General features: G+C 47.9%; 52 protein-coding genes and 1 tRNA gene (2 of these 53 cut by a window edge). 34 read left to right on the forward strand and 19 right to left on the reverse strand.

The features are described from left to right. From P3T48_RS08730 to P3T48_RS08755, 6 genes are all read left to right on the forward strand, one after another. On the forward strand, window positions 1-323 hold the final stretch of the coding sequence (locus P3T48_RS08730) for a glycosyltransferase (protein WP_276506437.1). The gene continues 901 nt to the left of window position 1, outside the view; the window shows 323 of its 1,224 coding nt (coding positions 902-1,224); the start codon falls outside the window, past its left edge; its stop codon occupies window positions 321-323. 354 nt (window positions 324-677) lie between these two features. After that, entirely contained in the window at window positions 678-989 is a 312-nt protein-coding gene (locus P3T48_RS08735; RefSeq protein ID WP_276506438.1) for a glycosyltransferase, read from the forward strand. Between the two features lie 20 nt (window positions 990-1,009). Continuing rightward, window positions 1,010-2,170: a bacteriophage abortive infection AbiH family protein gene (locus tag P3T48_RS08740; protein WP_276506439.1), complete on the forward strand. Its 1,161-nt coding sequence runs from the start codon at window positions 1,010-1,012 to the stop codon at window positions 2,168-2,170. An 855-nt stretch (window positions 2,171-3,025) separates the two neighbouring features. Further along, the gene (locus P3T48_RS08745) at window positions 3,026-4,396 is read left to right on the forward strand and encodes an LA2681 family HEPN domain-containing protein (RefSeq protein ID WP_276506440.1); all 1,371 of its coding nucleotides are present in this window, start codon (window positions 3,026-3,028) and stop codon (window positions 4,394-4,396) included. Between the two features lie 506 nt (window positions 4,397-4,902). Then, entirely contained in the window at window positions 4,903-5,130 is a 228-nt protein-coding gene (locus tag P3T48_RS08750) for a hypothetical protein (protein ID WP_276506441.1), read from the forward strand. A gap of 573 nt (window positions 5,131-5,703) precedes the next feature. Next, entirely contained in the window at window positions 5,704-6,789 is a 1,086-nt protein-coding gene (locus P3T48_RS08755; protein ID WP_276506442.1) for a nucleotidyltransferase family protein, read from the forward strand. Window positions 6,790-7,527: 738 nt separating this feature from the next. Here the strand turns inward: P3T48_RS08755 and P3T48_RS08760 are convergent. The 4 genes from P3T48_RS08760 to P3T48_RS08775 form a co-directional block, all read right to left on the reverse strand. Beyond that, complete coding sequence (locus tag P3T48_RS08760; protein WP_276506443.1) at window positions 7,528-9,231, reverse strand: acyl-CoA dehydrogenase family protein; 1,704 nt, start codon at window positions 9,229-9,231, stop codon at window positions 7,528-7,530. A 78-nt stretch (window positions 9,232-9,309) separates the two neighbouring features. After that, window positions 9,310-9,678, reverse strand: coding sequence for a four helix bundle protein (locus P3T48_RS08765; RefSeq protein ID WP_217758115.1), 369 nt, complete (start codon window positions 9,676-9,678; stop codon window positions 9,310-9,312). A gap of 59 nt (window positions 9,679-9,737) precedes the next feature. Beyond that, entirely contained in the window at window positions 9,738-10,760 is a 1,023-nt protein-coding gene (locus P3T48_RS08770) for an electron transfer flavoprotein subunit alpha/FixB family protein (protein WP_158464201.1), read from the reverse strand. A 14-nt stretch (window positions 10,761-10,774) separates the two neighbouring features. After that, window positions 10,775-11,644: an electron transfer flavoprotein subunit beta/FixA family protein gene (locus tag P3T48_RS08775; RefSeq protein WP_022251779.1), complete on the reverse strand. Its 870-nt coding sequence runs from the start codon at window positions 11,642-11,644 to the stop codon at window positions 10,775-10,777. Between the two features lie 379 nt (window positions 11,645-12,023). On the opposite strand from P3T48_RS08775, the gene P3T48_RS08780 reads away from it, so the two are divergent. Together P3T48_RS08780 and P3T48_RS08785 are read left to right on the forward strand one after the other, a co-directional pair. Continuing rightward, on the forward strand, window positions 12,024-13,070 hold the full coding sequence (locus tag P3T48_RS08780) for a porin (RefSeq protein WP_276506444.1): 1,047 nt from the start codon (window positions 12,024-12,026) through the stop codon (window positions 13,068-13,070). A gap of 304 nt (window positions 13,071-13,374) precedes the next feature. Then, complete coding sequence (locus P3T48_RS08785; RefSeq protein ID WP_276506445.1) at window positions 13,375-14,085, forward strand: HAD family hydrolase; 711 nt, start codon at window positions 13,375-13,377, stop codon at window positions 14,083-14,085. Window positions 14,086-14,092: 7 nt separating this feature from the next. Here P3T48_RS08785 and P3T48_RS08790 read toward each other — a convergent pair whose 3' ends face one another. Next, window positions 14,093-14,851 carry an SDR family oxidoreductase gene (locus P3T48_RS08790; protein ID WP_276506446.1) on the reverse strand — a complete coding sequence of 253 codons (759 nt, stop codon included), beginning with the start codon at window positions 14,849-14,851 and terminating at the stop codon, window positions 14,093-14,095. Between the two features lie 31 nt (window positions 14,852-14,882). After that, window positions 14,883-15,398 carry a histidine phosphatase family protein gene (locus P3T48_RS08795; RefSeq protein ID WP_022253161.1) on the reverse strand — a complete coding sequence of 172 codons (516 nt, stop codon included), beginning with the start codon at window positions 15,396-15,398 and terminating at the stop codon, window positions 14,883-14,885. 175 nt (window positions 15,399-15,573) lie between these two features. On the opposite strand from P3T48_RS08795, the gene P3T48_RS08800 reads away from it, so the two are divergent. The 3 genes from P3T48_RS08800 to cls all read left to right on the forward strand — a co-directional run bounded on the left by P3T48_RS08800 (window position 15,574) and on the right by cls (window position 19,868). Further along, a complete protein-coding gene (locus P3T48_RS08800; RefSeq protein WP_276506447.1) occupies window positions 15,574-16,416 on the forward strand; it encodes a lipocalin-like domain-containing protein in 843 nt (280 codons plus the stop codon). A 1-nt stretch (window position 16,417) separates the two neighbouring features. Continuing rightward, a complete protein-coding gene (dnaG, locus tag P3T48_RS08805) occupies window positions 16,418-18,376 on the forward strand; it encodes a DNA primase (protein ID WP_276506448.1) in 1,959 nt (652 codons plus the stop codon). Between the two features lie 67 nt (window positions 18,377-18,443). After that, on the forward strand, window positions 18,444-19,868 hold the full coding sequence (gene cls, locus P3T48_RS08810) for a cardiolipin synthase (protein ID WP_276506449.1): 1,425 nt from the start codon (window positions 18,444-18,446) through the stop codon (window positions 19,866-19,868). Window positions 19,869-19,872: 4 nt separating this feature from the next. Here the strand turns inward: cls and P3T48_RS08815 are convergent, their stop codons facing one another. The 3 genes from P3T48_RS08815 to P3T48_RS08825 all read right to left on the reverse strand — a co-directional run bounded on the left by P3T48_RS08815 (window position 19,873) and on the right by P3T48_RS08825 (window position 21,749). Next, a complete protein-coding gene (locus P3T48_RS08815; RefSeq protein ID WP_217758125.1) occupies window positions 19,873-20,403 on the reverse strand; it encodes an RsmD family RNA methyltransferase in 531 nt (176 codons plus the stop codon). Window positions 20,404-20,470: 67 nt separating this feature from the next. Then, window positions 20,471-21,286 carry a DUF3822 family protein gene (locus tag P3T48_RS08820; RefSeq protein ID WP_022253156.1) on the reverse strand — a complete coding sequence of 272 codons (816 nt, stop codon included), beginning with the start codon at window positions 21,284-21,286 and terminating at the stop codon, window positions 20,471-20,473. Then, window positions 21,270-21,749 (reverse strand): hypothetical protein, encoded by a 480-nt coding sequence (locus tag P3T48_RS08825; protein WP_022253155.1) that lies wholly within the window; start codon window positions 21,747-21,749, stop codon window positions 21,270-21,272. Before P3T48_RS08825 ends, P3T48_RS08820 begins: the two co-directional genes overlap by 17 nt. 55 nt (window positions 21,750-21,804) lie before the next feature. Here P3T48_RS08825 and P3T48_RS08830 point away from each other — a divergent pair, with 55 nt between their 5' ends. The 3 genes from P3T48_RS08830 (at window position 21,805) to P3T48_RS08840 (ending at window position 26,271) form a co-directional block, all read left to right on the forward strand. After that, window positions 21,805-23,271 (forward strand): ATP-dependent DNA helicase, encoded by a 1,467-nt coding sequence (locus tag P3T48_RS08830; protein ID WP_158464191.1) that lies wholly within the window; start codon window positions 21,805-21,807, stop codon window positions 23,269-23,271. A 121-nt stretch (window positions 23,272-23,392) separates the two neighbouring features. Then, window positions 23,393-24,505 carry a GDP-mannose 4,6-dehydratase gene (gene gmd, locus P3T48_RS08835; protein ID WP_158464190.1) on the forward strand — a complete coding sequence of 371 codons (1,113 nt, stop codon included), beginning with the start codon at window positions 23,393-23,395 and terminating at the stop codon, window positions 24,503-24,505. 557 nt (window positions 24,506-25,062) lie between these two features. Beyond that, on the forward strand, window positions 25,063-26,271 hold the full coding sequence (locus tag P3T48_RS08840; RefSeq protein WP_022253152.1) for a GDP-L-fucose synthase family protein: 1,209 nt from the start codon (window positions 25,063-25,065) through the stop codon (window positions 26,269-26,271). Window positions 26,272-26,407: 136 nt separating this feature from the next. Here P3T48_RS08840 and P3T48_RS08845 read toward each other — a convergent pair. Next, window positions 26,408-26,489 (reverse strand) — tRNA-Tyr (locus tag P3T48_RS08845). A gap of 302 nt (window positions 26,490-26,791) precedes the next feature. Between P3T48_RS08845 and P3T48_RS08850 the strand changes: the two genes are divergently transcribed. Continuing rightward, a complete protein-coding gene (locus P3T48_RS08850) occupies window positions 26,792-27,463 on the forward strand; it encodes a SprT-like domain-containing protein (protein WP_276506450.1) in 672 nt (223 codons plus the stop codon). Window positions 27,464-27,523: 60 nt separating this feature from the next. On the opposite strand, the gene P3T48_RS08855 is transcribed toward P3T48_RS08850, so the two are convergent. The 4 genes from P3T48_RS08855 to lysS form a co-directional block, all read right to left on the reverse strand. Then, window positions 27,524-28,249 carry an inorganic diphosphatase gene (locus P3T48_RS08855; protein ID WP_276506451.1) on the reverse strand — a complete coding sequence of 242 codons (726 nt, stop codon included), beginning with the start codon at window positions 28,247-28,249 and terminating at the stop codon, window positions 27,524-27,526. A gap of 3 nt (window positions 28,250-28,252) precedes the next feature. Continuing rightward, entirely contained in the window at window positions 28,253-29,611 is a 1,359-nt protein-coding gene (locus P3T48_RS08860; protein ID WP_276506452.1) for a glucose-6-phosphate isomerase, read from the reverse strand. 107 nt (window positions 29,612-29,718) lie between these two features. Beyond that, window positions 29,719-30,717 carry an NAD(P)H-dependent glycerol-3-phosphate dehydrogenase gene (locus tag P3T48_RS08865; RefSeq protein WP_022253148.1) on the reverse strand — a complete coding sequence of 333 codons (999 nt, stop codon included), beginning with the start codon at window positions 30,715-30,717 and terminating at the stop codon, window positions 29,719-29,721. A 100-nt stretch (window positions 30,718-30,817) separates the two neighbouring features. Next, complete coding sequence (gene lysS, locus P3T48_RS08870) at window positions 30,818-32,548, reverse strand: lysine--tRNA ligase (protein WP_022253147.1); 1,731 nt, start codon at window positions 32,546-32,548, stop codon at window positions 30,818-30,820. A 268-nt stretch (window positions 32,549-32,816) separates the two neighbouring features. Here lysS and P3T48_RS08875 point away from each other — a divergent pair, with 268 nt between their 5' ends. The 4 genes from P3T48_RS08875 (at window position 32,817) to menB (ending at window position 37,704) form a co-directional block, all read left to right on the forward strand. Next, window positions 32,817-33,254, forward strand: a complete 438-nt coding sequence (locus P3T48_RS08875) for a PaaI family thioesterase (protein ID WP_022253143.1) — start codon at window positions 32,817-32,819, stop codon at window positions 33,252-33,254. 4 nt (window positions 33,255-33,258) lie between these two features. Further along, complete coding sequence (locus tag P3T48_RS08880; protein ID WP_276506453.1) at window positions 33,259-34,305, forward strand: chorismate-binding protein; 1,047 nt, start codon at window positions 33,259-33,261, stop codon at window positions 34,303-34,305. A 224-nt stretch (window positions 34,306-34,529) separates the two neighbouring features. Continuing rightward, window positions 34,530-36,410, forward strand: coding sequence for a 2-succinyl-5-enolpyruvyl-6-hydroxy-3-cyclohexene-1-carboxylic-acid synthase (gene menD / locus P3T48_RS08885; RefSeq protein ID WP_276506454.1), 1,881 nt, complete (start codon window positions 34,530-34,532; stop codon window positions 36,408-36,410). A 472-nt stretch (window positions 36,411-36,882) separates the two neighbouring features. Beyond that, window positions 36,883-37,704 carry a 1,4-dihydroxy-2-naphthoyl-CoA synthase gene (gene menB, locus P3T48_RS08890; protein ID WP_217758168.1) on the forward strand — a complete coding sequence of 274 codons (822 nt, stop codon included), beginning with the start codon at window positions 36,883-36,885 and terminating at the stop codon, window positions 37,702-37,704. 99 nt (window positions 37,705-37,803) lie between these two features. Here the strand turns inward: menB and P3T48_RS08895 are convergent, their stop codons facing one another. The 4 genes from P3T48_RS08895 to P3T48_RS08910 form a co-directional block, all read right to left on the reverse strand. Beyond that, window positions 37,804-38,400 carry a hypothetical protein gene (locus P3T48_RS08895; RefSeq protein WP_276506455.1) on the reverse strand — a complete coding sequence of 199 codons (597 nt, stop codon included), beginning with the start codon at window positions 38,398-38,400 and terminating at the stop codon, window positions 37,804-37,806. A 38-nt stretch (window positions 38,401-38,438) separates the two neighbouring features. Further along, window positions 38,439-38,717: a hypothetical protein gene (locus P3T48_RS08900; RefSeq protein WP_022253137.1), complete on the reverse strand. Its 279-nt coding sequence runs from the start codon at window positions 38,715-38,717 to the stop codon at window positions 38,439-38,441. A gap of 194 nt (window positions 38,718-38,911) precedes the next feature. Next, a complete protein-coding gene (locus P3T48_RS08905) occupies window positions 38,912-39,010 on the reverse strand; it encodes a smalltalk protein (protein ID WP_022253136.1) in 99 nt (32 codons plus the stop codon). A 98-nt stretch (window positions 39,011-39,108) separates the two neighbouring features. Then, on the reverse strand, window positions 39,109-39,672 hold the full coding sequence (locus tag P3T48_RS08910; protein WP_276506456.1) for an HU family DNA-binding protein: 564 nt from the start codon (window positions 39,670-39,672) through the stop codon (window positions 39,109-39,111). Between the two features lie 639 nt (window positions 39,673-40,311). On the opposite strand from P3T48_RS08910, the gene P3T48_RS08915 reads away from it, so the two are divergent. The 11 genes from P3T48_RS08915 (at window position 40,312) to P3T48_RS08965 (ending at window position 51,823) form a co-directional block, all read left to right on the forward strand. Next, entirely contained in the window at window positions 40,312-41,304 is a 993-nt protein-coding gene (locus tag P3T48_RS08915; RefSeq protein ID WP_276506457.1) for a leucine-rich repeat domain-containing protein, read from the forward strand. A 283-nt stretch (window positions 41,305-41,587) separates the two neighbouring features. Continuing rightward, on the forward strand, window positions 41,588-41,962 hold the full coding sequence (locus P3T48_RS08920; RefSeq protein WP_276506458.1) for a hypothetical protein: 375 nt from the start codon (window positions 41,588-41,590) through the stop codon (window positions 41,960-41,962). Window positions 41,963-42,127: 165 nt separating this feature from the next. After that, window positions 42,128-42,607 (forward strand): hypothetical protein, encoded by a 480-nt coding sequence (locus P3T48_RS08925; RefSeq protein ID WP_276506459.1) that lies wholly within the window; start codon window positions 42,128-42,130, stop codon window positions 42,605-42,607. A 7-nt stretch (window positions 42,608-42,614) separates the two neighbouring features. Then, window positions 42,615-43,469, forward strand: coding sequence for a hypothetical protein (locus P3T48_RS08930; protein WP_276506460.1), 855 nt, complete (start codon window positions 42,615-42,617; stop codon window positions 43,467-43,469). A gap of 2 nt (window positions 43,470-43,471) precedes the next feature. Next, entirely contained in the window at window positions 43,472-44,110 is a 639-nt protein-coding gene (locus P3T48_RS08935; RefSeq protein ID WP_276506461.1) for a hypothetical protein, read from the forward strand. A gap of 135 nt (window positions 44,111-44,245) precedes the next feature. Next, window positions 44,246-46,609, forward strand: coding sequence for an EcoAI/FtnUII family type I restriction enzme subunit R (gene hsdR, locus P3T48_RS08940; RefSeq protein WP_276506462.1), 2,364 nt, complete (start codon window positions 44,246-44,248; stop codon window positions 46,607-46,609). Window positions 46,610-46,623: 14 nt separating this feature from the next. Continuing rightward, on the forward strand, window positions 46,624-48,135 hold the full coding sequence (locus tag P3T48_RS08945) for a class I SAM-dependent DNA methyltransferase (RefSeq protein ID WP_276506463.1): 1,512 nt from the start codon (window positions 46,624-46,626) through the stop codon (window positions 48,133-48,135). 37 nt (window positions 48,136-48,172) lie between these two features. After that, entirely contained in the window at window positions 48,173-49,198 is a 1,026-nt protein-coding gene (locus tag P3T48_RS08950) for a PDDEXK nuclease domain-containing protein (RefSeq protein ID WP_276506464.1), read from the forward strand. Between the two features lie 40 nt (window positions 49,199-49,238). After that, window positions 49,239-49,745: a hypothetical protein gene (locus P3T48_RS08955; protein WP_005680002.1), complete on the forward strand. Its 507-nt coding sequence runs from the start codon at window positions 49,239-49,241 to the stop codon at window positions 49,743-49,745. 15 nt (window positions 49,746-49,760) lie between these two features. After that, the gene (locus P3T48_RS08960) at window positions 49,761-51,338 is read left to right on the forward strand and encodes a restriction endonuclease subunit S (RefSeq protein WP_276506465.1); all 1,578 of its coding nucleotides are present in this window, start codon (window positions 49,761-49,763) and stop codon (window positions 51,336-51,338) included. Window positions 51,339-51,355: 17 nt separating this feature from the next. Further along, window positions 51,356-51,823: a restriction endonuclease subunit S gene (locus tag P3T48_RS08965; protein WP_276506490.1), complete on the forward strand. Its 468-nt coding sequence runs from the start codon at window positions 51,356-51,358 to the stop codon at window positions 51,821-51,823. On the opposite strand, the gene P3T48_RS08970 is transcribed toward P3T48_RS08965, so the two are convergent. Continuing rightward, the gene (locus P3T48_RS08970; RefSeq protein ID WP_443217181.1) at window positions 51,803-53,077 is read right to left on the reverse strand and encodes a restriction endonuclease subunit S; all 1,275 of its coding nucleotides are present in this window, start codon (window positions 53,075-53,077) and stop codon (window positions 51,803-51,805) included. The genes P3T48_RS08965 and P3T48_RS08970 overlap by 21 nt on opposite strands. Before the next feature lie 159 nt (window positions 53,078-53,236). Between P3T48_RS08970 and P3T48_RS08975 the strand changes: the two genes are divergently transcribed. The 4 genes from P3T48_RS08975 to P3T48_RS08990 form a co-directional block, all read left to right on the forward strand. Beyond that, window positions 53,237-54,043: a tyrosine-type recombinase/integrase gene (locus P3T48_RS08975; protein ID WP_276506467.1), complete on the forward strand. Its 807-nt coding sequence runs from the start codon at window positions 53,237-53,239 to the stop codon at window positions 54,041-54,043. Window positions 54,044-54,508: 465 nt separating this feature from the next. After that, on the forward strand, window positions 54,509-55,444 hold the full coding sequence (locus P3T48_RS08980) for a phage antirepressor (protein WP_276506468.1): 936 nt from the start codon (window positions 54,509-54,511) through the stop codon (window positions 55,442-55,444). Window positions 55,445-55,543: 99 nt separating this feature from the next. Further along, window positions 55,544-55,828: a hypothetical protein gene (locus tag P3T48_RS08985; RefSeq protein WP_276506469.1), complete on the forward strand. Its 285-nt coding sequence runs from the start codon at window positions 55,544-55,546 to the stop codon at window positions 55,826-55,828. A gap of 13 nt (window positions 55,829-55,841) precedes the next feature. Then, window positions 55,842-57,671: the 5' portion of a VirE protein gene (locus tag P3T48_RS08990; RefSeq protein WP_276506470.1), read on the forward strand. 711 nt of this gene lie beyond the right edge of the window; the window shows 1,830 of its 2,541 coding nt (coding positions 1-1,830); it begins with the start codon at window positions 55,842-55,844; the stop codon falls past the right edge of the window.

Here is a 57,671-nt window from a genome sequence, read left to right on the forward strand (position 1 = left end):
TGCAAAAGTCGAATGTTTTCCTCTTTACCAGTGTTGCTGAGGGTACTCCTCATGTAGTTCTGGAAGCTATTGCCAATAATCTTCCTGTCGTTTGTTTTGATACTTGCGGTCAGGGTGATGCTGTGAATGATAAGGTAGGTAGGAAGGTTCCTCTTTCTTCTCCTTCTCAGTCGGCTCATGACTTCGCTAAATTGCTCAATGAACTGGAAAAGGATAGGTCTTTACTGAGGCTCCTTTCGGAGAATTGTAAGGAAAGACAAATGGAGCTTTCCTGGGAGGAAAAGGCTAAGGTTATGGTAGAGTGGTATAAGAAGGCTTTCTAAAATCAACCCGTCCTTCTTTACCATTAAAGAAGGCTCCACCGCTTTCCCCAAGCCCCTTTTCTCATGGAGAAGGTTGGCTGCACTCGGCAATATGAAAGCGAACTTTCATTGCGCTCATTTGCACAACCTTTCCCCTCAGGGTACAGGGGATGTACCAACCGCCCTACTCGGTGCTCAAACCGCTTCGCTATAAGGTTGGCGGACCATCAGAGGTCTACGCCAGCAGCGGAGCAGCGTTTTTTGTGCGGGGATGAACCCGCTTCCACTCAAGGATTTGCTAAAGGGTTGCTTGCTCGTTGCTTTTTTCGAAAACCCACCAGTCCTTCCTTTATTTCCTACGTTCTATCATAGCGAGTGTTTCCCTCTTGTATTGTTGGAGGCTATGGAACATGGTTTGCCTTGCATCTCGACGACAGAAGGGGAATACCAGGAATTGTTGATGATGGTAAGACGGGCTTCCTCGTTCCTAAGCATGATGTTGCTGTGCTTGCTGATAAGATTCAGCTTCTCCTGAATGATTCTGTCTTGCGCAGCAACATGAGCAAGGTCGGCAGGGAGAAATTTGAAAAGGAGTTTACGTTGGAGGCTTTTGAGAAACGCATGACCTGGATTTTGGAACATATCGTTTATCCGATATTTAGTAGAATGGGGATTGAGAGGGACTGATATTGGTAAATACATTTAATATGACATCAGACCACCTATATATCATCGGAAACGGATTTGATTGCTATCATGGGGCTAAATGTTCTTATGCTGAGTTTAGAAAGTATCTGCTAAGACATAGGCCTTATGTGTTGGCAACTTTTGACCTCTATTTCGGACCGAGGTCGCTGATGAACAGCTTTGAAAGTTTCAAGGATTGCTTGAGGTGTCTCGAGATTTCATGGGGATGCTCATCTGGCGGTGTCTACCCAAAGACAACATGGGCCGAGAACAATCTGTGGTGGCGGTTTGAAGAGCATCTGGCTGACCTGAACAGGGAGAAGGTGCTCGATGTTCTTGATGTTGTCTTGCCTGATTGTGACGAAGATTCGGATGGGTTCAGATATTGCGACTATTATCTGGGGCTGGACGGCATATCGGACATGCTCAACTCTTGCACGTTTGAAATGAGGTATCAGCTGCATAAGTGGATTAACACGTTGGCGTATGAGAAGGGGTTTAAGAAGCGTCTGCTTGATATCGACAAGAATGCCCGGTTCCTGACGTTCAATTATACAGATTTTCTGGAGTCGGTCTATGGCATCGGGAGAGAGCAGATAAGGTATATTCATGGCAGTAGGCATGACAGATATGGAAGCTTGATAATAGGGCATAGCGCCGATGAAGAAGGGGGCTTTAAGGCTTGGGTGAAACGTAACGAGCACAGACGAAGGTATAGACCTAACCTTAAAGACAAGAAGGGACGTTATTTTGCCAATGACAAGCTTGCGTATCTTGCTTATTTCTTGAAGGACGAGGCTAAGGGCAACTGGAGGTCGTCTGTCAGGTATAATGCGGTACAGGAGGCCCTGGGACGGTTTGAGGATTATTATGCCATTAACATGAAGCCTACGGAGAGCATTATTGCGGCAAACGAGGATTTCTTTGAGGGCTTGGCGTCTATAAGAAAGATTTCTGTTCTTGGCCATTCTCTTTCTGCTGTCGACATGCCCTATTTTGACAAGATTAACGAGGCGATAGGCAAGGATGTTGAATGGGAGATTAGTTGGCATTCTGATGATGACATAAAACATATTGAGGCATTTTGCAGGAGGTTCGGAATTTCTTCTGACAGATGTCATAAATTCAAGTTAGAGGAGCTAGCTATGCTCCGAGGCATCCATTCGCCTCTGGCGATCTGATTGTTATCTGTGGTATGGATGCAAGTTGGCATCTTAACGATGCTTAAAACCAGTTCCTGTAGTGGCTCTTGCGAACAAGGGATGTTAATGGTTATGGTGGTGAGGGATTGCTCTCTCACCACCTTTTCTAAGTTACATAAGGTCATGGGATTGACAGAGGATAAGATGATTGCATCTATGGATGTAAAGAGGGGAAAATGCTTCTTGATGACATCTTGAATGGAGGCAATTTTGGACATTATGGCAAACAGCATGTTTTGGGGCATAACCTCCTGCGCCTGTATCGTGACGCTCGTCTTTTGAGATATTATCCTGCCGAGGCTTTGAGTGAACCGATGTTCAGAGTTCGGCTCTTTTTATGGAGATTGAAATGCCAAAAGAAATAAAAGGAACACATCTTCCTCTTTATAATATACTTTTCGAGGATAAAGTTTTGTAGTACGAATCTAAAAAATATTACCTTATGGGATTGCAAGAGTTGGGTGGATGGGAGGATAGCCATAAGGAATCCGTCGAAGGGACGGCTAATATAACTTTAAATATATTTATAAATTTAAACTTTATGAAGAAAATTGGTTTTTGTTAGGTCGGGCATAAAGTTGCCCGACTCATCGAGAAAATGAAAGGGCAGAGTTTTGAAGAGTCTGCCAAGTGTATAATCGCAATTTTGGATTTATCAAGTATTGCTATCAAGTTGTACTTCGGAGTTCCAATTGATTATGTTGACGTGTTCAACGCGAGTCAAGATGTTATGTCGATTGTGTAGTACATCAAACAGGTGATTCAAACTCATGTTTGACACCGGGGAGGCGGTTAGCCGCCTCCTTTATTATATGACTATAATTAGTATTCATTATGAATAATTCTATAGAACAATCTAAAATAACGGAAAGGACAGAACAGATAAACAAGTTTGCATCATTGGTTGATTTGTTTAATAAGAATGCCATTAATAGAGAGACTTTCATGGCAGAATTATCAAAGGTTGAACAAATCGAATGGTCAAAAGAAAACTTGTTCAATCAATTGATAGGATATTGTGTTCTTGGAGATGCTTATGGAATTTTGAAAACCCGAGAGTTGGATTTTAGAAAAGCGTATTATAACAACGAATATGTCTATAAGGAAGTAAGCTACTACCATAATGTACAATATTTGATTACTCGTGTAAAAAGAGAAGAATGGGCCGCATTGTATCTTACTGCTTTCAGAACGTCATGCCGTGCTTATTTGTGCTTGGCTAATGCTTATGATCATCTAGGAAGGTTCTGTGAAGCTCAACAATTCTATAGAATGGCCATGTTGGATACTTGCAATACACAGGAAGTGGAGAGAAATCAAGGTTTTGCTTATGCTAATATGCATGCATTTTGGACAGAGGAAGAACCTTTCATTGTAAGAAAAGCTCAGCAGATAATAAGAAAATACCAACAGTTTTATGATAGTCTTTTTCCTCATTTCAGACAGATTTGTTCATGGCCTTCTCCTTCTTTTGATGCACCATTAATTGATTATGATAATATCCAAGATGGTGAATACGAAAAATGGATATGTCAACATTATCTGAGAATCAATCGCTATAATGATGTTGAGCCTGATTCTATGCTGTCATTATATGATAATGTGAAACTTCCAGACATAGTTGACATTCCAGAGAAAAAAGCTCTTTATGAAAGCTGCTTTGAAGAAATTAAAGGTAGTTTCATCAGCACACGGAAAATGCTGTATACAATTATAGATGATGATGATGAGAATGGCATGAATATGGAGATGCTAAAAATGGCTTATAAGAATTTCTATTCTACATTCGATAAAATTGCCATGTTCTTATCAAACTACATTGATATTAGGCTAAAATCCTATGAGATAGACTTTGCCAAGATATGGAATTGCAAGAATGGAGACATACGGTCGGAAATTTTGGCGTATTCACAGAACATGCCGTTATTGGGATTATATAACATTAAGTTGGATGTTTATGGAATGAAAACGGATTGGTATGTTGTTGATGAACAAACAAAGGACTTGAAAATGCTACGTAATTATATGGAGCATAAGTCGATAATTATTAAGGACGGGCCTATGTCTCGTACAGAATATCAGCTGATTATATCGAAAAAAGAATTGGAACTCAATACGATTAGGTTGGCGCAACTTGTTAGATGTGCTATTATATACTTGTGTAATTTTGTCTTGCATGCAGAATTTGATAAACTTCACCTATAAAAGATAATGACATGATAAATATTGAACGCCCTTGGATGAATTCTATTTCTATGGTGGATGGTAATAAAGAAATGGCTTCTCGTGGATTTAAATTGATAGGTATAAAGTTGTATTGTATGATGAGTTAGTGGATTTTTATGACAACAAAGGACGCCTGTTGGCTTGTCTATAACTGGTTCATTGCTGCTTGGAACTGGGTGATTTCTTGCTGGAGGAATCGCTTGGGAATTGGTGGGAGGTATGAACGGCTATAAAATGTTACTGAAGGTTAAAATGTGGAGTTTTTATGCGCTAATATTTGGAGGAAAAGAAAGTTTTGCTTTTCTTTGCATAAAGAATTATTTATTATGGCACAGATTGCAATAATGAATCAAACTCAACTGCAAATCCTTGATTTATTGTCATTTTGCACATCTTGAAAAGATAAAGATTGCTAAAAAATGTGGAAATAAGTTGGACTATATTAGTTTTTATCGTATATTTGCAAGGGTAAAAATACGTAAGCTATGACAGCAAAAGAAGATAAGGAAAAAGAAAAGACCCGTAGAGAAAACCTGGGCAAGTTTATATATCAACTTGCAAACACCTGCTTTACTGCTATGGTAGTTGTGGCTGCGGTAGGTTTGGTACTTGGTGTAGATGATGCTAAGCCATATGCTTTTTTGCTTGGTGTGGGATTGTTTGCTACTGTTTTCTTAGCGCTGTTTGCTGATAACATATTAAAAAAGAAATGATTATGGAAGGAATGTACATTGTTTTAGGTGGGGTAGGTATCATTGCATGTTGCCTCTACTTGTGGTCTGCTTTTACGAAAAGTGGGAGAAAATGGGTTGAAAATCTATAGCTTTTCGATTCCCAGGACCCCCTCTTGCGAAGAAGCTTTTTTCGAAAGCCTACTTGTCGGTCATTACCCTTAAGTGAGGCTCCACCTCTCATCATGGTTTATGTTATCTGTTTTCCGCTATTTGCCAAAAAATTGAAATATAAAATGGTATAGATATATCTGGTTTCTCTTGTTGCTGCTTATATTAATATGGTGTGTTTTTCACTCAAGTTTCGCAAGTGGTTTATGTACGGGCTGAAGGCCCAAAAGCTTTTAGCCCAGGGCATCGCCCTGGGTATAATGGCAATCGGCAAGGCGCCCTGTATGGGCAAAAGCCTTAAAAATTGTTTGGAGTTTTAAAGCTTTTGCCCCTTCAGGGCGTGCTGTTTGCGAACATGATAACCCAGGGCGATGCCCTGGGCTAAGAGGTTCTGCCCCTTCAGGGCGTGCTGATTGTATCCATAATAGCAAAAGATGTAAAGGTATGACAGATTTATATTTTCGATTTATTCAATTTAGTTTGGGACTTTATGAGGGCACAGAGTTTCTTGATGGAACGGAACTGAAGGGGCTCTACTGGGATGCGTTCTATGAGTTTGCTAAGGAACAGACACTGATAGGGGTTGTGTTCGAGGGGGTTCAGAAACTGCCTAAGGAGACTGCGCCACATCTGCAATTGCTGATGAGCTGGTTTGCCTTCAGCCGAAAAATTCAGCAACGTAATGAGGTGCTGGACAGGGCTACTGTGGCGCTATACAATAAGGTGAGGGATACGGGGTATTCTTGCTGTATTTTGAAAGGGCAGGGGAATGCCGTGATGTATCCTAATCCTTCGGCAAGGACGCCTGGCGATGTGGATATATGGGTGAATGCTGGGCGTGAGGAGATTCGGGCTCTCGCTCACTCGCTTGTGAAAAATACGAATGGACAGGTGGAGGATGAGAGTTTCAACCATATTGGTCTTACCGTCAATGGCGTGACCGTGGAACTGCATTCTACGCCTGGATTCATGGCTAACTTTGTTTTTAACAGGAGGCTGCAGAAGTGGCTGAAGAGGAATGTCGATGCTCAGTGTGGCAACATGGTGGAACTGGTGCATGGCGATGGTGCTGTCGCTGTTCCTACGCCTTCCTTTAATTGTGTTTATCAGCTTTATCATCTCTACCATCATTATTTCTATGAGGGTGTGGGATTGAGACAGGTGGTGGATTACTTCTTCGTGGTCAGAAAATGGAATGTGGATTGTGAAAAGTTAAGTTCCTTGCAGAGGGAGTTGAAGCTTCTTGGATTGTGGCGGTTTGCTGGGGCTATGATGTTCGTTCTGCATCAGGTGCTGGGGCTGCCGGAGGAGATGATGATTGCTCCGATGGATGCAAAGAGGGGACGGATGCTTCTTGATGATATCTTGAATGGTGGCAACTTCGGGCATTATGACAAGCGGATGGATTTGGGACATAATCTTAATAGATTGTGCCGGGATTTCAGGTTGTTGAGGTTTTATCCTGCGGAGGCTCTGAGTGAACCGGTGTTTAGAGTGTGGCATTGGTGCTGGAGAAAAAATAATTTATAATGTTCGTTGTGAACATTATAAATTATTTTTTCTTTTTTTGATAAAGCTGGCTGCACTCGGTGCTTTTTTTCGAAAACCCACCAGTCCTCCCTTGAACCTTAAAAGATCTTCGAAAACCCACCAGTCCTCCCTTGAACCTTAAAAGATCTTCGAAAACCCACCAGTCCTCCCTTACCCTTAAGGGAGGGTCCACCTCTCATCTCGGTCTTCTCCCCTCAGGGAAGAAGAGGAAACCGCTCCTCCTCGTCGCTCTGAACCATTTCATTCTATGGTTGGCGGACCATCAGAGGTCTACGCCAGCAGCGGAGCTGCGGTTTGCGGGATGCGACCGCCTTGCTGAACTTATTGCTTGCTCGCTACAGAAAGGCTGCTTGCTCGTAGCTTACAGCTTGCTGAGTTTATTGCTTGCTCGCTACTGAAAGGCTGCTTGCTGAGTTTATTGCTTGCTCGTACAGAAAGGCTGCTGATACCCTGCAGAAAGGGGGGCTTTAGCCGCCCTATTCCTGTAAATCTCGTTTATTCAGAACAGCAGGAATGCTTCTCGAATTGCCTTTCCTTTTGGCCGGCGACCGTTGGTTCTTGATAAAAAATGCCTTTTCGTTCGGACGTTCGGACGGACTTGATGGATGGGAAGGGGATAAAAAAATCCGGGGCAGGGAAGCCTCGGATTTTTTTATGGTGATTCGGAAGGAGTTAGGGAAGGGATGAGGTTCGATAACTCCTTGAGAATTGCGCGGATTAAGCCTTGAAGTTGTCCAGAGATTCGGGAGTGAAGTTCTGGATGTATGCGGAATGACCGAGGACTTCTTCCTCTGCCATGCGGACATATACGTTGGCACTCTTAGCAAACAGCTCGGGAGCCTTGGTGGCGTCGTCGAGGATGAGGAGAGACATCACGATGTCGCCAGTCATGTTGTAGAGACGGCGAGCCAGGAAGTCGTGAACTGCCTGGTCGTTGGCTTCCTTCACCTTGTTGATGGCTGCCTCGTAGAGGTCTGCCAACTTGGCTACACGGGCCTTCAATGCCTTCAGATCGTCACTGACCTCGCTCTCCAACATCTCCTTGATGATGTTGAGGTAGGTGCCGTTGGTGATGTAACGGATGGCTGCTACTACCTGCAACTGGGTGGTACCCTCGTAGATAGAGAAGATGCGGGCGTCACGGAACAGGCGCTGGCACTTATACTCCATGATGAAACCGGAACCTCCGTGGATGCTGATGGCATCGTAGGCGTTCTGGTTGGCATACTCTGAGTTCATACCCTTGGCCAATGGTGTGAAGGCGTCGGCAAGACGGGTGTACTTCTTCATCTCCTGACGCTCCTCGGGAGTGAGCTTGCTGTCGCGGGCGATGTCTTCCAAAGCCTTGTAGATGTCGACATAGCGGGCGCAGCAGTAGAGGAGTGAACGGCCTGCATCCAACTTGGCCTTCATTCTTGACAGCATGTCGTAAACGGCCGGGAAGTTGATGATCTTCTCGCCAAACTGGGCACGCTCCTTGGCATAGGCCAAGCCCTCGTTGTAAGCTTCCTGCTCTACACCTACACTCTGTGCGGCGATACCTAAGCGGGCGCCGTTCATCAGTGCCATCACGTACTTGATCAGACCGAGACGGGTGTTGCCGCAAAGTTCTGCCTTGGCATTCTTGTAAACCAACTCGCAGGTTGGTGAACCATGGATACCGAGCTTGTGCTCGATGTGGCGAACGGTGACGCCACCATCACGCTTGTCGTAGATGAACATTGAAAGACCACGACCGTCCTTGGTGCCTTCCTCTGAACGAGCCAGTACCAAGTGGATGTCGGAGTCGCCATTGGTGATGAAACGCTTCACACCGTTGAGACGCCATGTGCCGTTCTCATCCTGGGTGGCCTTCAGCATCACGCGCTGCAAGTCGGAACCTGCATCTGGCTCAGTCAAGTCCATACTCATGGTCTCGCCTGCGCAAATGCGAGGGATGTACTTCTGACGCTGTTCCTCAGAACCGAACTCATAGAGGGTGTCGATACAGCTCTGGAGTGACCAGATGTTCTGGAAACCTGCATCGGCTGCTGCGATGATTTCTGAAGCCATAGAGAAGATGGCGTTAGGCAGGTTCAAGCCGCCGTAACGACGTGGCATGGACAAGCCCCAGAGGCCAGCCTTGCGGGTGGCATCGAGGTTCTCGAATGTCTTGCTGGCATAAATCATGCGGCCATTCTCCAGGTGTGGACCTTCGAGGTCGACATCTTCAGAGTTGGGTTCGATGATGTTGGCTGCTACATCGCCGGTAATATCCAGCAGTCGCTTGTAGTTCTCAATGGCATCCTCGTAGTTGACAGGTGCATCTTCGAACTGGTCTTTCTCTACGTAGTTGCGCTCCTTTAAGTCCACAACACGCTTCATGAGGGGGTGATTGAGATGAAATTCAATCTCAGGGTGATCACTATAGTAATTAGCCATATTTTTTTTGTTTTTGGAAGGAGTTAAAGGAGTTAAGGAGTTAAAGGAGTTAAGACAACACCTTTATCTCCTAAAATGCTAGCTGATAGCACTATTGTTTATAACACCTTTGCAATATGCATTTAGAAGTTTACTAGCTTCTTCAATACTCATGCATAATGCCTCAAATTCACCTTTCTGCAAGAAATCTAAATCTCTTGATAAGATGATGTAATCTCTACATTCTTCAAGACTTCCTTGCGAAATGTTGAAGAAGCGGAGTTTGTCAGCTTTGCTAAGCTTCTTATAGCCTTCTGCGATGTTTGCTTCGATAGATACTGCTGCCCTTCTGAATTGGGAAATCAATCCGAATCGCTCCACTTCAGGAAAATGTCCTGTTACCCGATAAACGAGTAATACAAAAGCGTGAGCCTTCTGCCAGGCATAAATATCTTCGAATCTAAACATACAAATGCTATTGTCTTAACTACTTTAACTCCTTAACTCCTTAACTCCTTGTATATTATTTACTTTGAATTCTGCTTGTAGTACTTGATGAGCTTGGGGACGACGTCTTCGACATTACCGTTGATGACGTAGTCGGCAATCTTGTTGATGGGGGCATCAGGATCGTTGTTTACGGAGATGATGATGCCTGAATCCTGCATACCGGCGATGTGCTGGATCTGACCAGAGATGCCGCAGGCGATATAAACCTTGGGATGAACGGTGACACCGGTCTGACCAATCTGACGGTCGTGGTCTACCCAACCTGCATCAACAGCTGCACGGGAAGCACCTACCTCGCCATGGAGGAGATGAGCCAACTCGAAGAGCTGATCGAAGCCTTCCTTGCTTCCTACACCATAACCGCCGGCTACAACGATGGCAGAACCCTTCAGGTTGTGCTTGGCAGCCTCTACATGGTGGTCGAGTACCTTTACGACGAAGTCCTCGGCAGGTACATACTTGCTTACCTCTGGGTAAACAACTTCCTTCTTGCACTCACCCTCGTAGATGCTCTTCTGCATCACACCTGAGCGTACTGTCGCCATCTGTGGACGATGCTCTGGGTTGACGATGGTTGCCACGATGTTGCCACCGAAGGCTGGACGAATCTGATAGAGCAAACCGTCGTAGTGCTTGCCGCTCTTCTTGTCGTCATATTCGCCAATCTCGAGCTCGGTACAGTCGGCTGTCAAACCGCTGGTCAGAGAAGAAGATACACGAGGACCGAGGTCGCGACCGATAACGGTGGCACCCATCAGGGCAATCTGTGGATTCTCCTCCTTGAAGAGGTTGACGAGGATGTCGGTATGAGGAGCTGAGGTGTATGGGAACAATCCCTCGGCATCGAAAACAAATAACTTATCTACACCATAGGGCAGGATCTGGTCTTCCACCTTTCCCTTGATGCCTGTGCCAGCCACAATGGCATGGAGCTCCACGCCCTGCTGGTTGGCGAGCTTACGACCCTTGGTAAGCAATTCTTGAGATACTTCGGCTACGGTTGTGCCTTCTACCTCGCAATATACAAATACGTTGTTCATAAATTTTTGCAAAATTATCCGATAATACTTTCGTTCAACAATTCCTTCATCAAGTTGTCGATGTCCTCATCGCTGCTTGTCAAGGTCTTGCTCTCCTTAGCCTGGAACACGATGTTCTTTACTGCCTTCACCTTGGTAGGTGAACCGCTCAGACCACACTGTGAAGGATCGCCGTCAACATCGGCTACGCTCCACTGGTTGAGAGTGAGGTAAGGACGCTCCTCATAGAGGTTGGTCCAAGGCTCATCTCCCTTGCGCTCCATAGGGCAAGATGCGTATTTGTATTTCATTACGAGCTTCACGTTGCATGGGCGACATGGAGCTGCACTGCCGTTTACGGTTATCACGAGTGGCAATGGGGCCTCTACGGTCTCAACACCTCCATCGATGAGGCGACGGACTGTTGCCTTGCCGTCTTCCACCTTCAGAATCTCCTCGGCATAGGTGACCTGGTTCAAGCCCAACTTCTGAGCTACCTGTGGACCTACCTGTGCGGTATCACCATCGATAGCCTGGCGACCACCGATCACGATGTCGACATCGCCTATCTTCTTGATGGCGGTGGCAAGGGCATAGGATGTGGCCAATGTGTCGGCACCGGCGAAGAGGCGGTCGGTAAGCAGCCAACCTGTATCTGCACCACGGTAAAGACCCTGGCGAATTACCTCACCGGCACGTGGAGGACCCATTGTAAGAATACCAACTGTGGAACCTGGATTCTGCTCTTTCAATCGAAGAGCCTGCTCCAATGCGTTCAAATCTTCAGGATTGAAGATGGCGGGAAGGGCTGCGCGGTTGACTGTGCCTTCGGCTGTCATCGCATCCTTACCCACATTTCTTGTGTCTGGTACTTGCTTGGCAAGTACTACAATTTTTAAACTCATATTAATAAAATGGTTATTGTTATTATTTCTAAGTTTGTTAGTGTTTCGTAAGGAACACAGCCGCAAAAGTAGCATTTTTTTGTGTATTACACAAATAAATCGGCAATTTTTTGGAAAAGAAGGGGGTTAGAGGGAAGTTAAGAGGAGTTAGCACGCCTTGAACCAACGGTCACCGGCCGAAGGGAATTGAAAATCGCTGGTCGAAGGGTAAAGCAAAGGTAAAGGGCAAAAGCTTTAAGTTTTGTTGCAACGATATTACAGTCTGTGGGTTGTGAGCCTATTTCATGATTGTCATTGTTTTGTAACGTCAGTGTCGTATGAAAGTAACTTTTTTTATTTAACTTTGCAGCCGAGAAAAATCAGCAAATAAAATAATATAATGAATAAGAAAACAACCACCATGCTGTTGCTGCTCTCGCTACTTGCGATGACAGCCCAAGCACAGAAGTATGACAATGGCGAAGAAGAGAAAGTAGACAGAATGCCTAAAATTCACGGTACCATTCGCTCGAAGTATGAATACCAAACCGAAGAGGGCGAGGGACGCTTTGAGGTTCGTACAGCCCGTGTCAGTGTGTCAGGAAATGTCACACGCGAAGTGAGCTACAAGGCAGAGATTGACCTCTGCGATGAGGGAAAGATCAAGATGCTTGATGCCTACACACGCATCAAGCCCTGGAGCACCCTGCAGTTTACCATCGGTCAGGAGCGTGTGCCCTTCACCATTGATGCTCACCGTTCGCCCCATCAGCAGTATTTTGCCAACCGCTCGTTTATCGCCAAGCAGGTGGGCAATGTGCGTGACGTGGGTGCCGAGGTGGGTTACACCTGGAATGTCGGTTTCCCCATCGTGGTGAATGCCGGTGTGTTCAACGGCTCAGGTCTTACCAATCAGAAGGACTACTGGACCAAGGGTGTCAACTATTCTGCCAAGGCACAGCTCCTCTTTCCTAATGTCAACCTGGTGCTGAGTACTCAGAAGATCAAGCCCTCTGACGTGACTGTGAATATGTATGATGCAGGTGTTACCTTCCACTATGGTGGTTTCATCGCCGAGGTGGAGTATCTCTACAAGCATTATTCTCATAACGCCTTCCACGATGTGCATGCCTTCGATGTTTTTGCCTGCTATGACATCCCTGTTCGCACACGTCTGATCAAGAAGGTTTCGCCCTTGGTGCGTTATGATTTCATGAGCGATCACAGCGACGGCTCCCGTTACAATGCGACAGACGATGATCTGGGTGAGTTGATCATCAACGACTATAAGCGCCATCGTGTCACCGGTGGTGTTACGTTGAGTCTGTCGAAGCCATTTATCTCCGATATCCGCATCAACTATGAGAAGTATTTCTATCGTGAGGGCGGTATTGCCAAACCTTCGGAGAAAGACAAGATAGTAGTTGAGTTTATGACTCGTTTTTAGTAAATATGTGTTTTTCGGGTTAATACAAAAATGTGCGTGTGCTTGTCCGTTGATGGTTGAGCACACGTTTTTTATTCGGTTAAGTGATGCTTTTTGAAAGGAAAAATTTGGGAGATAGAAAAGAATGTAGTACTTTTGTTGAGGGAAAGGATAGGGAGTTATTTTGTGGGAGGTAATGGAGTTAAGGAGTTAATGGAGTTAATGGAGTTAAGACAATAGTCTTTGTGGGTGTATTCACTAAGCAGCACGCCCTGAAAGGCGTGCTAACTTCTTGAAAAAACTTCTTGAGTAAAAAATTACGAAAATGAAAGAAAACAACAAAATAACGGGTTCTGTCAAGGCCATAGCCTTTGATGCCGACGATACGTTGTGGGCATTGCAGAACTATTTTGAAGACGTAGAGGACGAATACTGTGACTTGCTTTCAGACTATGGAAGCAAGGAGGAGATATCTGCTTCGCTCTTCGAGACAGAGAGCGGTAATATGGAAGACCTGGGATACGGTGTGAAAGCCTTTACCATCTCGCTGGTGGAGAATGCCGTGAAGGTGAGTCAGGGCGAGGTGTCTGCCAAACTGATAGGGCGAATCGTGGAGTTGGGTAAGACCTTGCTGAGGCTCGATGCCCGTCCTTTGGAGGGCGTGGAGGAGACGCTGGCAAGGCTCAGACAGACGCGTCATTACAAGCTTGCGGTATTCACCAAGGGTGAGTTACAAGACCAGGAGAACAAACTGTGGCGTTCGGGATTGCAACGTTACTTTGACGTGGTGAGCATCGTGAGCGCCAAGACGCCCGAGGCTTATCGAAGACTCTGCCGTGAGTTGGAGGTAAAGCCCGAAGAGTTGGTCATGGTGGGCAACAGTTTCAAGAGCGACATTGTGCCTGCGTTGAAGATAGGTGCCTCGGCTGTTCATATACCTTTCCATACCACATGGGCGCATGAAAAAACGGAGGAGTTCGCTCACGAACGCCTCCGTCGTATTTCCCGTTTCGAGGAAATCATGGATATCTTGTAAGAAGTTCTTAGTCTCGGTGAATCACGGTGCCACTGGCCTGATGGGTGGCGAGAACCAGCACCTCGGCTATTTGAACATGCTCGGGAGCGCAGGCGGCATAGAATGCCACGTCGGCAATGTCATCGCCAGTCAATGGCTCTATGCCACGGTAAACATTGTCGGCACGCTGGGTGTCGCCATGGAAACGGATGTTGGAGAAATTGGTCTCCACCAGTCCCGGCTTGATGTTGGTAACGCGAACGCGGGTATGAGCCACGTCGATGCGCAGACCATCGGTGATGGCTTTTACTGCACTCTTGGTGGCACAGTACACATTTCCGCCCGCATAGGCAGCATCGCCAGCCACACTTCCGATGTTGATGACATGACCACGATTGCGTTCCACCATGCCGGGAACGATGAGTCGGGTCATGGTGAGCAGACCTTTAATGTTGGTATCTATCATCTGGTCCCAGTCGTCGAAGTCGCCTTCGTACTCTGGTTCCAGACCACGTGCCAGTCCTGCATTATTGATCAGGACATCGATGTTGCGCCATGCCTCAGGGATATAGTCAACAGCCTTGCGAGCCGCTTCTCTGTTGCGCACGTCGAAAGCCAGTGCCAGCACTTGGACACCTTCCTCTTCGAGTTCCTGTTTCAGAATTTCCAACTTGCCTGTGTTGCGGCCTGTGATGATGAGGTTGTAGCCTCCTTGTGCGAATCTTCGGGCGCATCCTTCGCCAATACCGCTTGTGGCGCCTGTGATAAGAGCTATTTTTCTTGCCATGATTATTATGTTTTTGGTTTAATGTTTTTAACTACAATATCAGGATTCTCACTTCGGCATTGCCCATTTTCTCAATCTCGTTCATCGGCCGGCGGAAGTAAACACTCTGCAGGGCTTTGTTGATGATGCCATGACCAACGGCAAGAATGGTCTTGCCGGGATAGGTGACGCGAAGCCAGGTGATGAAGTTTTGAGCCCTCGACTTCATGCTTTCTATCGACTCGATATCGTCGGGCCAGTCTTTGGGGTCTTGGGGCAGGGAAGGGATAAACTTGCCAGTGAAACTTCCCCAGTCGCGTTCGCGCAGCAGAGGAGTGGTAATCACCTCGGCATGATGGGGACGGGCTATGATCTCGCAAGTCTGAATGCTGCGCTTCAGGTCGCTCGATACGAATACGTCGATGGGATGGTCGGCCATGCGGGCTGCCACTTCTTCAGCCTGGGCAATACCTTTGTCATTGAGTTCGCCTGGTGTCTGTCCCTGCATGATGTGGGCTGCATTGTCGACAGTCTCGCCGTGACGAACCAAGTATAATGTTGTTGTCATGTAGATATCTATAGTTTTTGCTTACAAAAGTACTAAAAAAAATAGATTTACCTATCTATTAAACTGTTTTTTCCTTCGTTTTTCCGAAAAAAGTAGTAACTTTGCATCATTATATAGATAAAAGGTAGTGATTGTAGTCGATAAGTCGAAAGCATTACCAAAAATAACAGTCAGAATGATGCATAGATACAAAACTCTCATACTCCTCGTCTTTGCCGTTGTCCTGCTTGCCGCTTGCAAGAAAGGACCACGCCCACCACGTCCTAATATCAACCTGCCCATCAGTACGTCGAAGCCTGCCAAGGGCGACCATGCCATTTACGGACTTGCCTGCATGGGATGTACCGACAGTGTGGTGGTGCTCTTGCCCAACAGCGGCGGAGACCCTGTGCGCTACAATATATTGGAGGCTACCCGACAGCATCAGGTGTTTGGCGATATAGAGATAGGCGACTGGATATGTGTGTTGCCGGTAGAGGGAGAGAAGAACCGTGCCAGAATGGTGGTGGATCTCGACAAGCTGAAGGCTACATGGACCTATCAGGTGATGCCCCATCTGCGTGACCTGAGTCATCTGTCACGCCGTCAGCAGGCACGCATCCTTGCCAATATGCCCGACAGCATCGTGGAAAACTATATGGTGCCACGCGAATATGGTTTCACACTCAAGCGGATGGGCGAGGCCCGATCGGTGGGCTTTGTCATGCAGAACAGTTCGGTGGAGGATGACAGTCCGGTGGAATATCCCGAAGTGCCACAGTATACAGAGTGGCATGCCTACAATGGCAAGTTGCTGCTTGTGAGGGGACGTTTCGAGATGCAGGGAGTCGTCTTCAACGAGAAGACTTCCATAGACACCCTCTCTTTCGTCTATATGAAGAAAGACTCGCTGGTGCTCAGCGACTCGCAAGGCAAAACATACACTTATCACCGCAAGGCCAATGCCCATGATGTGAATGCCGCAGCACGTGCCGCAGCACAGAAGCAGGCCAACAGAATGAAACAGGAACTGAAATAAAATGATAGACAAACCGACCATAGCCCGAATCATGGACGCCACCAACATCGTTGACGTGGTGTCGGAGTTCGTGTCGCTCAAAAAACGCGGCGTGAACTATATCGGTTTGTGTCCTTTCCATAATGATTCGCATCCTTCCTTCTCTGTCTCGCCCGCACGCGGCATCTGTCATTGTTTCACCTGTGGAAAGGGAGGCAACGCCATCAACTTCCTGATGGAGCTGGAACAGATGACCTATCCCGATGCGCTGCGCTGGTTGGCCAACAAATATCACATCGAGATCAAGGAGCGGGAACTGACAAGCGAGGAGAAGGAGAAGGAGAGCGAGCGGGAGTCGATGTTCATTGTCAACGAATGGGCATCGCAATACTTCGAGGACATCCTGCAGAACGATGTGGACGGACGAGCCATCGGTATGCAGTACTTCCGCAGCCGTGGATTCCGTGATGACATCATCCGCAAGTTCAGGCTGGGGTTTGATCCCAACAGCAGGACGGCCTTGTATGACGAGGCTATCAAGAAAGGCTATAACCCCAAGTATCTGGTGGCAACGGGCCTCTGCTTCAAGGTGGACAAGGACGAGGCCTCCAACAAGAGCGGAGAAGACAAGTATCTCGACCGATTCTCGGGACGAGCCATCTTCCCCTGGTTCAGCGTGAGCGGCAAGGTGGTGGCTTTCGGAGGTCGTGTGCTCGACAGCCGTACGAAAGGAGTCAACCAGAAGTATGTCAACTCGCCCGACAGCGATATCTATCATAAAGAACGGGAGCTCTATGGACTCTATCAGGCCAAGAAAGCCATTGCCAAGGAAAACTGTGTGTACATGGTGGAGGGCTACACCGACGTCATCTCCATGCACCAATGCGGTATAGAGAATGTGGTGGCCAACTCGGGAACGGCACTCAGTGTGCACCAGATAAGGCTCCTGCACCGTTTCACCAACAATATCGTGTTGCTCTATGATGGCGATGCGGCAGGTGTGCATGCTGCCCTGAGAGGTACCGACATGCTCCTGGAGGAAGAGATGAACGTGAAGGTGCTCCTGCTGCCCGACGGCAATGACCCCGACAGTTTTGCACGCAGTCATACGGCGAGCGACTTCAGAAAGTATATCGAGGAAAACCAGACAGACTTCATACAATTCAAGACCCATCTGATGCTCAAGGGCGTTACCGACCCAGTGAAGCGAAGCGAGGCCATCAACTCGATCGTGGAGAGCATCTCGAAGATAAAGAACCAGATAACGCGTGCCTCCTACATCACCGACTGCTCGCACCGATTGGGCGTGAGCGAGGCCATCATCGTGAATGCCCTCAACAACTTTGTGCGCAACGGTCTCAGCGAACAGGTGAAGGAAGAAAGACGGGCGGCAGGTCTGCGCGACCAGGTGGTGCAGCAGGCGGCGCAGACGGGACAGCAGATGGGAGGAATGACTCCCGAGGCTAAACTGCGCGAGGTGGAAGACCTCATCATACAGATCGTGATTCATCATGGCGAGGAACTCATCACCGTGAAAGACTCTGAACAGCAGGATGTGGAGTTGCCCGTGGCACAATACATCATGCTCGATATGCAGGGCGATGGTTTCGAGTTTCACAATGCTATATATAATAAGGTGTTGCACGAGGCTGTGGAACATATAGGTGACGAGGACTTCAAGGCAGAGACCTACTTTGCCAATCATCCCGACCCTGCCGTGAGTCGGCTGGCGGGCATGATGACGGGCGAACAGGAGGTGTCGACAGCCAGCCTGCAACTCAAGTTGAACCCCGAAAAGCTCAGGCAGATGGTGTTTAAGGACATGCTGAGTTTCCGTACTCATTACATCGCCCAGCGCCTGGTAGAGGTGAGACAGCAGTTCGTGCAGAACCCCAACAACATGGAACTGATAGCAGAGTTCACCAAGTTGAAGCAGATGAACAGTCTGCTGGCGGCACAAGCCAACTTCATCTTTAACTAACGATGATGTGAAGTGCAGAAAGGGAAGTTAACTTCTATAACTTCCGTACATGTGAAACTTCAATGATATGATATATTTCCACTGGATATATTTATTAGTATATGCGCTGCTTACCATCCCCACCGTCGTGGCGGTACTGATGGACAATAAACAGCCGGCGAAGACCATAGCCTGGATTATGGTGCTGCTCTTTATGCCCTTTCTCGGCATCGTGCTCTATGTGTTCTTCGGGCAGGACATCCGTAAGCAGCGACTCATCAGCAACCGTTCCATGGACCAGCTCACCAAGCGCTCGATGCTGGAGTTTGCTGAGCAGGAGAACCTGCATCTGCCTGCCGACAGCCAGCCCCTGATGCGCCTCTTTGCCAACCAGAACTGGGCGCTCCCTTTCAAAGACAATCAGGTGGAGATTTATACCGATGGCTATGGTTTCGTGTTCAGTCTGCTGCAAGCCATCGGCAGGGCGGAGAAGCACATCCATATAGATACCTATATCATAGAGGACGACCCCTTGGGAAATCTGATAGCCGATGCTTTGGCAGACAAGGCCAGGCAGGGTGTGGAGGTACGTCTGATATATGATGATGTGGGCTGTTGGCGCGTCAGCGATTCCTTCTTTGAGCGTATGCGCGATGCCGGAATAGATGTTCATGCCTTTATGCCGGTACGGTTTCCTGCCTTTACCAGCAAGGTGAACTATCGCAACCACCGCAAGTTGTGTGTGGTAGACGGCAAGGTGGGATTCATAGGAGGTATGAACTTGGCCCTTCGCTATGTGAAGGGAAGAGGTGGAAGAGTCTGGCGCGACACGCATCTGCGCATAGAGGGAGGTGGCGTTTATGCCATACAGAGAGCATTCTTAGTGGATTGGTATTTCGTAGACCGCACGCTCATCACCGACCGGCGTTATTATCCACCTGTCGATGCGGCTATCCGCAACAACTGTTTGGTGCAGGTGGTGACCAGCAGTCCTATCAGTCCCTGGCCCGACATCATGCAGGGCTATGTGCGCATCCTGTTGCAGGCGCAGCACTATGTGTATCTCGAAACCCCTTATTTTCTTCCTACCGAACCCGTGCTCTTTGCCATGCGTACAGCAGCTTTGGCGGGTGTGGATGTGAGGCTGATGGTGCCACGTCACAGCGATGCACGGCTGGTGGAGTGGGCTTCGCGGTCATACATGATGGAAGCCATAGAGGCAGGAGTGAAAGTGTACTTGTATGAGGCGGGATTCAACCACAGCAAGCTGTTGGTGAGCGACGACAAGATATGCTCGTGTGGAAGTACGAATGTCGACTTCCGCAGTTTTGAGAACAACTTTGAGGCCAATGCCTTCTTCTTTGACACAGACATGGCCTTGCGAATCAAGAACATTTTTTTGGAAGATGAGGCGCACTGTCAGTTGACCGATGATGTGACTTATTACATCAAGCGTCCCTTCCTGAAGCGCCTCTTCGAGTCGACAGTAAGGCTCTTGTCACCACTGCTTTAGATGATTATCTGAAGATAGAGAAGTTGACACTGCCATAGCTTCTGTGTTCCAGGAAGCGGGGATGGTCGGAGAAGTCGTAGTTCTTTCCATGTTCGAAGACGAAGATGCCTCCCTCGTTGAGCAGGTCGCCTTCGAGGATGAGCCGGGGTATCTCGGGCAGCTCCTTGAGTGCATAAGGCGGGTCGGCAAAGATGAAGTCGAACTTCTGATGACAGCTCTTCAGGAAGCGGAACACGTCGCCACGGATGAGCAGGTCGCTCTCATCGCCCAACTTCTTGAAGCACTGGCGTATGAAGTTGGCATGGTCTCTGTCGGCCTCGACGCTTACCACCCGGCTACAGCCTCGTGAAACCAGTTCGAGCGAAATGCTGCCTGTGCCTGCGAAGAGGTCGAGGGCGACAGCATCCTCGAAGTCGATGTATCCTTGCAGTACGTTGAAGATATTCTCTTTGGCAAAATCGGTGGTAGGACGTGCCTTGAAGGTACGTGGAATATCAAAATGTCTTCCTTTATATTGTCCTGTTATGATGCGCATTCTTTTGTTGAGTGTGATGTTGGTTGATGTATGGTTTGAGTGAGGCCATCCCTCAGGGAGGGCTTTCCTACTTGCTGAGATAGAGCGCCTGCAGATCGAAAGGTATGTTCTTGATTTCGGTAAGCGGTGCCCGGTTGAATTCGGCAGCAGGGTTGAGAAGGTAAGTCTTCTGAATGTAGAGCTTGGTGTTGTGGATGAACCAGTCCTTGTCCGGCACATCGCCCACAACGTGCAGCTCGTCTTTCTTCTGGTCCATGCCGAGCAGTTTCCATACATATAGGATGAAGTAGATGGCGTCCTTGGCATGTGTGGTGGCATAGGAGTTGAAGAACTTGAAGCGGTTCTTGTCGAAGCAGAAGATGTCGAGTTTGCCGTCGTGGAAATAGGCGAACAGCTTCTTCTGTATTCCCACGAAGCTGCGCTGGTGCAGATGGTTCCATACGGGTTGCAGCACAGGAGTGAAGCGCACGTCGGCAAAGTTGTCCTCCATCACCGTTCTCAAGTCTTTGTTGAGAGGGAAGAGCGCCACGGCGTTGAGCTGAGGCTGTACTCTGTGCATGATGATGTCGCTCTCGTGCTCCTCGAAGCTGTACTGATAGAAAGTATCTTTCTGTTTCTCGTCGAACTCGTCGACAGGGACGAGCAAGACAGGGGTGTCGATGAAGAGGCGTGCCTTTCTGTAACCACGCAACAGCAGTTCGCTTTCCTTGAAAGCCTGTCTTAGGTTGGCTGCCATAGATACGCCACTCTTCATGGCATAGGGCTCGTATGTCACTTGGCGTTCGCCTTCTGCTACCGAGAAGCTGAGGCTGTTCTTGCCGGCACGGATGGTGAGCCGTGTCTGCAGAAGTTTCGTTGTGTTGTTGTTACCAGTTGCCTGCATTGTCGTTGTTTGTTGTGATGTCTCCAATTTTTAGTCCTGGGAACCTTCCTTCCATGTTGGCATTGTCGGTTTCCTGCTGTATGGCATCTTCGTTGAGGCCATCCAAGTATTCCTCGTAGGTGGCTCCACATTCCATGAGCGGTATCTGTTTGCCGTTCTTGGTCACGATGGTGGTTGCCGAGAGCGAGAATCTCTTGTTGTCAGAGAAGGGAATGTACTGCATTTCCCTGTCGAGCCATTTCCCCTTGATAAGCGTGGCGAAGTCGCCGGTGTAGGTTCCGTGCCGCCTCTTGTAGTTCTCCTCGGCAGTTCTTATCTTCATGAGCCTTTGCTTGACGGCCGTCTCCCTTTGTTCCTTTTCCTTCTGGAAGTGGATGGGTTGCCATACACTCAGCAGGCAGAGCGTCAAAACCACGAGCACACAGGCTGCCAGGATAGAATTGTTGCTTATTTTCTTTCTCATTTCAAAAAGTATTGTTACTTTTGCATGGTGCAAAGGTACAATTTTTTTTTGAGTTATGGTCATCGAATCCCTAAAATATAAGATATTGCAACAGTTTGGCTTTGCTCCTACGCAGGAGCAGGGGCAGGCACTCGATACTTTTGTCAGTTTTCTGACCGACCGCGACCCTCAGGCAGTGATGATATTGCGAGGCAGTGCCGGTACGGGAAAGACCTCGCTTTCGGGAGCCATCGTGCGTACCCTGTTGCAGATACGCCAGAAGGTGATGCTCCTTGCCCCTACGGGCAGGGCTGCCAAGGTGTTCTCGCTGGGCAGTGGGGCTCCTGCCTATACCATCCATCGCCGCATCTACAGAGAGAAGGCTTTTGCCGGTGTTGACGGTCAGTTCAGTCTGAACGACAATCTTTACACCGACACGCTCTTCATGGTGGACGAGGCTTCGATGATAGCCAATATGGGGCTGGGGGGAACAACTTTCGGCAGTGGATGTCTGCTCGACGACCTGGTGAAGTTTGTGTATCAGGGACATAACGACCGCCTGTTGCTCATAGGCGACAAGGCACAGTTGCCCCCTGTGGGCGAGGAGGAGTCGCCTGCCCTCAGCGCATCGGTGATGGAGGGATACGGTCTGAAGGTTTACGAGTGCGACCTCAATGAGGTGTTGCGACAGAGTCAGTCGTCGGGCATCCTCTATAATGCCACCCTCATCAGACAGATGATAACCCATGATGCTGTGACAGGACTTCCGCTGATACGCTTCAAGGGCTTTGCCGATATCGTGATGATGCCGGGAGCAGAGCTGGTGGAGAGTCTTGGCGACAGTTATCATCATGTGGGGATGGACGAGACGATGGTCATCACCCGAAGCAACAAGCGCGCCAATATATATAATAATGGTATCAGGAACATGGTGCTCGACCGTGAGGAGGAACTCTCGTCGGGCGATATGCTCATGATTGTGAAGAACAACTACTTCTGGACGGAGAAGGAGAAGAAGGAGAGCGGGGAGGGAAGTGCCGGCGCTGTTCCTGCCTTTCTTGCCAATGGCGACAGGGCTAAGGTGTTGAGGGTGAGCAACTATATCGAGCTGTATGGGTTCCGCTTTGCCACATTGCTGTTGCAGTTGCCCGACTATGATGATTACGAGATGCAGGTGACGGGTATGCTCGACACCTTGCAGAGCGAGGCGCCGGCCCTTACCCACGAGCAGCAGGAGGAGCTCTTCAGGCAAGTGGAGGAAGACTATCAGCACTTTGTGCCATTGAAGGCCGACCGCATGAAGTCTATTCGCCAGGATGCTTATTTCAATGCCCTGCAAATCAAGTACGCCTATGCCGTGACCTGCCATAAGGCACAGGGCGGACAATGGGCGCATGTATATGTGGACCAGGGATATATGACCGACGATATGCTTACTCCCGACTATATTCACTGGCTCTATACAGCCTTCACGCGTGCCACTGACAAGCTGTTTCTGGTCAACTGGCCCAAGGAGCAAACCTGCGAACCAACAGACCTGTAGGCGAATAAAGTAGATTTTCGGGCTCAAAAACTTGATTATTTGCATAAAAAGTCGTACTTTTGCAGCATTATAGATATGTACTGTGTTTTTTAAAAAACCGAAATTTAAATAAAAGAAATAAATGGAACAGAAGAAAGTAGCCCTTATCACGGGTATCACAGGCCAGGACGGTTCTTACCTGGCAGAGTTGTTGTTGGAGAAAGGTTATGATGTTCATGGCACGATCCGCCGTTCGTCAGTCGACTATCGTGAGCGTATCGCCCACTTGGAAGGCAAGCCCAACTTCCATCTTCACTATGCCGATCTCGGCGACTCTATGAGTATCATCCAGGTGATGAACAAGGTGAAACCTACCGAGGTTTACAACCTGGCTGCTCAGAGCCACGTACAGGTAAGCTTCGACTCTCCTGAGTTTACTGCCGATGTAGACGCCACAGGTGTGCTCCGCATCCTTGAGGCCATCCGCCAGTGCGGACTGACAGATACCTGCCGTATGTATCAGGCTTCCACTTCCGAGCTCTATGGCAAGGTGGAGGAGGTTCCTCAGAACGAGAATACTCCTTTCCATCCTTATTCGCCATATGCTGTTGCCAAACAGTATGGTTTCTGGATTGTGAAGGAGTATCGTGAGGCTTACAATATGTTCTGCTGTTCGGGTATCCTCTTCAATCATGAGAGTGAGCGCCGTGGCGAGACTTTCGTGACACGTAAGATCACTCTTGCCGCAGCCCGCATCAAGCAGGGTAAGCAGGAGAAACTCTATCTGGGCAACCTGGATTCATTGCGCGACTGGGGTTATGCCAAGGACTATGTGGAGTGTATGTGGCTCATCCTCCAGGCAGAGAAGCCTGAGGACTTCGTCATTGCCACCGGCAAGCAGCACTCTGTTCGTGAGTTCGCCCAGCTGGCTTTCCATTATGTAGGTATCGAGCTGAAGTGGGAAGGCAAGGAAGAGAACGAGAAGGGTATCTGCGTGGAAGGTCCTGAGGAGTTGATTGGCAAGACCCTCGTCGAGGTGTCTCCCGATTTCTACCGTCCTACCGATGTTGTCAATCTCTGGGGCGATCCTACCAAGGCTAAGGCCAAGCTCAACTGGAATCCCAACACCACTTCTTTCGAAGACCTTGTCAAGATCATGGTAGAGAGCGATATGGCCAAGGTTGCCGCCGAGGATGCCGGCCAGAAGGTTCGTTGCAACCTGGCTGAGTACTTGGAGAAGGGTATCGTGAAATAATCAAGAGTTTTATTTTTCAAGAATTAGAGAATTACAGAGTTCTATTTGGTGTCTCTTTTTGAAGATAAATAACTGAACTTTCGCAAGTGGTTTAAGTACGGGCTGAAGGCCCAAAAGCTCCTAGCCCAGGGCATCGCCCTGGGTATAATAGCAATCAGCAAGGCGCCCTGTAAGGGCAAAAGCTTTATGTATTGCCTGGAGTTTTAAAGCTTTTGCCCTTACAGGGCGACAGGTTTGCGCCCAAAATAACCCAGGGCGCTGCCCTGGGCTAAGAGCTTCTGCCCCTTCAGGGCGTGTTTCCCTGGGCTAAGAGCTTCTGCCCCTTCAGGGCGTGTTTCCCTGGGCTAAGAGCTTCTGCCCCTTCAGGGCGTGTTTCCCTGGGCTAAGAGCTTCTGCCCCTTCAGGGCGTGTGGGGCACAAAACTTGCGAAACTTCAATTAATAAGAATTTTCTTTGTTAATGCAGGTTTAAATATGGATATTTGTATATCTCTAATTCCTGTAATTCTTGACTAAATAAAAAATAGAGATAAGAAAATTCTTGATAAAAATAGAAATATGTCATTAAGCAAAGATTCTAAGATTTATATTGCAGGACACCACGGACTGGTGGGTTCTGCAATCTGGAACAACCTCGAGAAGAGAGGTTATCACAATCTTGTAGGCCGTTCGCACAAGGAACTCGACCTGACAGACCAGTATGCCGTACAGAAGTTCTTCGATGAGGAGAAGCCCGATGCAGTGGTCTTGGCAGCAGCCTTCGTGGGAGGTATCATGGCCAACTCGCTCTATCGTGCCGACTTCATCATGCAGAACATGAAGATGCAGTGCAATGTGATCAGCAATGCCTATTCGCACGGTGTGAAGAAGCTGCTCTTCCTGGGTTCTACCTGCATCTATCCTAAGGATGCACCACAGCCCATGAAGGAAGACGTGCTCCTCACCTCGCCACTCGAGTATACCAACGAGGAATATGCCATTGCCAAGATAGCAGGTCTGAAGATGTGCGAGAGCTACAACCTGCAGTATGGCACCAACTATATCGCCGTGATGCCTACCAACCTCTATGGTCCCAATGACAACTTCCACTTGGAGAACAGTCATGTGATGCCAGCCATGATGCGCAAGATATATCTTGCCAAGCTCATCCACGACGGCGACTGGCACAGTATCGAGGTGGATATGAACAAGCGACCCATTAACCCTACCGACAAGCTCCGTGCCCTCATAGGCGAGGGAAACGTGGACGGCAACAACTCGCATGAGCGAATACTCAAGGCTCTGGAGTTCTATGGCATCTACGACAACAAGGTGGTGCTCTGGGGAACAGGAACACCTCTGCGTGAGTTCTTGTGGAGCGAGGATATGGCTGATGCCAGCGTGCACGTGCTGCTCAATGTTGACTTCAGCGATATTATCGGAATAGAGAAGTATTCTTCGGTATTCTATGGTGCCAAGGTGGATGGAGCAGTAGACCGCAACAACTCTGAGGGACGTGGTGGAGCCATTCCTTCTTTGGGTGAGATACGTAATTGCCACATCAATGTGGGCACAGGCAAGGAACTTACCATCCGCGAGTTGTCCGAGCTGGTGGTCAAGGCCGTAGGATTCGAGGGAACCGTAGAGTTTGATGCCAGCAAGCCTGATGGAACTCCCCGTAAGCTCATTGATGTAGAGAAGCTGCACTCCCTGGGTTGGACCCACAAGGTGGAGATCGAAGACGGTGTGGAGAAACTCTACAAATGGTATCGTGACAGTTTGAAGTAAACCGATAGCCCCCGTATCTTTTATGAACGGGGGCTGTTTGTTTAATGTTGGTTTGGTATAAGTGACGTATAAACAAAAAAATCCAGATTTCGTAGGAAATCCGGACTCTTTTATCACGAGTTATGTTGGGAAAAAGTGGGTGGTGATGGATTCGAACCACCGAAGGCATAGCCAGCAGATTTACAGTCTGCCCCATTTGGCCACTCTGGTAACCACCCTTGCTTTTCAAAAGCGATTGCAAAGGTACTGCTTTTATTTCGTTCCACCAAACATTTTGGCATTTATTTTTATATTTCCCCTTGTTTTTCTTCTGTTTTGTAGTTTTTTCTTGTCTATAGGTGGGTTTTGTAGGCTTTTTCTCTCAAAAAGCGTTTTTTTGATGAGCAACCATTCGGGTGTACTTTTGTATTCTTTTGCAGAAACGATTCTTTTAGGCTTCGGTTCGTATAAATGCAGAAAAAGTAGTATCTTTGTGCCGACATTTCGGACATAGCAACAAGGAATAAAGTAATAAAGAATCATGATAGTAACCGTGGAATGGATGGAGAGATGGTTTGAAACATTCAACATCTCCTATTTCGATGCCCAACTGCCATTGCCAGTTATGGCTTTGAGTCGTGCCAGAACCCGTTTGGGACAAATGGCGTTTAAGCGTGTGTCGAGGTGGGGCAAGGTGCGTCTTTACGATTTCAAGATATCGATGACAACCTATTACGACATGACCGATCGTCAGGCCAAGAGTGTGTTGCTTCATGAGATGATACATTACGCCATAGCCTATACGGGGCTTCGCGATACCTCTTCGCATGGTGTCGTGTTTCGTGGGATGATGGACAACCTGAACCGGAAGTATGGCTGGGATATCAGGGTCATGACCTCTACCAAGGGGTGGAAGGTGAGTGAGCAGGTAAAGGCTAAACAGACTTTGCGAGGTCCGCAGACTTACTTGATGTTGGCCATCGAAATGCACGATGGTAAATATTACCTGTCGCGTGTCAATCCGAATTTTGCCACGGGGATAGAGCGAAAGATCCGGGCACTTCGAGAGGTGAGACATCATCAGTGGTATACCACCCAGGAGTCTTATTTCGAAGATTATCCTCAGGTGAGAAGCCTCAGAGGGCGACGCATCTCAAAAGCCGATTATTCTAAGTTGCTCCACGTTCTGCAAGAAACCGAAATAGATGTTTAGAGACCGCTTGTTCTTGGTTTGACGGATAGAAAAAATCCTATAGCGAAGGGGGCTTTGTCGCTATAGGATTGAAATCAGTGATTCGAAGTCATTGCAGAACTCGGTCATCTTGTGATAGAGTAGGTTGCAACCTTGATGGGCGAGCTCTTCGTCGGGAAGAGGTCCCGAGTTGATGGCCACGGTGAAGATATTGGCAGCAACACCTGCACGAACGCCTAAGGGCGCATTCTCCACCACGATGCCCTGCCAGGGCTTAAGGTTTCCTGCCTTCTGAAGTCCCATGAGATAAGGGTCGGGATTGGGTTTGCCCCGTTTCACATCGTATGCTGTAACGATGTGCGACTCGTCGAGGAAGTCGCCGAAGTCGTCGAGCAATCTCAGGATGAGCGGTCGTTGTCCGCTTCCCGTCACCACGCCCACCTGCATACCGGCATTCTTGATTTTCTGCATGATGTCCTTTACCCCGGGGAAGATCTGTGCAGTAGGCATGGTGTGGAAGATTTCGGTCTTCACGTCGTACATCTTCTGTGCCTCGTCGAGCGAGATGTCGATGCCTTTCTGCTTCTTCACCATCATCTGAATGGTGTCTATGCCTCGAGCGCCCTCTGTGGCATAGGCGTCGGATGCCGTCATGTGGATGTCGAACTGCTTCATGGATTCCTGCCATGCCACGGCATGATTGGGCATGCTGTCGTACAGCACACCGTCCATATCAAAAAGAACGGCTTTAGGGTTGAACTCCCCAAAGCCGTGGTCTTTTATGTATTTTGAAATAGCTTCTTTCATCTATTATTTTTCGTTAGCCAGACGCTCCTGGATGGCTTTGCTCTCTGCCTCATAGCCAGGCTTGTTGAGCAATGCGAACATATTCTTCTTGTATGCCTCAACGCCAGGCTGGTTGAATGGGTTCACCTCTTCCAGGAGACCGCTGATGCCGCAAGCCTTCTCGAAGAAATAGATGAGCTGGCCGAGGTAGTAGGCGTTCAACTCAGGTACGTTAACCAAGATGTTAGGCACACCACCGTCTACGTGAGCCAGACGGGTACCGAGCTCAGCCATCTTGTTCACCTCGTCCACACGCTTGCCCTCGAGGAAGTTCAAGCCGTCGAGGTTCTCATCGTCGTGAGGGAAGAGCAGCTTCTCGTTAGGAGTCTCAACGCTGATGACGGTCTCGAAGATAGAGCGCTCGCCCTGCTGAATCCACTGACCCATAGAGTGGAGGTCGGTAGTGAAGTCGCAGGCAGCAGGGAAGATACCCTTCTGGTCCTTGCCCTCGCTCTCGCCATAGAGCTGCTTCCACCACTCAGCGAAGTAGTGCAGCTTAGGCTGGAAGTTGCATACGATCTCGATCTTCTTGCCAGCCTGTGTGTAGAGTGCCTGACGTGTGGCAGCATAGATGGCAGCAGGGTTCTCGTCGAAAGCCACGTCCTTGCCGCAAGCCTTCTCCATGTCGACAGCACCTGCAACGAGCTGTTTTACGTCGAAACCAGCCACTGCGATAGGCAACAAACCTACTGGAGTCAGTACAGAGAAGCGACCACCCACATTGTCAGGGATGATGAAGCTCTTGTAGCCCTCCTTGTCAGCGCAAGTGCGTGCAGCACCCTTCTTGGCGTCGGTAACGGCCACGATGACATCCTTGGCATCGTCCTTGCCACGCTGGTCCTCGCACTGCTTCTTCAAGAGGCGGAAAGCCAGGGCTGTCTCGGTAGTGGTACCCGACTTAGAGATGTTGATGACACCAAATTTCTTGTCCTTCAAGTATGTAGTCAACTCGTAGAGGTAGTCCTCACCGATGTTGTTTCCTGCGAAGAGGATGGTAGGGTTCTTCTTGTCTGCTACGAGCCATGCGAAAGAGTTTCCGAGGCCTTCGATGACGGCGCGTGCACCGAGGTAGCTACCACCGATACCTGCTACCACAACCACCTCGCACTTTTCGCGCAGGGTGTTGGCCACAGCCTGAATCTCGTCGAGGAACTCAGGAGTGATAGAAGATGGCAGATGCAACCATCCCAAGAAGTCGTTACCTTCACAAGTGCCGTTCTCAAGAGCTTCCTGAGCGGCCTTTACCTTAGGCTCGTAAGCCTTTACTGCACCTTCTGCGAGGAAGGAAGCAGCCTTTGTAATGTTTAAGCTGATACTTTTCATTTCTACTTTTATCTAAATGATTTAAATATCTAAATGAATGTGTTAAAAAGTTTCTACTTGAAGACAAGCTCTTGTTCCGAAACCGGTTGACGGGGCTGTGCGTGTCCTTATCTGAAGGAGTCGGTCAGGAGTTTGATTTCGATTTGCGGGCTGATGCGCTCGTACAATATATTATATACGGCATCGAGAATCGGCATGTTGACGTGCATGTGGCGATTGATTTCCTTCATGCACTTGGTGCCGAAATATCCCTCTGCAATCATCTCCATCTCTACCTGTGCACTCTTCACGCTGTAACCCTTGCCTATCATGGTTCCGAAGGTGCGGTTGCGCGAGAAGTTGCTGTATCCCGTCACAAGCAGGTCGCCGAGGTAGACCGAGTCGTACATGCTTCGCTCGATGGGGTGCACGGAAGTGAGGAAGCGGTGCATCTCCTGCACGGCGTTCGACATGAGCACCGCCTGGAAGTTGTCGCCATACTTCAGTCCTCCACAGATACCGGCAGCAATGGCGTAAACGTTTTTGAGCACGGAAGAGTACTCGATGCCGATCACGTCGCTCGAGGTCTTGGTCTTGATAAACTCGCTTGCCAGACAGTCGTTGGCAAAGGCCTTGGCTTTCTCGGTGTCACTGCATCCCACGGTGAGGTAGCTGAGTCTTTCGAGCGCCACTTCCTCGGCATGTGACGGTCCGCCGATGCAGGCGAGGTTCTCATAGGGCACGTCGTACACCTGATGGAAATATTCCGAGCATACGAGGTTTTCGTCGGGCACGATACCCTTAATGGCCGTGATGATGAACTTGTCGTCAATCCGGGTTTTGAGTTTCTTGAGATGATTCTTCAGGTAGGGCGATGGTGTTACGAACACGAGTGTGTCGTAGTTCTGCACTATCTTGTTGATGTCTGAGGAGAAGAATATCTCTTCGACATTGAACCGTGCTGCTATGAGATAGGCAGGGTTGTGTCCCAGTCGCTTGAAGTCCTCGATGCGGTCGTCGCGACGCATATACCAACCTATGTGATGAGTATGTCCCACCACAATCTTGGCTATAGCTGTTGCCCAGCTTCCTCCGCCAATTATCGCAATTTTACCGCAATTATACACCTTTTTATTTAATGTTTAATGTTCTCAAGTTTTTTCAAGAATTAGAGAATTTCAGAATTATCTCCAATTCCCTAATTCTTGAAACCCAAAAACTTGAATTTTATTTGTTTGCTGCATCAATCCAGCCCTGGATATCATCAACAGAAGGCTTCTCGTATCCGAGTTTGTACTTCTTGTTGATTTCGCCGATCTTCTGCTGTAATCCCTGAGCCTTCTCGTCGCGGATGTCGGAGATGAGGTTGAAGCCAGCCTTGCGGAGCACGTATGCCCAGTCTTCTGGCACGCCGATCTCTTCCCATTCCTTGATAGAGCTCTGAGGCATCTTCTTCTCGGGTTTCATCTGTGGGAAGAAGAGCACCTCCTGGATGAATGTCTTGCCCGTCATGAGCATGACGAGACGGTCGATACCGATGCCGATGCCCGATGTAGGAGGCATACCATACTGGAGTGCGCGCAGGAAGTCCTGGTCGATGATCATCGCCTCGTCGTCGCCCTTGTCGGCCAGTTTCATCTGGTCGATGAAGCGCTCTTCCTGGTCGATAGGGTCGTTGAGCTCAGAGTATGCGTTGGCCAGCTCCTTGCCGTTGACCATGAGTTCGAAGCGCTCGGTGAGTCCTGGCTTAGAGCGGTGCATCTTGGTGAGTGGCGACATCTCCACAGGGTAGTCGGTGATAAAGGTAGGCTGGATGAAGGTTCCCTCGCAGAACTCTCCGAAGAGCTCGTCGATGAGCTTGCCCTTGCCCATGGTCTCGTCTACGTCCATGCCCTTCTCCTTGCAGAAGTTGCGTATTTCCTCCTCGGTCTTTCCGTTGCAGTCGAAGCCTGTCTTCTCCTTGATGGCGTCGAGGATAGGCAGACGGCGGTAAGGTGCCTTGAAACTTACGATGTTGCCGTCGATCTCGCGCTCTGGCTTGCCGTTGACAGCGATACAGATGGTCTCGAGCAACTTCTCAGTGAATGACATCATCCAGTTGTAGTCCTTGTACTGTACGTAGAGCTCCATGCAGGTGAACTCAGGGTTATGGTTGCGGTCCATACCCTCGTTGCGGAAGTTCTTTCCGATCTCATAGACGCCCTCGAAGCCGCCTACGATGAGTCGCTTCAGATAGAGCTCGGTGGCGATACGCATGTACATATCCTGGTCGAGCGCATTGAAGTGAGTGATGAATGGGCGGGCCGAAGCACCACCTGCGATGCTCTGCAGGGTAGGAGTCTCCACCTCTGTATAACCAGCGTTGTCAAGCACACTGCGCAGGGTGCGCAATACTGTGGCACGCTGCAGGAAGGTGTCCTTCACGCCGTCGTTGACGATGAGGTCGACATAGCGCTGGCGATAGCGCAGCTCAGGGTCGTCGAACTTGTCGTATGCCACGCCGTCCTTGTACTTCACGATAGGGAGTGGCTTGAGGCTCTTGGAGAGTAGGCACAGCTCCTTGGCGTGAACGGAGATCTCGCCTGTCTGTGTGCGGAAGACGAAACCCTTGACACCGATGAAGTCACCGATGTCGAGCAATTTTTTGAATACCGTATTGTAAAGGTCCTTGTTCTCGTCGGGACAGATTTCGTCGCGGGCGATATAGACCTGTATTCTTCCCTTAGAATCCTGCAACTCGGCGAAGCTTGCCTTGCCCATCACGCGTCGGCCCATCATACGGCCTGCGATCACTACCTGGCGTGGCTCGTCCTCGTCTTTGAACTCAGCCTTGATGTCTGTGCTGAATGCATTGGTTGGAAACTCTGCTGCTGGGTATGGGTCGATGCCCATCTCTCGCAATGTCTGAAGACACTGTCTGCGAACTATTTCCTGTTCGCTCAACTCTAAAATGTTCATATTCTATTGAGATATATCTTATTATTCGTGGTGCAAAAATACGAATAAAATTTTAACTGACGTAGTATTTTATGCTTTTTAATATATTAATAATGTGCAAACGATGCAAAATAGATGAGTTTTCCCTTCGATAAGTCAGAAAAAGACAGGAACTTCCTCATGTGCGGAAGTTGAGTAAATGTGAGATAAAAGTATAAAATTACCTTATTTATTTTGTTTTATCTCTTATTTCTATTAATTTTGCATTATACTTAAAAAAAACAGCACAATGAACATAGATGAAATAGTAAAGAGGATAAGTAAGACCGACGGACTGTCGAAGACGCTGGGTATGAAATTCATCTCTACCCCCGAGCCCGATACCATCATGGCGACGATGAAGGTCGACGAGCGCAATCGCCAGCCCTTTGGATTCCTGAGTGGTGGCGCCTCGCTGGCGCTGGCCGAGAATGTGGCGGGCATAGGCTCGCTGGCACTCTGTCCGGGACGCATTGCCGTGGGCATCAACGTGAGCGGCACCCATGTCATCGCCGTATCCGAGGGCGACACCGTTACCGCTTACGCCAAGTTGGTGCACAAGGGAAGAGTGCTGCACACATGGCAGGTGGACATACGCAACTCGCAGGGCGAGACCGTGTGCACCGTGCAGGTGACCAACTATGTGATCACTCCGAAGAAAGACCAACCCAAGAAACAGGCAGAATAAGAAGATGACGGCTTTTGCGTATTATCGTTTGCCCTGCGAGCAGCATGCCACCTATGTGGCGCAGCACGTGGAAGAGCCCGAAATCCTCTCCTCTGTGGCTCAGCTCAATGGCAAGGAAGGCTTCGTGATAGCGCCCTTCCAGCCTTCGGCCGAATGCCCCGTGGTGCTGATTCGTCCCGACGAAGTGCGTGACTTTGTGTCAGAAGCTCAGTGCGTTGATGATGCCAATGGAGGACGACGAGTGCAGAAATCGCCCTGCACAGAGGCTTATGCCCGCGACTATGAATGTTTTCACGGGCAGTTGGAGCGTGGCGTGTTTCGCAAGATAGTCTTGGCACGCAAGTCCACCCTGCACACCCGTTTATCGGCAGAGGCACTCTTCCAGAAGGCCTGTCGCCTGTATCCCCGTCTCTTTGTGGCTTTGGTGTATACAGAGCCTTCGGGAATGTGGCTGATGGCAACGCCCGAAATCCTACTCCAGGGCAACGGCAATGCCTTTCATACCATGTCGTTGGCGGGCACGCAGAAGGCGCCTGCTACTACCATCCCGCCCTTATCCACGAAGGCTGTAGAGGGCCTGGAGTGGCCGCAGAAGGACCAGGAGGAGCAGCAGTACGTCACCGACTATATCGAGGCGTGCATCAGGACCTTCTCCGACGACTATCGTCTGCAGGGTCCCTACACGATGACGGCGGCCCATCTGTGTCATCTGCGTACTGACATCCATTTCCGTCTGCCCTGTGCCGACGTGCTGGGCGATGTGCTCGAAGCGCTCTATCCCACGCCAGCCGTGTGTGGCATTCCCAAGGAGCCAGCCCGCAGGTTTATCCTGCGTCATGAGCACGAGCCCCGTCGGTACTACAGTGGTTTCGTGGGCATGCTGTCGCCCCGTGCCGATACCCATCTCTTCGTGTCGCTCCGCTGTATGCGTCTTCTGCCTGGCGGCATCTGCGAGCTCTATGCCGGTGGCGGCCTCCTGAAGGAGAGCGAGATGGAGAAGGAGTGGAGGGAGACCGAGGCCAAGATGCAGACCATGATGGAGCTGGTTTGAGTTTAGGGAGAATACTCAGGAGTTAAAGGAGTTAAGGAGAATACTCAGGAGTTAAAGGAGTTAAGGAGTTAAAGGAGTTAAGACAACAGTCTTATTGCTTGAAATCAAACATTAAAACATTGCCCTCTAAAAGCATTTGTCTTAACTCCTCAGCGACCGCAGGGAGCGATAACTCCTTAACTCCTTTAACTCCTGAAATTAAACATTCAACATTCATAAAAAAAATGTATAGCAATATCGAGAATGTCAATATCCTGACCAGTGTGCTCAAGAGCCATGGTGTAAGGCGAGTGGTGGTGTGTCCCGGAAGCAGGAACGCCCCCTTGGTTCACAATTTCAACGAGGCGGAGGGCATCACGTGCTATCCCGTCACCGACGAGCGCAGTGCCGGTTTCATGGCCTTGGGCATGTCGATGGCAGGCTCGCTGGGCTATAGTCCCGACCCCGTGGCGGTGTGCGTCACCTCGGGCTCAGCCCTGCTCAATGTCTATCCCGCCGTTGCCGAAGCCTACTATCAAAAGTTGCCCATCATCGTCATCTCTGCCGACCGCCCCGAGGCGTGGATAGGTCAGCAGGATGGGCAGACCCTTCCGCAAGCCCACGTCTTCGGACAGATGGTGAACAGGAGTGTCGACCTGCCGATGATTACACCTTATTTATTAGACCACCCTGCCTCTGCCCAGATGCACGACGAGCAGGCTTGGTATTGCGAGCGACAGGCCCACGAGGCCGTCATCGACTGCGTGCACCGCAAGTCGGGCCCCGTGCACATCAACATACACATCGCCGAACCCCTCTACGAGTTCACCCAGAAGGAGCTCCCCCATACCCACTGGGTAGACTATGTGAGGACCGGTCTCTACGGAGGCGGATTCCACTATGGCGACCTGCTCGACTTCCTGAACGCCCGCAGGCCGATGATCGTCGTGGGACAGGACTATCCCTCGACCTCGCTCCATGGCATCAAGAACATCAGCTCGTGGGCAGTGACGCTCATCGAGCCCACCGCTCTCGGCACGTCGAGCAAGGACCCCGCCTCGCACGACTACTCCAGCAACCTCTTGGCAAGCAGTTTCGAGGAGGTGCTCGCCCGGTTGGAGAAAGGAGATATAGAGGTGCCCGTGATGCGGCGACGCATGGCGACCTACGATGTTGAGGACCTCATGCCCGACTTCATCCTCTATGTGGGCGGCACGCTGGTGAGCAAGCGCCTCAAGCAGTTCCTGCGACGGGCAGCCCGCAGCAGGGAGCAGGGAGGAGGTGGAGCCAAGGTGTGGCGGGTGAGCAAGGACGGCGAGATGGTGGACACCTTCATGCACATAGACCGCATCTTCCAGTGCGACCCCGACCAGCTGGCCTCTGCCATGACCGATTACGACCAGGCCTACAGTGCCGATGTCGACGACTTCAAGGACCGGTGGTTCTGGGCTCTGCGTGCGGCCAAGAGGCACGCCTACGACTATGAGCCGCCCTACAGCAGCATGGCGGCAGTGAAATACTTCCAGCAGGAGTATCTTGCCCACTCCGTGCTGGGCGACACGAGCGAGTGCCGTCTCTTCTATGGCAACAGCATGCCCATCCGCCTGGCGGGCATCTACGCCTGCCAGTATGTGCATTGCTGTCGTGGCGTCAACGGCATCGAGGGCACGCTCTCTGCAGCAGCAGGCCTGTCGGTGGTGCTCTCCGAACAGCATCATCCCGACGCCAAGAGCCAGCAGAAGGTGTTCTGCGTGCTGGGCGACCTGAGCTTCTTCTACGACCAGAACGCCCTCTGGAACCGCAATATCAACGGCAGTCTGCGCATCCTCCTGCTCAACAATGGCGGAGGTGCCATCTTCGGCAAGTTCGAGGGTCTGAAGCAGAGTGCCGCCCGCGAGCGCTTGGTGATGGCAGAGCACGTCACCTCGGCCTGTCACCTCTGTCAGGCTCACGGAGTGGCTTATCAGAATGCCGACGACATGGCCTCCCTACGACAGGGCATCGACTGGCTCATCCATGCCGAGTCCGACCGCCCCATGCTCATGGAGGTGTTCACCGACATCGATGCCGACAACGAGGCCGTGGAGGGATTTTTCGGGGAGAATACTCAGGAGTTAAGGAGTTAAGGAGTTAAAGGAGTTAAGGAGTTAAGGAGATAAAGGAGTTAAGGAGTTAAAGGAGTTAAAGGAGTTAAGACAATAGTCTTTGTGGGTGTATTCATTAAGCAGCACGCCCTGAAAGGGCAGAAGCTCCTAGCCCAGGGCAACGCCCTGGGTATAAAGGCAATCAGCAATACGCCCTGTAAGGGCAAAAGCTTTACAAATTGCCCCTGGAGTTTTAAAGCTTTTGCCCTTACAGGGTGACAAGTTTTGCGAACATGATAACCCCAGGGCGTTGCCCTGGGCTAAGAGCTTCTGCCCTTTCAGGGCGTGCTGCTTATATGAGTTTCTGCCCTTTACCTTTGCTTTACCCTTCGGCCAGCGATTTCCAATTCCCTTCGGCCGGTGACCGTTGGTTCAGGGCGTGCTGCTTATATGAGCGATAACTCCCTTAACTTCTGAACAAGCGAAATTTGAATAAACCACAAAATACAACGATATGAGAGAATGGAAAAAAATAGAAGGATTTGATTTCAAGGAAATCATCTTCGAAGAGTATCATCACATAGCCAAGATAACCATCAACCGAGAGCGTTATCGCAATGCCTTCACACCCCTCACCACATGGGAGATGTCGCAGGCCTTCAGCTATTGCCGTGAGAGTCAGGACATACGAGTAGTCATCCTCACCGGTGCCGGCGACAAGGCCTTCTGTGCCGGAGGCGACATGCACGTCAAGGGACGCGGAGGATACGTGGGAACCGACGGAGTGCCACGCCTCAATGTGCTCGACGTGCAGATGCAGATACGCCGTCTGCCCAAGCCCGTCATCGCCATGGTGAACGGCTATGCCATCGGTGGCGGCCATGTGCTCCACGTGATGTGCGACCTCACCATCGCCTCCGAGAATGCCATCTTCGGACAGACGGGGCCCAAGGTGGGAAGCTTCGACGCAGGCTTCGGTGCCTCTTACCTGGCACGCATGGTGGGACAGAAGAAGGCCCGCGAGATATGGTTCCTGTGCCGCCAGTACAGCGCCCGTGAGGCCGAGGAAATGGGCATGGTCAACAAGGTGGTGCCCCTCGCCGAGCTGGAGGATACCTGCGTGGAGTGGGCCGAGATCATGATGGAGCGCTCGCCCTTGGCACTGCGCATGATCAAGGCCGGACTCAATGCCGAGCTCGACGGACAGGCAGGCATCCAGGAGCTGGCAGGCGATGCCACCATGCTCTATTACACCATGGACGAGGCGCAGGAGGGCGGCAAGGCCTTCCTCGAGAAGCGCAAGCCCCGCTTCGACGACTATCCACAGTTCCCATGATGCTCTGAGGAGTGACGGAGTGAGAGAGTTAAGACAACAGCTTTGTGGACTTGATTACAAGCAATAAGGCTATTGTCTTAACTCCTTTGACTCAAAGGTTCAAATAAGTTTATCGAAAGCATCTTTGAAGAATTTCTCAAACCATATTTGAGGATGGTCGGTTATCATGTGTTTGCCCGATTTCGGGATATGAATGGCAATGATGTCACCGAAATCAGATGTGCCGTCTACAAAAAGAATGTTCTCGAAGAGAGCAAGCGAGGCACGTACACGCTTGATACCTTCGGTAAAGTTGTATTCTATCACCTCCTGACTTACGTTGTGCCCGCCCATGACTTGGCGCTGCTCTACACGAGTGGAAGAGTCTGATATGTAGGATAATCCAAAATAGATGAGGCAAATTTTATAGCCGGCTTTTTTGAAATCATTAATGAGTTTGATGGGTAAATCAGATGAAAAGTTGGTTTCGAACGCATAGTCCCTGTTTAAAAGAATAGCTTCGTCTTTTTCTTTCATTAATGTTGAAATTACCACCCCCTCTACCCAAGAATCTTTCCAGTCGGGATGCTCTTTGCGAAGTTTCATGGCAAGATTGTCCCCATCAAATGCTTTTGTACTTGAATAAAAGGGGCCTAATCTGCTTTTTCCTGCTCCGTTGGGTCCAGCAATGATTGTAAATTCCGGTCTTCTAATCATGGTAATACTATTTATTATCTGTATAAATGCAAACGGAACTAAGCTTGCAGCAAGTAGGACATTTTTCCTTTTCCTGGTGCAGCAACTTGTCGGATGATGGTGTATTGTCTTGTTCTGATATCAAAATTTACTTCATCGTCGCTTCCGTCGGGATTGGCAAGAAAGGTCTTGCCGCCCTCGAAATATGGCACGGAGATGCCTTTCGACCACGCCTCTAAGTAGATGCGTTCCACCTCATCGTGCACGGCATTGTTGATCTCCCTGATGGTCTTTCCGTTCGACAGACGCCAGCCTTCTATTTCTTCATATTTGCACATAAGCCTTATTTCTTTTTTGATAAACCATTGCAAAAATACAAGGAATCCCTCAAACCGCCAAATGTTTTCCTCTTTTTTTCAGTATGCCAAAGCGAAAAGCCCGCGGCTCCCTGCTGTGAGGGGCTCGCGGGCTTTGGGCGAAGAGAGGATGAGAGAGGGGCGTTCTGAGATGCTATCCAGGCGTGGCGGAAGGCCTATGCCAGGGTGCAGCTGGTGATGCCGAGCGTGGTGGCAATAGCAGTCAAGATGCTGATGGCGATCTGAATGAGGGTTTTCCAAGTGTCCTTTTTCATAGTGATAGATGTTTAAGGGTTCTGTGTTTCGGTGAATGATTCTCGATAGGGGAGTTTTTCGGGCAACTCCCCTTGGCGTTGCTCAGGAGTCAGGATGCCTATTCGCCGTCGCCGCCTCCGGTGCTTTCAGAGCCTCCTGGATTGCCTGTGCCTCCTGGGTTGGTGGTGCCGCCAGTGGTGCCGGAGCCGCCTGCGCCTCCGTTGTCGCCAGAGCCGGGCGAGTTGGTCTGAGTGCCGTCAGTGCCGAAGGCGTCGTACTCCTTGAGCTTGCACTTCTTGCTGAGTTCCGAGTTGCTCCAGGTGCGGGTGTTGCGCACGATGAGGTGCACCTTCTTGATGCTCTGGGCGCTCACGTCCTTGGCAGTCTCTTCGGCCTTCGAAGCCATGCCGATGGAGAAGAGTCCCAGGTCGCCGAGTCGTACGCTCTTGCCGTCGAGGATGAGCTCCTGCAGGCAGTCGAGTGCATCGGTGAGCACACCGTTGATACAGCCTCGTGAGTAGGGCGAGCCGTGGTCGGAGATGTGGTTGACGAAGTCTTCGAACGACAACTCTCGGTCGGTTACCACCGTGGCGTACCACTTTTCCTTACCAGCGTTTTCACCCAGGGGTGGAATGCGCTTTACCTTACGATACTTCAATGTTCCTTTTGTGTTGTTTGCCATAGTTGTAATGTGTTTTTAATGGTTAATGTTTTTCGATGTTTCTATATCTGTTGCAAAGTTACGACTATTTTTTGAAGCCGCCAAATTTCGGTATGCGTAAACTGGCGATTTTCAGCAAAAATGCGTTCAGTAAGTTCACCCTACGGAAATCCATAGTTTTCGACGCGCGCAAATTTAGTTTTCTTCTCCCGAAGTCATAGTTTCTCACGACCTCGCTTTTATGTGACGCTTCGCTGACACTGACACTGACAGTCCGATTTTCCGCACCCCTCTTCTTTCCTCCTGTGAAGGAATAGAAAAGTAAAGAAATGTTAATAATATATTTTTATATTTATATATATATAAATATAAACTTTCTCTTTCACCCTTTTTCCCTCAATAGTAGGGTTGCGGAATTTTGGACTGTCAGTGTCAGTGTCAGCGGATTTGCTCCACGACCCCGAAAAAAATCCTCCAAAAGAAGTGGTTTCTCAGATTTTATTTGTAACTTAGCCATGTCGTTGGATTTTTTGTTTCTTTTTGCAACACGAAGATACGTTGATTTTTTCGACATGGCAAGACCCTGGGCCGCTTTTGTTGCTCAGGATATCAAAAGTATAATAAACTATAGTGCTGCGGAATAAAATAACTAAAATGAATATGAGAACATTTACTTTCAAAGGTCTGTTTTTAACAGTGTTATTTATGTTGCTTGGGAGCACGGCAATTCTGGCTGCAGATGATGGCTTGTTAACCACACAAGTAACAATCAAGTTGGATGAGGCTGGTACTTTACCTACTAAGATTGCTGTAAGCAGGAAGAATCTGATTACCAATCTGAAGATTGTTGGTAAAATTAATGGCACGGATTTGAAATTTATCCGTGAGATGGCTGGTTGTGATTTTAATGGGAAAGAAACCGACGGAAAACTATCTATATTAGACTTGTCTGATGCTAAAATTGTAGAAGGTGGATCTGCTTATTATTCGGACCGCGATGATGGCTTCATTAATACCTCTAATGATAAGTTGGGCGATTATGTTTTTAAAGATTGCTATGGTTTGACAAGCTTGACCCTCCCTTCCAGTGTTACTAAGATAGGCTGTTATGCTTTGTCAAGTTGCATTGGATTGACAAGCTTGACCCTCCCTTCCAGTGTTACTGAGATAGGCGAGCATGCTTTTCTGAATTGCAGAGGGTTGACTAACTTTACCATCCCTTCCGGTGTTACTAAGATAGGCGCTGGTGCTTTTTTCTGCTGCTATGGATTGATTAGCTTGACCCTCCCTTCCAGTGTTACTGCGATAGGTTCTGAAGCTTTTAAGCATTGCAGTGGATTGACCTCCATTTATGTATATATGGAAAAATTACCAGAGACGGGGTCAAATCTATTTCTTGGATGTGACGAAAAGAATTGTACGGTTTATGTACCAAAAGGAACTGGTGATGCTTATTTTAGGTCAGCAGAATTTGGCTATTTCTATAATATAGTAGAGTTCGATGCGACGGGCATTGATAAGGTTGCAACCTCTGCCAATGCCAAGGAAGTCTCTCGCTATTCAGCAAATGGCCAGCGATTATCTGCTCCAGCCAAGGGCTTGAACATCGTGAAGTATAGTGATGGAAGTGTGAAGAAAGTTGTTGTTCAATAGTTTCGGTTAACGAACGCAATATAATGATAGATCAAGTAATTTGGGCACGAGCAATCGTGCCCTTTTTGGTTTATGATTGGTCTTATATCTTAACTTTTTGTCTTTTATTTCCTCCGATTACAGAAAGACCATGTGGAGCATATTTTTATTGCCGTTTGTTTTTTTCTCCCTTTTCTTTCCGAAAACCCAAATAATTGTGTAACTTTGTAGGCAGTAAGCGTGGGCTGATGCCCAGAGTGGGAAAAGTAGAACTAAAAAACAATTATCAAACCTGAATAACCTTATGGCAAGATTTGCGCATTTTTTTATCAAGTACAAGCATGAGTTCGCCCCGCATCACTGGGAAGATCGCCAGCGACACTTGGGCAGCCTCTTCGAAGAGGACTCGAGTATCGACTTCCGGCTGGGCGAGGGTGAAACGCAGAAAGTGTTCAACCACCGAGTGTATCACCTGTTGTCGGCACCCGAAATCATCGTGATGCAGTTCGCCAACAGCATCGACATCCCCATCGAGAAGCATTACGAGCCCAGCGTGGCGAGAGACGAGCCTTCGTGCTTCGTAGTCATCGACAACCGAAGTGGCCTTCGCACCGTCGCCATACACCGCCGCAAGAAGGCATTCGGCAATCCGCAGCAAGTGGCGCGCATCCTCTCCTGAACCATCAACGCCAGGCTCTTCGCCGATTATTGCTACACGATCGACATCCTGCCCAGCTACTACGCAGAAGACCTCTTCAAGACGTGGACACGGCTGCAACATCACTCGCAAAACCTAATCTTCAGTGCGCCTGAGGGGCTGACGGAGAGCGAGATCTTGCAGCGAGTGGACCGGTTGAGGGGCGAGGGAAAGGAGTATTTCGACGACTCGCTTATGTCGCTCGTGCTGCCACTGGCGTTGGCTGCCAAGAGGGACAATTACAAGTCACTCTACACGGTGATGCCCGAGGAGTCGAAGACCGCACTTTATGTTGACAAGACATCTGTCTTCATGAAGAACCTGCTCACGCTGAGCCGCGCCACCGATACCCCTGTGGAGCTGATTACCAGTGACGGTGCCCACTACTCTTGTCTCATCGACTCCGAAGAGACTCTCTCCGACAAGATTGTAACCCAGGAATTCGATGCCGTCCTGCTGGAGTGCCTCTTTCATGGCACCGACAAGGAGGGTGCACCGCTGGAGCAGGTGAAACGCATAGAGCTGGAAGCCAAGGTGATAACGATGATGAACAGCATCAAGCACGAGTCTGAGGACGAGGAGTCTCGCTCTCTTCTGGGAGATTCGTTGGTAAATCGAGTAAACTAAAAAATAAATGATAGAACGACTTACACCTCATCAGGCTCGTCCCTTGCGCCGCCGGATGCTTTCCGATACGGTCTATGTAACCTTCCACGATGCCTTGAAGGCGTGGTACAAGGAAGGTAAGACCCACCTCACGCCTCAGGAGATTTGCCTCTCGGCAAAAAACCTTTGTGATGTGATACTCGGGCTTCCCGATGCGCAAGAGGGCATCGATGACGAACTGGAAGACTTGGAGGAGGAGGCTTCCTGTATCACTGAGACCTCTGGCGACGTCGGCGCTGCTGCCGATGCAATGCTTATCGAGATGGTGGCAGCCTCGATGTTAGTCGCCTTGTCAGCGAAGCAGGGCCAGGCATCAGGGAAGATACTTGAGAAGTCAAACTTGCAGTCTGTCATCCTCTGCATCATGAAAAGGTGGTGCCACCATGAACTGTTCGATGCCCTGCTCGACGAGGGATGCAAGAAAGAAGAGGCCCGGTTTGCGGAAGGAAAGCGGGCCGACTTGTTGCGTTATGAGCTGATGGAGTGGAAGCGGGAAGAAGGTGAGAACCCTGATGCAATGCGACAGTTCATAAATCAGCTGCTCACCCCGGTATACGGCAGGAGCGTGGAGACCATCAAGGAGATGCTGCTCTTGCTGAACAGATACAACATCGAGCACCATCACCTGCTCGACGTTCCGTTGCTCGAACTCTACAAGCGGCTCGACGGAGAGTCCAAGGGCGTAAGTGCAGGAGGCGACAACTGTGGCATCATGACCGGGGGTGACCTGAACGCAGGATTCCATCTCACCAACTCTCAGGTGGAGATGCTGGCAAAGGCTATCGCCGCCAAAGAAACCCAACCTCTTTTACAAAAACGATAATTATGGCAATCAATATCAATGGCAACAACTATGGCATAGCTGTCGATGGCAACCTCACCATCGAGCATGTGAACTTCGGATTTGGAGGCGGCGTCCAGTCGGCCTCGGGCATCCACCGGGAGGAACTTACCGACTCCCTGCGCAACTGCATCTTCGACACCAGGCTCTTCGACTCTGACGATAAGCTGAATGCCTTGCTCGGTGAGATTGCCAGGAGCATCGACCTTGGCGAGTACAACGCCATCTACGGTCCTAACGAGCATGGCAGAATCAACCCTTCAGTCAAGAACGAATGGTATTATATCTTTGAGGCCTTGCTGGAAGCTGGCGTGTGCCGACAATCTGTGGGCGACAAAGAGTTTGTGGAGCAGATGATGGAATGGTTCCCTATGGTGTTTTCCTATGATACTCCCGAGGAAATGAAGTCGATGACCGACAAATTGCGCAAGTCTGTCTCTCATGAACGCACCTTGTGGAAATACGGCGAATCCAAGGAGGTAACCAGGCTGAAGGACATGTGGGCAAGGCGCAATCAGCTCGGTATCGCCTACGAGAAGGTGAGCCGATTCTACGAGATAGCCTACAGGGGACTGTACGTGCGGCTCGTGGAGATGAAAGAGGAGTTGAATTGCATAAAATAGCTTAATTTATAATGATTATCGCAAAAAATAATGTATATTTGCTGCAAAATTCGGTGAATTTATGAAGAAAACAAGATAAAAGATGTCTTAGACAGGTATGTTGTAGAACTTCTGATAATAAAATATTATTTGAATATGGGCATAAGCAAAAAACTTACAGAAGAGGACATCAAGTTCCGCTATATCAACGAAGCCATCACAAGCAAGGGATGGTCAAAGGATAGTATATTCATGGAACAGAAGGTTAAATTTACAGATGGTAAAATTAGCCTTCATGGTAATCTTGTGCATAGAGAGAAACCGAAGTTTGCCGACTATGTACTTTATGCAAATAAGGCAACACCCATTGCTATTGTAGAAGCAAAGGATGCTAATCATTCTGTTTCTCATGGATTGCAACAAGCCATGACCTATGCCCAAATGCTTGATGTGAAGTTTGCATACAGTTCAAATGGTGAAGGTTTTGCCGAACATGATTTCTTGACAGGCAAGGAACGCACTTTTGCTATGGACGAATTTCCAACAAAAGAAGAACTTATCGAAAGATATAAAAATGAGGCTAACGATGGAAACGGACTTAATGAGCAAGAGTTGTCTGTCATTGAGCAGCCTTTCTGCACAGGTCAGAACATTTTTCCGCCACGATATTATCAGCGCAATGCAGTAAACCGCACAGCTTGTGCCATTGCCAAAGGACAAAACCGTGTGCTCCTTGTCATGGCAACTGGCACTGGCAAGACATATACTGCATTTCAGATTGTATGGCGTTTACTTAAAAGTGGTTTAAAGAAGAAAGTGTTGTATCTTGCAGACCGCAACATATTGGTTGACCAATCCATACAGCAGGACTTCAAACCCTTGGAAAAGGTAACGCACAAGATAGACTACTCAAAAGACAAGAACCACTTGGAAGAATTGGGGTCTTATCAAGTGTTCTTTGCACTCTATCAACAGTTGATTGGACAGAATGATGCCAAAAACTATAAGGAGTTGTTTCCTAATCCAGACTATTTTGACCTTGTTATCGTTGATGAGTGTCATAGAGGTAGCGCAAAGGATGATAGCAACTGGCGAAACATCTTGGAATACTTTTCTTCGGCTACTCATATAGGTATGACAGCCACACCTAAAGAAACAAAATATCAGTCAAGTATTGGCTACTTTGGTGAACCAGTCTATACTTACAGTCTTAAAAACGGAATTGAGGACGGTTTCCTTGCTCCTTTCAAGGTAATCAACATCACAACCAACATTGGCGATGAGTGGAGACCGACAAAGGGACAAATGGATATATACGGCAACGAGATAGAAGACCGCATTTATAACAACAGCGACTATGACTATAACATTGTCATAGAAGACCGCATAAGGGAAGTCGCGCAAGAGATAACCAACTATCTGAAAAGCACTGACCGCATGGCTAAGACAATTGTGTTCTGTGCCGACGAAACACATGCGGAGCGTATGCGTCTGGCATTGACCAATGCCAATGCTGACATGTGTAAGAAAAATCCTGACTATGTGGTTCGTATAACTGGTAGTGATGAGTATGGTAAAGGCAAACTGGATTACTTTATTTCAGTATCTTCGGAATATCCTGTCATTGCAACAACCAGCAAACTGCTTTCTACCGGTGTGGATTGCAAAATGGTAAAGCTGATAGTGCTTGACCAACAAATCGGCTCTATGACAGAGTTCAAACAGATAATTGGTCGTGGCACTCGCCTTCGTGAGAAAGAAGGAAAGACATACTTCACTGTAATGGACTTCCGCAACGTGACAAGATTGTTTGCAGACCCAGATTGGGACGGACCGATTGAAATTGATCCCAACTATCCACCCAAGCATAAAGAGCCAAAACAGTATGTATTTCCAGATGAAGACGACGAACCTAAAGGCCCGAAAGAGCCTGACCCCAAACCACGACCAAAACCGATTGTTGCCAAGGATGGTTGTCAAGTGATGGTCATTAACAAGGTAGTTTCTGTCTATGACACAAATGGTAAGTTGCTTCGCACGGAAAGCATTACCGACTATACAAAGAAAAGTATCATAGACACATACGCTACGATTGATACATTCACTTCCAAGTGGCAAGAAACCAAGAAAAAGTCAGATATTGCTAAAATGCTTGAAGACAGTGGTATTGATCTTGCAGCATTGAAGCACGACCAAGATATGGACGATGTGGATGATTTCGATTTCATCTGCCATATAGCCTACGGCAAGAAAACACTTACACGACATGAACGTGCCGAACAAGTGAAGAAACGAGACATATTCAGCAAGTATGGTGAACAGGCACGACTTGTGCTTGAAGCCTTGTTGGATAAGTACACCAAGGAAGGCGTGTCAGAATTGGAAAGTCTTACTGTGCTTGAAAATGACCCGTTCCGCAAATTGGGTTCAAAGGCAAACATCGTGAAGTTCTTTGGTGGCAAGCAAGGCTATCTTGATGCCGTAAAGGAACTGGAACAAAACATATATAGTATAGCATAAAGTAAAAACAAAATATGAGTTTATCAAATTTCGTAAAACGAGTACGCAATATCATGCGCAATGATGCCGGTATCAATGGCGATGCGCAACGCATAGAACAAATGGCATGGATGCTTTTTCTGAAAGTTTATGACGAGAAAGAGAATGACTGGGAGCTAGACGATGATGATTACAAGTCTATTATTCCAGAAGAATGCCGTTGGCGCAACTGGGCGCATGATGACGGAAGCGGTAATGCCTTGACAGGTGATGAGCTGCTTTCGTTTGTCAACAACACATTGTTTGTGGAGCTCAAGAAGATAGAGGTAACACCTGATACGCCAATTCGTCAAGCTATTGTAAAGACCACCTTTGAGGATGCCAACCAATATATGAAAGACGGAGTTCAACTTCGTCAAGTGCTGAATGTGATTGACGGTTTGAACCTTGGTGACTATGAGGAAAGTCATGCTTTCGGTGAGATATACGAGACTATTCTCAAAGAAATGCAGTCGGCAGGTTCCTCTGGTGAATTCTACACCCCAAGAGCCTTGACCGAATTTATGGCAGAGATAGTCAATCCGCAGATTGGTGAAAAAATGGCTGACTTCGCCTGTGGTACGGGAGGTTTCATCACCAGCTGGTTGGCCGAATTGGATAAGAAGGTCAAGACAGCTGACGACCGCAAAGAATACAACCAGTCTGTGTTTGGCATCGAAAAGAAACAGTTCCCATATATGTTATGTGTAACAAACCTATTGCTGCATGGTATTGACACGCCATTGGTATATCACGACAACTCGCTTACAAAAGATGTACTCAACTATACAGACGGAGACAAGTTTGATGTTGTGTTGATGAACCCACCATACGGTGGTAACGAGAAATCGGATGTCAAGTCACACTTCCCTTCAGATATGCGCAGTAGCGAGACTGCTGACTTGTTTATGGTTCTCATCATGTACCGACTGAAGAAGAATGGCCGTGCAGCAGTCATTGTTCCAGACGGTTTCCTGTTTGGAGCGGACAACACAAAGATAGCCATTAAGACAAAGTTGCTCAGGGATTTCAACTTGCACACCATTATCCGTTTGCCAGGCAGCATCTTTGCGCCCTACACTTCCATTGCCACGAACATTCTGTTCTTCGATAATACCAGTGCGGAGGGTGCTCCAGAGGGCTATTCTACAAAGGAAACGTGGTTCTATCGTTTGGATATGCCAGAGGGTTACAAGCATTTCTCCAAGACAAAGTCCATGAAGTCGGAACATTGCGACCCAATCCGTGAGTGGTGGAACGACCGTAAGGAGATTATTATTGCTGATGGAGACGAGAAATCACGCTGCTATCCTGTACAGGAATTGATAGATTCTGATTGCAACTTCGACTTGTGTAAGTTCCCGAAAGAGGATGAGGAAATCTTGCCTCCTGCCGAACTGCTTGCCGACTATTTCAAGAAGCGTAAGGCTCTTGATCATGAGATAGACAAGACATTGGCAGAGATACAGCGTATATTGGGGATTGAGGTGAAGGTAGATGAATTGTAATATGTGGGACGGTGTTCCACAAATCTAAAAGATTGGCATGGAGAATAAAGGCATGACAAACATAAATGATGCTGCCTATCAGAAGTTGATAGACAACATAACCACGCTATGGGGTGAGGCGAAGTTAAAAGCGGTCAATGCTGTCAATACAGAATTGCTTGAAGCAAACTGGCAGACAGGTAAATACATTGTGGAGTTTGAGCTTAAAGGTAAAGATAGAGCAGAGTATGGAAAACATTTGCTCATGAATCTTTCAAAAGATTTGACTATTAGAAATGGCAAGGGGTTCAACCGTACTAATCTCACTTATATGCGTAAGTTCTATTTGGCTTTTCCAATTTTGGGGACAGCGTCCCCAAAATTGACATGGAGCCATTACTATGAACTACTAAAGTGTGATAATTCTCTCGAAATGAAGTTCTATTTTAATGAATGTATTAAGGAAGGCTGGAAAGTTCGAGAACTGAAAAGACAGATGAAAAGTTGTCTATTTCAGCGACTTGCACTAAGCACAGACAAGGCAGGAGTTCTTGCTTTGGCTAACGAGGGGCACCAAGTGCAAACTCCGCAAGACATCATCCGTGACCCTTTCGTGCTTGAATTTGCAGGACTTCCCAAACAGAAACGCTATAAGGAGAGTGACTTAGAAAAGGCTCTTAAAGACCACATGGAGCAGTTTCTTTTGGAAATGGGACGTGGTTTTGCATTTGTGGGTAGACAATACTCCATGCAGATAGGAAGCCGACAGTTCAAGGTGGATTTGGTATTCTACCATTGTATCTTGAAATGCTATGTGCTGATTGACCTGAAGCGAGCAGAGATAAAGCATGGTGACATCGGGCAGATGAACCTCTACCTTAACTATTTCAAAACAGAAGTATGTCAATCTGACGATAATCCACCAATTGGCATAGTTTTGGGAGCAAGAAAAGACGAACTTCTGATGGAGTATGCCTTGGAGGGTATAACCAATCAATTGTTTGTGGCACGTTACCAACTTTATCTGCCAAAGCGTGAAGAACTGCAAGCGCAACTTGACAAGTTGTTGGACGAAGCAGAGTAACAACAATAAAATAAGGACATTTCGATTTTATAGCATGATTATGAAAAGTAATATTGGAATACAAATCATTTTGTCTATTGTACTGACTATGTGCAGTGTCAATATAAATGCACAAACGGTTGGATATACATATCGACCTTTGGCTGCCGAGGGATGCAACATGAAATATAGCGTTGCAAAGCAGGATACGGCATATTACATTATCGCAACCGTAAAGTCAGACAGACTGAATTTCCTAAAAGAATCAACCATGTTGTTGAAAACATTCGATGGTGAAGTTATTAAACTTTATGGTTCTCAGATTGGTAGCGGTTCTGAAACGGCAGGCATTGTTTCTGGCAATATAGTCCTTCCTGTGACAGAAATCAGTTCTACAGCTCAATTCAAGATAAGTCCACAACAATTTGAGTTGTTGAAAAAAGGCGTGGCTAAGATAAGGTTATCTACCATACCTATTGAGCATGAGCGGACATTTGCCAAAGATAAAATAGGCAAGAAACTTTATCAGTTTTTCTTGAAGCAGAAGAATAAGGACAATGATTTCTAACGATAGAAAATTATAATGAACGGAAAGCAATTAAAGAATAGCATATTACAATGGGCGATACAGGGAAAACTTGTACCGCAAGACCCTAATGACGAACCTGCAAGCGTTTTGCTTGAAAAGATTCGTCAGGAGAAAGAACGCTTGATCAAGGAGAAGAAAATCAAGCGTGACAAGAACGCATCCATTATCTACCGTGGTGAGGACAATTCCTATTATGAGAAGATGCTTGCTACGGGAGAGGTGAAGTGCATTGATGAGGAAGTGCAGTTTGAGATACCCAAGGGGTGGGAATGGTGCAGATTGGGAGAAATATCAACTTATGCACAAACAAAAAGAAAAATCAACGCATCAAATGCCGATTCTCAATTGTGGGGATTGGATTTGGAGGATATAGAAAAAGGAGGAAGACTACTGAATATCAAGACTGTTGGTGAGCGAAAAGCCATCGGTGACAAGACAATATTCAACCGTGGTGATATTTTATATAGCAAACTCCGTCCATATTTATTAAAGATACTCGTTGCACCCGAAGGAGGTATTTGCACTCCCGAAATCATACCCTTCACTTGCTATGGCAATATATGCAAAGATTATATTGTTAGCTTTTTGAAATCACCTTACATAGATGATTACATTAATTCTGCAACGTTTGGTGTAAAAATGCCTCGTGTAAGCACAGGAACAATGACGTCTCTGTTAGTTCCACTTCCACCTCTTTCGGAGCAGTTTCGTATTGATACAAAAGCAAAGGAGTTGATGCCATATATAGATGAGTATGGAAAAGCGCAGGATAAACTTAATAAGTTAAATGAAGAACTTTCCAATACTATTCGTAAGAGCATCCTTCAAGAGGCTATTCAAGGAAAACTTGTTCCACAACTTGCAGAGGAGGGTACAGCTCAAGAACTGCTTGAACAAATAAAGGCAGAGAAGCAAAAACTCGTCAAAGAGGGCAAGCTAAAGAAGTCTGCCCTCAACGATTCTGTTATCTTTCGTGGTGACGATAACAAGTATTGGGAGAAGAAAGGCGCAACGTGTGAGTGTATTAATGAGGATATACCTTTTTATATACCGATAAGTTGGGCTTGGGTACGTTTGGAAACAATCCTTAGTATTGGCTCTGCTCGTAGAGTTCATGCAAAGGACTGGAGACAAGCGGGAATACCATTCTATCGAGCGAGAGAAATTGGCAAATTGGCTGATGATGGTTTTGTTGATAACGAACTATACATAGATCTCTCTTTGTATGAAGACTTTTCTTCAAGTGGAGTTCCTTTGCCAAATGACCTAATGATTACAGCTGTGGGGACTTTGGGAAAAGTGTATATCGTCAAAAAAAATGATAGATTTTATTACAAAGATGGAAGTGTACTTTGCTTGACTAACAAGTATGGACTCTGCGCAGAATATCTAAAAATGGTAATAGAATCACCTTTCTTTAAGGGACAATACAGACAAGAATCACAAGGAACAACAGTTGCAACATTGACAATGGTTCGCTTACAGAAGTATTTTATTCCCTTACCACCATTGCAAGAACAATATAGAATTGTAGAAACGTATAGGAATATAGCAAGTATTATGAGCAGGTAGGGAGCGAAGTAACTGAGATTGAACTTCCTTTTGATTTTCCAAGTACTTGGTCTATTGCTCGATTAAATGCTGTTTGCCAACTTACAGACGGCTTGAAAACCATTGGCAAGCAATGCTTGTTAGATGCAAAATACTTACGTGGTAAAAGTTCTGAAACTATAGTGGAACAAGGTAAACTTGTATATAAAGGCGACAATATAATGCTTGTGGACGGTGAAAACTCTGGTGAAGTTTTCATCGTTCCACAAGACGGTTATATGGGTAGCACGTTCAAGCAATTATGGATAAGTTCCTCTATGTACAAACCTTTTGTCTTGGCTTTTATACAATTTTATAAGGATACTTTGCGCAATTCAAAGAAAGGTGCTGCTATTCCACACCTCAACAGGGAGCTTTTCTATGGTCTTATAATTGGCATTCCGCCATTTCAAGAGCAGAAAAGAATAGTCCAAAAGATAGAGTTGTCAGCACAACTCTTGAAATAACTGGCTTATTTTGAAAGCAATACGCTCTTGTTCCTTTACAGGTGGTATCGGAATTAGAAAATCATTGAATTTGTTTTGGGTTAGTTGATTGATTGTGGTTGTATTACTCACATCTCTCAACTGCCCAAAGAACAAATCAGACTGCAAATAAGCAAACATATATTCGTAAATAGGAGTTTTACATATTGCCATAAATGCGCCAAATGTCATTGGCTCTGGCAAATTCCTTATAAGAGCCGATTTTCCAACTAACCGTTTGCTCCCATTTCTTGCACAAATTATAATGTCATTCTCTTCTATTAGCAATTTTTCTGATATGGAAGAACTTACTCTTACAATATCATCTAATGCTAACTTGCCATTTCGTATATTACAGGAACGTAATACGATAGTTCCTTTCTTGTCAATATCAGTCGGTTTATACGTTAGACCAATATAAGAGTTTGATACATTACGAACTCTACACCATTCCCAACTACTTGGGATTTCAAAGGGAATTTGCTCAGTTATATCCAAGCATTTTTTGCCTATCTGCTCATAATACTTGTTATCATCACCACGGAAGATAACAGAATCGTTGAGGGCAGTCTTCTTTAGCTTGCCTTCTTTCACGAGTTTCTGCTTCTCTGTCTTTATTTGTTCAAGCAGTTCTTCCGCTGTACCTTCTTCAGCTATTTGTGGAACGAGTTTCCCTTGAATAGCCTCCTGTAGAATGGATTTGCGTAATTTGTCTTTAATTTCCGAATTAAGTTTGTCTTGTAAAATTTGACCATCGCTATATTTTTCCACCAAGGGTAACAGATATTGTATTTTCTCGACAATTCGATACTGTTCTGCCAATGGTGGTATAGGCATCAAATGAGAAACTAATTTTTCTCTTGAAATGTTTGGCTGCGCACCACCTTCTCCTTTTTTTATAAAGTCAATTTGACTACCCATCAGAAAGAAAAACAGAAAATAGTTGTAAATGCCAAATGGAGTGCAAGCGCAACAAGCTTGATTGGTTGTAAGTTCCTTGCCAACAATAGCTACTTTACCTATAGTTGCACCATACATAGCAATAAGAACATCACCGATTCGATTCATTCTTAATGAACATTTTTGTAATGCTTTTTTTGTAACCTTTATTTCTGAATCATAGACAATACCATTATTCAATTCTCCAGTTCTTAACCATAATATAGACCCACCATAATAATCGGGATTACCCTTTGCTGGTGTGGCACCTGCCCCCCAATCGCCAATACTTCCCATTCTGCACCATTCCCACCTCTGTGGTATCTCAAATGGTATCTCCTCATCAATGCACTTCACCTCCCCAGTAGCGGTTATCTTCTCATAATAGGAACTCATAGAACAAATCCATGCCTATTTATATGGACAACTTTATGTTTCACTAATAAACGAATAGAAATGGAATTAGACAAATTTGAAGAGTTCCTAAGCCAAGGTAATATGGCTAAGAACACGATTTCGGCATATATGTATGCCGTGAAGGAGTTTGGCTCTCGACACAAAGAGTTGAACAAGAAAAACTTGTTGGTTTACAAGACCTACTTGATTGAGACTTACAAGCCAAAGACGGTGAACCTCCGTATTCAGGCGTTGAACAAGTATCTTGTATTTGTAGGCAAGGTGAAGCTCCGTTTGAAGTCGGTCAAGGTGCAGCAGCGTTCGTACTTGGAGAATGTCATCAGCAATGCCGACTACACTTTCTTGAAGAACAAGTTGAAGAAGGAAGACAACTTGGAGTGGTACTTTGTGGTGCGTTTCTTAGCTGCGACTGGTGCCAGAGTGAGCGAACTTGTGCAAATCAAGGTTGAGCACGTGCAAGTAGGCTATTACGACATCTACACCAAGGGTGGTAAGATACGGCGTATTTATATCCCCAAGACATTGCGCACAGAAACAGAAAAGTGGTTGCAGACACTCAACCGTACAAGTGGCTATCTCTTTCTCAATCGCTTTGGCGAGCGCATCACGACAAGAGGCATATCACAGCAGTTGAAGAACTATGCGGTGAAGTATGGCTTGAATGAAAAAGTGGTGTACCCTCACTCGTTCCGCCATCGTTATGCCAAGAATTTCTTGGAGAAGTTCAACGACATTGCCCTGCTTGCCGACCTCATGGGACATGAAAGCATAGAGACAACACGTATCTATCTACGAAGAAGTAGCTTGGAGCAACAGGAAATAGTTGACAAGGTTATCACTTGGTAAAATGCCAATAATGGTTCATAGAAATAAGAGTAGAAAGAAATGCAGGTCTCTTTCTGCTCTATTCATGTAAAACGTATGACATCAATACATATAGGCTTACATAAGTCTTTGTATTGATACTTCTTTGTTAAATAAACATAACATTCGTTAGACTCTTTGTTGGACGAATGAGACGAAAAGATATGCAATGATTAGACTGATTAGACCAGCTGATCATTGCATATTTTTTTCTTTTGACATCCTTTTTTTTCGCTTTACCTTTGCTCATGGATTTCAGAACCATCGCCGAGTTCTGAAGTTCGTGGACATTCCTGTGTATGCCATGTTGTAAGTGGGACATAAGAATGATATTGCCATCCACTCGCTCTTTGACAAGGTTGAAACAACAAGAATGATGGTCTTTTGCCATGAAAATCACATTTCGTATTAGAAATATAGTATTAACCATTTCAATATTTATAGCTTATGAAAAAAACTAATGTACAGGATGTCGGTAGCAAGGCTGCTGCCAACATGGTGGCATCTAAAGCTGCCAATCATGAGAATGCCGTCCCGGTGATGGTATTTGAGTGCTCTGAGTTCGGATGCATCCGCATCTTGACCGACGAAAAAGGCGAGCCTCAGTTTTGCGGAAATGACGTGTGCAAAGCTCTTGGATATGACCAGGCCCGCAAAGCTATCTTGCGCCATGTGAAGCCTACTGACGGTACGAAACGTACCGCGAGTGTGACTATACGAAGAAACGGATCTGTGTATGAACAAAAACGCAGTTTGCATTTCGTCAACGAGAGCGGATTCTATGCGCTGGTGCTTGGCTCGAAGCTCCCCACAGCGCAGCGGTTCAAGCATTGGGTCACCTCGGTGGTGCTGCCGCAAATTCGCAAGACGGGCGGGTTCATTCCGCTCCACGAAGGCGAGAGCGATGAGGCGGTCGTCCGCAAGACTGAGGAGATCCTTCGCAAGACGCTTCGGGAAAAAGATTCCTTCATAGCCCAGCAGAACAAGCTCATCAGCGAGCAGAAAGTGCTCTTGGAACAAAAGAACAGACGAATCGCTGAGCAGGATGTGGAAATCGACCGACTGCTGCCCAAGGCTCTCTACACCGACAGCGTGCTCGAAAGCATCTCGTGCTACACCACCACGCAGATAGCCAAGGAATTGGGGATGACGGCGCAGGAACTGAACCGCTGGCTCTGTGCTGAACGGATTCAGTACTACCAGAGCGGACAGTATATGCTCTATGCCGACTATGCCCACCGCGGACTGGCGAAGAGCCGAACCCACTATGACCTCTTTGTGGGAAGAGACACCGTGCTAACCCGCATGTACCTCGTGTGGACGGAGAAGGGACGGGAGTTTATTCATCTGAGGGCTAAAGGAGTTAGGGAGTTAAGGAGTTAAGGAGTTAAGACAACAGTCCTTGTGGGTGTTTCATTACACAAACTTCCCTTAACTTCCGAAAATACGAAACTTCAATTACAAACTAAACATTAAAAAAACATGGAAACAATGATCATGAAAGTAGTGATGCAGGGAGAGACTTCCCTCGTCGATTCGCAGAAGAGTGAGAACGGGAAACTCGCCAAGTGCAACATCGTGTTGCAGGAGTTTGGCGGAAAGTTTGAAAACCAGTTTGCCGCGGTGATGCTTGGTAAGGACGCACAACTTAGGTTCTATGCCGGAGAGGTGGTCGTGGTGAAACTGCGCTTTCAGACCCATGAGTATCAGGGACAGGTGTATCAGGACATCCTGGTGCAGGACATCGAAAAAATGATTAAACATTAAATACGAAACAACCATGGCTTTTGGAATATCACAAAGCGTAAGGAGCAGGGAGGTGCAAGTATGCACCCCCGAGCTCTTCCACCAGGCTACTAAGAGCAGCAGGGTGAAGGACGTATGCGCACAGATAGAGGATGCACTGGAGCGCAAACGCCGGGGAGAGATAGGGCAGGAAGACTACGACACGATGAAGACACGGCTCAAGAGCCAGTTGCCCATACTCACGCCCCACGCCACCTTTCGCAATGGCCGACGACTCAATGCTGACGCCATACCCAGCGGACTCAGCATCTACGACAAAGACCACATCGCCGACCCTACGGGATGGTGGAAAGCGAAAAGTGAAGAACTGAGAGTGAAGAATCCTCAGGTGCTGGCGAGAATACTGCTCGTGCACGTCACACCGTCGTTGGAGGGCCTCAGGCTCGTTTTCGTCATGCCAGAGGGCATGAACCTGGCAGAGGCTCAGAAGTGGATGTCGCAACAGCTCGGCGACGAGGAGTACGACGTGTGTGTGAAAGACCTGGCACGCCCGTCGTTCATCGTGCCCGAAGACTACATCCTCTTCATCGACGAGGCACGGCTCTTCGCCCCCTTGCGAAGCTCTTCCGGCATGGACGAGAGAGGCTCCAACGGTGATGCTGCTTCTCAGGCGAATACCAGCGTAAATATCAACCCTAATCCTAAACTTAACAAAAATGAATCCGAACATGACCTTAACCCCCAAGTTGCAACGAATCAAGAACATCGACCTGAGAGCGATAATAGCTCTGCTGCTCTTCCTGCTGGCCCTGCTGTTGAGCATGCCCAGTCTGCTAATCATGATTGTGCTGATGATCATCATCTCGGCAATCATGGAGTGGATCAAGATCATGGCGGAGAGGAGAGACGACAAGACTTCGCCCAAGAATACGACGGAATCTCCTACGAGGAGATAACAAGCAAGCTCGTAGAACTGCTCGGAGGGGAGCCACAGCACGGTTCGCGCAACTCGTTTATCTTCACACTGAGCTGCTATCTGCGCTATCTGTGCGACGACAACGCCACGTGGATCAAGCAGGTGATTCCCACCTTCGGCGAGGAGAAGAAGCGAGCCTTCACCACCGTCGACAGCGCTTGTCAGAGAAAGCAGTCGCACCGCATGCCGATGATTGTGCGCAAGGCCATCAGCCTGTGCCAGGAGGAGAGGGCAAGGGGGAAAGCCGCCGACTATGATGCCGACGAGTTTGGCGACATCCTGAACCCCGACTCCTACTTCTATCGCATACACGAGATGCCTCAGAAACTGCCCCGCCTCATCCGTCTGCTCGTGAGCAAGACGCCCGCCATCTATCAGCCTGCCGTGTCGCAAGCCGTCTTCCCAGCACTGGCAAGCCATCTGTGCGACACCCGCTTCCGCTACATCGACAACGTGGAGCATGAGGCCACGCTGATGAACATCCTCTGTGCTCCCACGGGAAGCGGCAAGGAGAGCATCACCCAGCCCATCAACCGCATCATGGCAGACATCAGGGCACGCGACGCCGAACAGCGTGAGCGGGAGAGGGCTTGGAAGGACGAATGTAACCGCAAAGGCTCCAACAAGGACAAGCGTGAACGCCCCGAAGGACTCGTCATCCAGGAGGTGAACATCGACATGACCAACCCTGCCTTCGTGCTGCGTATGAAGGAGGCTGAACGGCACTTCCTCTATGCCAAAGTGAATGAGCTGAACCTCTTCGATGCCCTCAAGGGCAAGACCAACCAGCACTTCCGCATCATGGAGCTGGCTTTCGACCTGGGCAACTATGGACAGGACCGAGTGGGCGTGCAGTCGGTGACCGAGACTGTGAAGGTGCGCTTCAAC

The organism is Segatella intestinalis (assembly GCF_029348455.1).
Classification (GTDB): domain Bacteria; phylum Bacteroidota; class Bacteroidia; order Bacteroidales; family Bacteroidaceae; genus Prevotella.

Excerpts from the sequence above, each read along its gene's own strand:
- P3T48_RS08765 (WP_217758115.1), bottom strand. The coding sequence starts at position 9,678 with ATGTTTAGATTCGAAGATATTTATGCCTGGCAGAAGGCTCACGCTTTT.
- P3T48_RS08830 (WP_158464191.1), top strand. The coding sequence starts at position 21,805 with ATGGTCATCGAATCCCTAAAATATAAGATATTGCAACAGTTTGGCTTT.
- P3T48_RS08740 (WP_276506439.1), top strand. The coding sequence starts at position 1,010 with ATGACATCAGACCACCTATATATCATCGGAAACGGATTTGATTGCTAT.
- P3T48_RS08850 (WP_276506450.1), top strand. The coding sequence starts at position 26,792 with ATGATAGTAACCGTGGAATGGATGGAGAGATGGTTTGAAACATTCAAC.
- P3T48_RS08860 (WP_276506452.1), bottom strand. The coding sequence starts at position 29,611 with ATGAAAAGTATCAGCTTAAACATTACAAAGGCTGCTTCCTTCCTCGCA.
- P3T48_RS08790 (WP_276506446.1), bottom strand. The coding sequence starts at position 14,851 with ATGGCAAGAAAAATAGCTCTTATCACAGGCGCCACAAGCGGTATTGGC.
- P3T48_RS08820 (WP_022253156.1), bottom strand. The coding sequence starts at position 21,286 with ATGCAGGCAACTGGTAACAACAACACAACGAAACTTCTGCAGACACGG.
- P3T48_RS08930 (WP_276506460.1), top strand. The coding sequence starts at position 42,615 with ATGATAGAACGACTTACACCTCATCAGGCTCGTCCCTTGCGCCGCCGG.
- P3T48_RS08750 (WP_276506441.1), top strand. The coding sequence starts at position 4,903 with ATGACAGCAAAAGAAGATAAGGAAAAAGAAAAGACCCGTAGAGAAAAC.
- hsdR (WP_276506462.1), top strand. The coding sequence starts at position 44,246 with ATGGGCATAAGCAAAAAACTTACAGAAGAGGACATCAAGTTCCGCTAT.
- menB (WP_217758168.1), top strand. The coding sequence starts at position 36,883 with ATGAGAGAATGGAAAAAAATAGAAGGATTTGATTTCAAGGAAATCATC.
- cls (WP_276506449.1), top strand. The coding sequence starts at position 18,444 with ATGATATATTTCCACTGGATATATTTATTAGTATATGCGCTGCTTACC.
- P3T48_RS08775 (WP_022251779.1), bottom strand. The coding sequence starts at position 11,644 with ATGAGTTTAAAAATTGTAGTACTTGCCAAGCAAGTACCAGACACAAGA.
- P3T48_RS08975 (WP_276506467.1), top strand. The coding sequence starts at position 53,237 with ATGGAATTAGACAAATTTGAAGAGTTCCTAAGCCAAGGTAATATGGCT.
- P3T48_RS08900 (WP_022253137.1), bottom strand. The coding sequence starts at position 38,717 with ATGTGCAAATATGAAGAAATAGAAGGCTGGCGTCTGTCGAACGGAAAG.
- P3T48_RS08950 (WP_276506464.1), top strand. The coding sequence starts at position 48,173 with ATGGAGAATAAAGGCATGACAAACATAAATGATGCTGCCTATCAGAAG.
- P3T48_RS08785 (WP_276506445.1), top strand. The coding sequence starts at position 13,375 with ATGAAAGAAAACAACAAAATAACGGGTTCTGTCAAGGCCATAGCCTTT.
- P3T48_RS08840 (WP_022253152.1), top strand. The coding sequence starts at position 25,063 with ATGTCATTAAGCAAAGATTCTAAGATTTATATTGCAGGACACCACGGA.
- dnaG (WP_276506448.1), top strand. The coding sequence starts at position 16,418 with ATGATAGACAAACCGACCATAGCCCGAATCATGGACGCCACCAACATC.
- P3T48_RS08770 (WP_158464201.1), bottom strand. The coding sequence starts at position 10,760 with ATGAACAACGTATTTGTATATTGCGAGGTAGAAGGCACAACCGTAGCC.
- P3T48_RS08980 (WP_276506468.1), top strand. The coding sequence starts at position 54,509 with ATGAAAAAAACTAATGTACAGGATGTCGGTAGCAAGGCTGCTGCCAAC.
- gmd (WP_158464190.1), top strand. The coding sequence starts at position 23,393 with ATGGAACAGAAGAAAGTAGCCCTTATCACGGGTATCACAGGCCAGGAC.
- lysS (WP_022253147.1), bottom strand. The coding sequence starts at position 32,548 with ATGAACATTTTAGAGTTGAGCGAACAGGAAATAGTTCGCAGACAGTGT.
- P3T48_RS08855 (WP_276506451.1), bottom strand. The coding sequence starts at position 28,249 with ATGAAAGAAGCTATTTCAAAATACATAAAAGACCACGGCTTTGGGGAG.
- P3T48_RS08970 (WP_443217181.1), bottom strand. The coding sequence starts at position 53,077 with ATGGGAAGTATTGGCGATTGGGGGGCAGGTGCCACACCAGCAAAGGGT.
- P3T48_RS08825 (WP_022253155.1), bottom strand. The coding sequence starts at position 21,749 with ATGAGAAAGAAAATAAGCAACAATTCTATCCTGGCAGCCTGTGTGCTC.
- P3T48_RS08935 (WP_276506461.1), top strand. The coding sequence starts at position 43,472 with ATGGCAATCAATATCAATGGCAACAACTATGGCATAGCTGTCGATGGC.
- P3T48_RS08795 (WP_022253161.1), bottom strand. The coding sequence starts at position 15,398 with ATGACAACAACATTATACTTGGTTCGTCACGGCGAGACTGTCGACAAT.
- P3T48_RS08985 (WP_276506469.1), top strand. The coding sequence starts at position 55,544 with ATGGAAACAATGATCATGAAAGTAGTGATGCAGGGAGAGACTTCCCTC.
- P3T48_RS08760 (WP_276506443.1), bottom strand. The coding sequence starts at position 9,231 with ATGGCTAATTACTATAGTGATCACCCTGAGATTGAATTTCATCTCAAT.
- P3T48_RS08905 (WP_022253136.1), bottom strand. The coding sequence starts at position 39,010 with ATGAAAAAGGACACTTGGAAAACCCTCATTCAGATCGCCATCAGCATC.
- P3T48_RS08895 (WP_276506455.1), bottom strand. The coding sequence starts at position 38,400 with ATGATTAGAAGACCGGAATTTACAATCATTGCTGGACCCAACGGAGCA.
- P3T48_RS08800 (WP_276506447.1), top strand. The coding sequence starts at position 15,574 with ATGATGCATAGATACAAAACTCTCATACTCCTCGTCTTTGCCGTTGTC.
- menD (WP_276506454.1), top strand. The coding sequence starts at position 34,530 with ATGTATAGCAATATCGAGAATGTCAATATCCTGACCAGTGTGCTCAAG.
- P3T48_RS08875 (WP_022253143.1), top strand. The coding sequence starts at position 32,817 with ATGAACATAGATGAAATAGTAAAGAGGATAAGTAAGACCGACGGACTG.
- P3T48_RS08960 (WP_276506465.1), top strand. The coding sequence starts at position 49,761 with ATGAACGGAAAGCAATTAAAGAATAGCATATTACAATGGGCGATACAG.
- P3T48_RS08745 (WP_276506440.1), top strand. The coding sequence starts at position 3,026 with ATGAATAATTCTATAGAACAATCTAAAATAACGGAAAGGACAGAACAG.
- P3T48_RS08815 (WP_217758125.1), bottom strand. The coding sequence starts at position 20,403 with ATGCGCATCATAACAGGACAATATAAAGGAAGACATTTTGATATTCCA.
- P3T48_RS08920 (WP_276506458.1), top strand. The coding sequence starts at position 41,588 with ATGGCAAGATTTGCGCATTTTTTTATCAAGTACAAGCATGAGTTCGCC.
- P3T48_RS08955 (WP_005680002.1), top strand. The coding sequence starts at position 49,239 with ATGAAAAGTAATATTGGAATACAAATCATTTTGTCTATTGTACTGACT.
- P3T48_RS08755 (WP_276506442.1), top strand. The coding sequence starts at position 5,704 with ATGACAGATTTATATTTTCGATTTATTCAATTTAGTTTGGGACTTTAT.
- P3T48_RS08880 (WP_276506453.1), top strand. The coding sequence starts at position 33,259 with ATGACGGCTTTTGCGTATTATCGTTTGCCCTGCGAGCAGCATGCCACC.
- P3T48_RS08915 (WP_276506457.1), top strand. The coding sequence starts at position 40,312 with ATGAGAACATTTACTTTCAAAGGTCTGTTTTTAACAGTGTTATTTATG.
- P3T48_RS08945 (WP_276506463.1), top strand. The coding sequence starts at position 46,624 with ATGAGTTTATCAAATTTCGTAAAACGAGTACGCAATATCATGCGCAAT.
- P3T48_RS08780 (WP_276506444.1), top strand. The coding sequence starts at position 12,024 with ATGAATAAGAAAACAACCACCATGCTGTTGCTGCTCTCGCTACTTGCG.
- P3T48_RS08910 (WP_276506456.1), bottom strand. The coding sequence starts at position 39,672 with ATGGCAAACAACACAAAAGGAACATTGAAGTATCGTAAGGTAAAGCGC.